Origin of the sequence: Ezakiella coagulans, from assembly GCF_003096635.1 — a bacterium.
In the GTDB taxonomy this organism is placed as follows: domain Bacteria; phylum Bacillota; class Clostridia; order Tissierellales; family Peptoniphilaceae; genus Ezakiella; species Ezakiella coagulans.
In genome coordinates this window covers 57,672-115,342 of the sequence record NZ_QEKV01000003.1, presented here as the reverse complement: position 1 = coordinate 115,342, position 57,671 = coordinate 57,672, and the positions used below count along the sequence as shown (strand labels likewise).

At 36.0% G+C, this 57,671-nt stretch carries 50 protein-coding genes (2 of these 50 cut by a window edge); 44 read left to right on the top strand and 6 right to left on the bottom strand.

The window, feature by feature from the left end; all coding sequences use genetic code 11:
* Positions 1 to 688, top strand: partial view of an RnfABCDGE type electron transport complex subunit B gene (locus C7381_RS03380; protein ID WP_034546135.1) — the 3' portion only. 218 nt of this gene lie to the left of the window's left edge; the window shows 688 of its 906 coding nt (coding positions 219–906); its start codon lies beyond the left edge, outside the window; the stop codon is at positions 686 to 688.
* 83 nt (positions 689 to 771) lie between these two features.
* Here the strand turns inward: C7381_RS03380 and C7381_RS03375 are convergent, their stop codons facing one another.
* Complete coding sequence (locus tag C7381_RS03375; RefSeq protein WP_034546132.1) at positions 772 to 1,416, bottom strand: helix-turn-helix domain-containing protein; 645 nt, start codon at positions 1,414 to 1,416, stop codon at positions 772 to 774.
* Between the two features lie 174 nt (positions 1,417 to 1,590).
* Here C7381_RS03375 and C7381_RS03370 point away from each other — a divergent pair, with 174 nt between their 5' ends.
* The gene (locus C7381_RS03370) at positions 1,591 to 2,010 is read left to right on the top strand and encodes a flavodoxin (RefSeq protein WP_034546130.1); all 420 of its coding nucleotides are present in this window, start codon (positions 1,591 to 1,593) and stop codon (positions 2,008 to 2,010) included.
* A 325-nt stretch (positions 2,011 to 2,335) separates the two neighbouring features.
* Positions 2,336 to 2,761, top strand: a complete 426-nt coding sequence (locus C7381_RS03365) for a flavodoxin (RefSeq protein WP_034546205.1) — start codon at positions 2,336 to 2,338, stop codon at positions 2,759 to 2,761.
* A 123-nt stretch (positions 2,762 to 2,884) separates the two neighbouring features.
* Here C7381_RS03365 and C7381_RS03360 read toward each other — a convergent pair whose 3' ends face one another.
* From C7381_RS03360 to C7381_RS03350, 3 genes are all read right to left on the bottom strand, one after another.
* A complete protein-coding gene (locus C7381_RS03360; protein ID WP_116479888.1) occupies positions 2,885 to 4,666 on the bottom strand; it encodes an ABC transporter ATP-binding protein in 1,782 nt (593 codons plus the stop codon).
* A complete protein-coding gene (locus tag C7381_RS03355; protein WP_116479887.1) occupies positions 4,659 to 6,386 on the bottom strand; it encodes an ABC transporter ATP-binding protein in 1,728 nt (575 codons plus the stop codon). The genes C7381_RS03360 and C7381_RS03355 overlap by 8 nt, the downstream gene beginning before the upstream one ends.
* A 135-nt stretch (positions 6,387 to 6,521) precedes the next feature.
* Positions 6,522 to 6,938 (bottom strand): nitroreductase family protein, encoded by a 417-nt coding sequence (locus C7381_RS03350; protein ID WP_116479886.1) that lies wholly within the window; start codon positions 6,936 to 6,938, stop codon positions 6,522 to 6,524.
* Positions 6,939 to 7,108: 170 nt separating this feature from the next.
* Between C7381_RS03350 and C7381_RS03345 the strand changes: the two genes are divergently transcribed.
* The 40 genes from C7381_RS03345 to C7381_RS03150 all read left to right on the top strand — a co-directional run bounded on the left by C7381_RS03345 (position 7,109) and on the right by C7381_RS03150 (position 54,463).
* Positions 7,109 to 8,317, top strand: coding sequence for a hemolysin family protein (locus tag C7381_RS03345; RefSeq protein ID WP_034546122.1), 1,209 nt, complete (start codon positions 7,109 to 7,111; stop codon positions 8,315 to 8,317).
* A gap of 13 nt (positions 8,318 to 8,330) precedes the next feature.
* A complete protein-coding gene (locus C7381_RS03340; protein ID WP_116479885.1) occupies positions 8,331 to 11,747 on the top strand; it encodes a DNA polymerase III subunit alpha in 3,417 nt (1,138 codons plus the stop codon).
* 2 nt (positions 11,748 to 11,749) lie between these two features.
* A complete protein-coding gene (gene pfkA, locus C7381_RS03335; protein ID WP_116479884.1) occupies positions 11,750 to 12,709 on the top strand; it encodes a 6-phosphofructokinase in 960 nt (319 codons plus the stop codon).
* A gap of 15 nt (positions 12,710 to 12,724) precedes the next feature.
* A complete protein-coding gene (gene pyk / locus C7381_RS03330) occupies positions 12,725 to 14,476 on the top strand; it encodes a pyruvate kinase (protein WP_116479883.1) in 1,752 nt (583 codons plus the stop codon).
* A complete protein-coding gene (locus C7381_RS03325) occupies positions 14,469 to 14,966 on the top strand; it encodes an NADPH-dependent FMN reductase (protein ID WP_116479882.1) in 498 nt (165 codons plus the stop codon). Before pyk ends, C7381_RS03325 begins: the two co-directional genes overlap by 8 nt.
* A complete protein-coding gene (locus C7381_RS03320; RefSeq protein ID WP_034546113.1) occupies positions 14,967 to 15,392 on the top strand; it encodes a deoxycytidylate deaminase in 426 nt (141 codons plus the stop codon).
* A gap of 166 nt (positions 15,393 to 15,558) precedes the next feature.
* Positions 15,559 to 16,491 (top strand): aspartate carbamoyltransferase, encoded by a 933-nt coding sequence (gene pyrB, locus C7381_RS03315; protein WP_034546110.1) that lies wholly within the window; start codon positions 15,559 to 15,561, stop codon positions 16,489 to 16,491.
* Positions 16,484 to 16,921: an aspartate carbamoyltransferase regulatory subunit gene (locus C7381_RS03310; RefSeq protein WP_116479881.1), complete on the top strand. Its 438-nt coding sequence runs from the start codon at positions 16,484 to 16,486 to the stop codon at positions 16,919 to 16,921. The genes pyrB and C7381_RS03310 overlap by 8 nt, the downstream gene beginning before the upstream one ends.
* Positions 16,908 to 17,756: an orotidine-5'-phosphate decarboxylase gene (gene pyrF, locus C7381_RS03305; RefSeq protein ID WP_116479880.1), complete on the top strand. Its 849-nt coding sequence runs from the start codon at positions 16,908 to 16,910 to the stop codon at positions 17,754 to 17,756. Before C7381_RS03310 ends, pyrF begins: the two co-directional genes overlap by 14 nt.
* A complete protein-coding gene (locus C7381_RS03300) occupies positions 17,743 to 18,468 on the top strand; it encodes a dihydroorotate dehydrogenase electron transfer subunit (RefSeq protein ID WP_116479879.1) in 726 nt (241 codons plus the stop codon). The genes pyrF and C7381_RS03300 overlap by 14 nt, the downstream gene beginning before the upstream one ends.
* A complete protein-coding gene (locus tag C7381_RS03295) occupies positions 18,461 to 19,372 on the top strand; it encodes a dihydroorotate dehydrogenase (RefSeq protein ID WP_116479878.1) in 912 nt (303 codons plus the stop codon). Before C7381_RS03300 ends, C7381_RS03295 begins: the two co-directional genes overlap by 8 nt.
* Positions 19,373 to 19,374: 2 nt before the next feature.
* The gene (gene pyrE / locus C7381_RS03290) at positions 19,375 to 19,956 is read left to right on the top strand and encodes an orotate phosphoribosyltransferase (protein WP_116479877.1); all 582 of its coding nucleotides are present in this window, start codon (positions 19,375 to 19,377) and stop codon (positions 19,954 to 19,956) included.
* Positions 19,956 to 21,086, top strand: a complete 1,131-nt coding sequence (locus C7381_RS03285) for an NAD(P)H-hydrate dehydratase (protein ID WP_116479876.1) — start codon at positions 19,956 to 19,958, stop codon at positions 21,084 to 21,086. The genes pyrE and C7381_RS03285 overlap by 1 nt, the downstream gene beginning before the upstream one ends.
* The gene (locus tag C7381_RS03280; RefSeq protein ID WP_116479875.1) at positions 21,079 to 21,729 is read left to right on the top strand and encodes a hypothetical protein; all 651 of its coding nucleotides are present in this window, start codon (positions 21,079 to 21,081) and stop codon (positions 21,727 to 21,729) included. Before C7381_RS03285 ends, C7381_RS03280 begins: the two co-directional genes overlap by 8 nt.
* A gap of 8 nt (positions 21,730 to 21,737) precedes the next feature.
* Positions 21,738 to 23,585, top strand: a complete 1,848-nt coding sequence (asnB, locus tag C7381_RS03275; RefSeq protein WP_116479874.1) for an asparagine synthase (glutamine-hydrolyzing) — start codon at positions 21,738 to 21,740, stop codon at positions 23,583 to 23,585.
* Positions 23,579 to 25,357, top strand: a complete 1,779-nt coding sequence (locus C7381_RS03270) for a M3 family oligoendopeptidase (RefSeq protein WP_116479873.1) — start codon at positions 23,579 to 23,581, stop codon at positions 25,355 to 25,357. The genes asnB and C7381_RS03270 overlap by 7 nt, the downstream gene beginning before the upstream one ends.
* Before the next feature lie 173 nt (positions 25,358 to 25,530).
* On the top strand, positions 25,531 to 27,201 hold the full coding sequence (locus C7381_RS03265) for a formate--tetrahydrofolate ligase (protein WP_116479872.1): 1,671 nt from the start codon (positions 25,531 to 25,533) through the stop codon (positions 27,199 to 27,201).
* Between the two features lie 24 nt (positions 27,202 to 27,225).
* Positions 27,226 to 27,528, top strand: a complete 303-nt coding sequence (locus C7381_RS03260) for a YerC/YecD family TrpR-related protein (RefSeq protein WP_034546083.1) — start codon at positions 27,226 to 27,228, stop codon at positions 27,526 to 27,528.
* 3 nt (positions 27,529 to 27,531) lie between these two features.
* Positions 27,532 to 27,903 (top strand): metal-dependent transcriptional regulator, encoded by a 372-nt coding sequence (locus C7381_RS03255; RefSeq protein WP_116479871.1) that lies wholly within the window; start codon positions 27,532 to 27,534, stop codon positions 27,901 to 27,903.
* 94 nt (positions 27,904 to 27,997) lie between these two features.
* A complete protein-coding gene (locus C7381_RS03250) occupies positions 27,998 to 30,121 on the top strand; it encodes an ATP-dependent helicase (RefSeq protein WP_165803579.1) in 2,124 nt (707 codons plus the stop codon).
* Between the two features lie 7 nt (positions 30,122 to 30,128).
* Positions 30,129 to 32,111 (top strand): NAD-dependent DNA ligase LigA, encoded by a 1,983-nt coding sequence (ligA, locus tag C7381_RS03245; protein ID WP_116479869.1) that lies wholly within the window; start codon positions 30,129 to 30,131, stop codon positions 32,109 to 32,111.
* On the top strand, positions 32,104 to 32,379 hold the full coding sequence (locus tag C7381_RS03240; RefSeq protein WP_034546073.1) for a hypothetical protein: 276 nt from the start codon (positions 32,104 to 32,106) through the stop codon (positions 32,377 to 32,379). Before ligA ends, C7381_RS03240 begins: the two co-directional genes overlap by 8 nt.
* Positions 32,379 to 33,785, top strand: a complete 1,407-nt coding sequence (gene gatA, locus C7381_RS03235; protein ID WP_116479868.1) for an Asp-tRNA(Asn)/Glu-tRNA(Gln) amidotransferase subunit GatA — start codon at positions 32,379 to 32,381, stop codon at positions 33,783 to 33,785. Before C7381_RS03240 ends, gatA begins: the two co-directional genes overlap by 1 nt.
* On the top strand, positions 33,785 to 35,203 hold the full coding sequence (gene gatB, locus C7381_RS03230; protein WP_116479867.1) for an Asp-tRNA(Asn)/Glu-tRNA(Gln) amidotransferase subunit GatB: 1,419 nt from the start codon (positions 33,785 to 33,787) through the stop codon (positions 35,201 to 35,203). Before gatA ends, gatB begins: the two co-directional genes overlap by 1 nt.
* A 161-nt stretch (positions 35,204 to 35,364) precedes the next feature.
* Complete coding sequence (locus C7381_RS03225; RefSeq protein ID WP_116479866.1) at positions 35,365 to 37,431, top strand: N-acetylmuramoyl-L-alanine amidase; 2,067 nt, start codon at positions 35,365 to 35,367, stop codon at positions 37,429 to 37,431.
* Positions 37,431 to 38,033 (top strand): XTP/dITP diphosphatase, encoded by a 603-nt coding sequence (locus C7381_RS03220; RefSeq protein ID WP_245893713.1) that lies wholly within the window; start codon positions 37,431 to 37,433, stop codon positions 38,031 to 38,033. Before C7381_RS03225 ends, C7381_RS03220 begins: the two co-directional genes overlap by 1 nt.
* Positions 38,034 to 38,180: 147 nt before the next feature.
* Positions 38,181 to 38,393, top strand: coding sequence for a hypothetical protein (locus C7381_RS03215; protein ID WP_116479864.1), 213 nt, complete (start codon positions 38,181 to 38,183; stop codon positions 38,391 to 38,393).
* Between the two features lie 14 nt (positions 38,394 to 38,407).
* The gene (locus tag C7381_RS03210) at positions 38,408 to 39,286 is read left to right on the top strand and encodes an ABC transporter ATP-binding protein (protein WP_165803578.1); all 879 of its coding nucleotides are present in this window, start codon (positions 38,408 to 38,410) and stop codon (positions 39,284 to 39,286) included.
* Positions 39,286 to 40,053 carry a hypothetical protein gene (locus C7381_RS03205; protein WP_034546059.1) on the top strand — a complete coding sequence of 256 codons (768 nt, stop codon included), beginning with the start codon at positions 39,286 to 39,288 and terminating at the stop codon, positions 40,051 to 40,053. The genes C7381_RS03210 and C7381_RS03205 overlap by 1 nt, the downstream gene beginning before the upstream one ends.
* An 8-nt stretch (positions 40,054 to 40,061) precedes the next feature.
* Positions 40,062 to 40,436 carry a GntR family transcriptional regulator gene (locus C7381_RS03200; protein WP_034546056.1) on the top strand — a complete coding sequence of 125 codons (375 nt, stop codon included), beginning with the start codon at positions 40,062 to 40,064 and terminating at the stop codon, positions 40,434 to 40,436.
* Positions 40,411 to 41,118, top strand: a complete 708-nt coding sequence (locus tag C7381_RS03195) for an ABC transporter ATP-binding protein (protein ID WP_116479862.1) — start codon at positions 40,411 to 40,413, stop codon at positions 41,116 to 41,118. The genes C7381_RS03200 and C7381_RS03195 overlap by 26 nt, the downstream gene beginning before the upstream one ends.
* Positions 41,112 to 41,879: a hypothetical protein gene (locus tag C7381_RS03190; protein ID WP_116479861.1), complete on the top strand. Its 768-nt coding sequence runs from the start codon at positions 41,112 to 41,114 to the stop codon at positions 41,877 to 41,879. The genes C7381_RS03195 and C7381_RS03190 overlap by 7 nt, the downstream gene beginning before the upstream one ends.
* 511 nt (positions 41,880 to 42,390) lie before the next feature.
* Complete coding sequence (locus C7381_RS03185; protein WP_165803577.1) at positions 42,391 to 44,403, top strand: peptide ABC transporter substrate-binding protein; 2,013 nt, start codon at positions 42,391 to 42,393, stop codon at positions 44,401 to 44,403.
* Between the two features lie 70 nt (positions 44,404 to 44,473).
* Positions 44,474 to 45,421 carry an ABC transporter permease gene (locus C7381_RS03180; RefSeq protein ID WP_116479859.1) on the top strand — a complete coding sequence of 316 codons (948 nt, stop codon included), beginning with the start codon at positions 44,474 to 44,476 and terminating at the stop codon, positions 45,419 to 45,421.
* On the top strand, positions 45,421 to 46,554 hold the full coding sequence (locus C7381_RS03175) for an ABC transporter permease (RefSeq protein WP_116479858.1): 1,134 nt from the start codon (positions 45,421 to 45,423) through the stop codon (positions 46,552 to 46,554). Before C7381_RS03180 ends, C7381_RS03175 begins: the two co-directional genes overlap by 1 nt.
* A 10-nt stretch (positions 46,555 to 46,564) precedes the next feature.
* The gene (locus tag C7381_RS08775; RefSeq protein ID WP_116479857.1) at positions 46,565 to 48,562 is read left to right on the top strand and encodes an ABC transporter ATP-binding protein; all 1,998 of its coding nucleotides are present in this window, start codon (positions 46,565 to 46,567) and stop codon (positions 48,560 to 48,562) included.
* Positions 48,563 to 48,669: 107 nt separating this feature from the next.
* Positions 48,670 to 49,236, top strand: a complete 567-nt coding sequence (locus C7381_RS03165) for a hypothetical protein (protein ID WP_116479856.1) — start codon at positions 48,670 to 48,672, stop codon at positions 49,234 to 49,236.
* A 295-nt stretch (positions 49,237 to 49,531) separates the two neighbouring features.
* Positions 49,532 to 50,266, top strand: coding sequence for a hypothetical protein (locus C7381_RS03160; protein WP_116479855.1), 735 nt, complete (start codon positions 49,532 to 49,534; stop codon positions 50,264 to 50,266).
* 10 nt (positions 50,267 to 50,276) lie between these two features.
* Positions 50,277 to 52,757, top strand: coding sequence for a hypothetical protein (locus C7381_RS03155; RefSeq protein WP_116479854.1), 2,481 nt, complete (start codon positions 50,277 to 50,279; stop codon positions 52,755 to 52,757).
* A gap of 68 nt (positions 52,758 to 52,825) precedes the next feature.
* Positions 52,826 to 54,463, top strand: coding sequence for a hypothetical protein (locus tag C7381_RS03150; protein ID WP_116479853.1), 1,638 nt, complete (start codon positions 52,826 to 52,828; stop codon positions 54,461 to 54,463).
* Between the two features lie 31 nt (positions 54,464 to 54,494).
* Here C7381_RS03150 and C7381_RS03145 read toward each other — a convergent pair whose 3' ends face one another.
* Together C7381_RS03145 and C7381_RS03140 are read right to left on the bottom strand one after the other, a co-directional pair.
* Positions 54,495 to 55,001, bottom strand: coding sequence for a nitroreductase family protein (locus C7381_RS03145; RefSeq protein WP_034546034.1), 507 nt, complete (start codon positions 54,999 to 55,001; stop codon positions 54,495 to 54,497).
* A gap of 66 nt (positions 55,002 to 55,067) precedes the next feature.
* The gene (locus tag C7381_RS03140) at positions 55,068 to 56,441 is read right to left on the bottom strand and encodes an aminopeptidase (RefSeq protein WP_116479852.1); all 1,374 of its coding nucleotides are present in this window, start codon (positions 56,439 to 56,441) and stop codon (positions 55,068 to 55,070) included.
* Positions 56,442 to 56,531: 90 nt separating this feature from the next.
* Between C7381_RS03140 and C7381_RS03135 the strand changes: the two genes are divergently transcribed.
* Positions 56,532 to 57,671, top strand: partial view of a dihydroorotase gene (locus tag C7381_RS03135; RefSeq protein WP_165803576.1) — the 5' portion only. It continues 129 nt past the right edge of the window; the window shows 1,140 of its 1,269 coding nt (coding positions 1–1,140); its start codon is at positions 56,532 to 56,534; its stop codon lies off the right edge, out of view.

Here is a 57,671-nt window from a genome sequence, read left to right as displayed (position 1 = left end):
TCCAATTGGTGGAAATGCCGTTGCACAAAAAGTTGCTGCAATTTTAGGCTCTGAAGCCGGAGAAGTTGTAAGACAAGTTGCCGTTGTAAGATGTAACGGAACTTGCGATCTTGCAAAAGATAAATATAAATACTACGGTATTAAAGACTGCAGATATATGGCACAAATCGGCGGCGGAAACAAAGCTTGCTCATATGGCTGCTTAGGATGTGGAACATGTAAAGACGTTTGTCCGTTCGATGCAATTGAAATGGTAAACGGAGTTGCTCACATTATTAAAGACAAATGTAAAGCATGTAATAAATGTGTTGTGATTTGTCCGAAGAAAATTATCGAACTTATGCCTTATGACAGACATACCGTTATCAAGTGTGCTTCACAAGACAAGGGTAAAACAGTTAGAGAAAACTGTAAAGTTGGCTGTATCGGATGTCAAATCTGTGTAAAGAAATGTCCGAAACAAACAATCAAGTTCGAAAACAACTTGGCTCACATCGATTACTCCGGATGTATCGACTGTAAGACATGCGTTAAGAATTGTCCGATGAAGACAATTCACGACGATCGTCCGGAAAAACCGAAGAAAGTTTTAACTCCGGAAGAAATCGAAGCATTAAAGGCAAAAAAAGCACAACAAGCTGCTGAAAAAGCTAAAGAAGAAAAAGCGGAAGAAACAACTAACGCTTAAGTAAAAAGGCTCCACAAGACTGTGGGGTCTTTTTTGATGTGTTTATGTAATTCGAAATACAAAAAAAGAAGCCTTTTGGGCTTCTAGAGTATTTGTTTCATCTTTTGATTTTTGATTGCAAGTTTATACTTTCCAGGGGAAATATTGTAGTATTTCTTAAATGTGACGGAGAAATGAGATTGGCTGCTGAAGCCGCACACATCGCTTATATAATCGAGGCTCTTTGAGCCCTCTATAAGCATTTCTTTAGCTTTTTTTACACGTAGCGAGTTTAGATATTCGCAAAATCTGTAGCCAGTTTTTTCACTGAAAAGTCTGCACAAATAGTTTTCTGTGACATTGTGCGTGTCTGATATTTGTTTCAACGTGACCTTGTTAAAGTAATTTTCATTTATTTCATTTATAACTTCTCGAATTAATTTATCATCATTGTTTTGAAGAACTTCGTCTGAAATTTCCTTGTATGAGTCAAGGATTGAATTTGAAATTTCTCGTAGTTCTTCATCTCCTTTTGCATTTAATATTCTTTCTCTATTATTTACAAATGTATGATTATAATTTTTCTGGTATTTAACGACATAAGTTGTATAAAGGAAAGTGTTTAATTCCGTTATATGCAATCTTAGATCTTCTTCGTTGTTTATGTTTGACAACTCTTCATCGAGTTTTTCTTTGCATAGAAAATATGTTTCCGGTCTTAAAAGTTGACTGATTGCCAAATAATTCATAGCATAAAACCCTCCTCTCATAGTCTATACATATATTATATATTAGAATTAAAAATTTTTCAAGGTTAGAGAGGGCTAACTTTTAAAAATATTTATGTTTATTGACTTGAGAAATGGGTATAACTATTGTATAATAAGAATGAACAATTTCATTGATATACAAGGAGGAAGACTATGAAAGTTAGCGTAATTTATTACACAGAAACAGGTAACACCGAAGCAATGGCAAATGCTATTGTTGAAGGTATTGAAAATGCAGGTGCTGAAGCAAATTTGGTAGATGTAAATGATGCAACTGCTGAAGATATCACAAGTGCAGATGCAGTAGCACTCGGATGTCCTGCAAAAGGTGATGAAGAGATAGAAGACACAACATTCAGACCATATCTCGAAGAAAATATGGATGAACTAAAAAATAAAAAAGTTGCAATTTTCGGTTCATATGCATGGAACGAAGGCGAATGGATTGAAACATGGAAAGCTGAAATGGAAGAAAATGGAATCACTCCTATCGAAGCATTGAAAGCTTATGACAATCCGGATGATGATGCACTTGAAGAATGCAGAGCACTCGGAGAAAAATTGGCAAAATAAGATTATAGGCATCCCGAAAGGGGTGCTTTTTTATTGGAAATTTAGTATTTTGTTTTGCGATGTTCTTATGAATGTTATTTTAAATAATTGAGTTATTACACATTTATAATAGAGAAGTTCTTTATATAATAATAAAGAACTTTTAATATTACGCAAGTTAACCGGTGTAGATAAGAATTATAAAAACTTCCATATTAATCATCAATAAATTTATTTTATTATTTCATAAAATTATTTTTTAAACAGTGATAAAATATAAAAAACTAAATTTTTATATGCTATACTTAATACAGTTAGCAATGACTAACCGATGTTTAAGGAGGCAATTATGAGAGTAACAATAATTTATTGGTCGGGAACAGGAAACACCGCTAGAATGGCTGAAGCAATTCAACAAGGAGCCGCTGAAGCCGGTGCAGAGACAAAACTTATAAATCTTTCCGAAGGTGTTGACGAAAAGGATTTGTTGGATGCTGACAGAATTGCACTCGGTTGTCCGGCAATGGGAGCTGAAGAACTCGAAGAAGAAGAGTTCAGACCTTTTTTTGACGATGCAAAACCTGTATTAAAGACAAAACCGGTTGCAATATTCGGTTCCTATGAATGGAATACAGGCGAATGGATGATAGATTGGGCTGAAGAATGTACAAATGACGGAATCAATCTTATCGGTTCGCTCGCAGCATACGACAATCCTGACGCTGAAGCAATTGAAAAATGTATTGCTTTGGGTAAACAGCTTGCGGAGTAATCCACTTTCCGGAGTTTAAATATTGTTGAGATGTTAAATTATTTTCCCTATGTAATTTTTAAATTTTGACTTAAACACCTAAACTCCTAGTATATTTTTTATCACGAAAAAAGAACCTGAGAATTATTTCTCAGGTTCTTTTTCTTTTTCTTCTTCTTTTGTCGCAAGAGAGAAGTATTTTCCTTTTTTATCCATCAATTCGTCGTGCGTACCCATTTCTATAATTCTTCCTTTTTCAAGAACAATTATATTGTCGCAGTGTCTTATAGTGGATAAACGGTGAGCGATAATGAATGAGGTTCTTCCTTCCATAAGGTGGTTAAGTCCTTCTTCGATATGCTTTTCAGTTTCGGTGTCGATCGATGCGGTTGCTTCGTCGAGCACCAATATTTTCGGGTCACGAATGATAGTGCGTGCGAACGTGACGATTTGTTTTTCACCGAGCGAGAGTCCGACGCCTTCACCATTAAGGTGTGTGTCGAGACCTTTTCTTAATCGCTTTAGAATCATTTCACCGCCCGCAAGATTCATCGCATTTATTATTTCATCGTCTGTAAATTTTTCTCCGAGTGTTACATTGTTTCTCAAAGTGTCATTGAAGATAAACGGATCTTGAAGGACAAGTGCCATTTTCTTTCTAAACGATTCTTTCGACAGTTTCGATATATCAGTATCGTCTATCGAAATGACACCGCTATCCGGGTTATAAAAGCGGAATATAAGGTTTATAATAGAGCTTTTACCAGAGCCGGTGTCGCCGACGATTGCGGTTTTTGAACCGTGCGGTGCACTAATGTCGATATTGTGTAGGACAGGATTGCCCTTGATATATGAAAATGAAACGTCTTTAAGTTCCACATCGCCCTTTACGTCATCAATTTCAATTTCGCCATCAAATTCATGCTCTTCTTCCATAAATTCAACCAAGTGGTGACTCGATGCGAGTGCCTTTTCAATGACATTTATACGTCTCAAAACTCCTTGAATCATATCGTAAATTTTTCCGTTGTAGTTCAAGAGAACGACCATAAATCCAATTGAAATTGTATTTGTACCGTTTAAAAATGAATATCCGGAAATGATTAAGATTAACAGAGTAGAGATGTTTGAAAGCAGGTTTGAGATGTTGAACGAAAAGAAAGAGTCAAACATTTCCATTCTCGTTCCGATTTTATATTGCTTTTGATTGAGCTTTGAAAACTCTTCGTTCACGCCTTCTGAAACGCCATATGCGCGTATTATGTCTGAGCCGTGAAGATGTTCATTAAGATCAGCAATTAATTTCGATTCGCCTTTTCTATATTCGATATTATATTTTGCGCTAAATTTGTTGTAGACATAGATAAGAAGAATTAAAATCGGAATTGGCAGTGTCAATATGAGTGCCGCTCTATAGTCGATTGTGAGCACATAAATTATCGAGGCGAGAATGAAGGAGATTGCGGAAAACATTCCGTCAAATCCGAGAAAGAACATATTTTTTATTTCTTCGACGTCTCCGACAATACGTCCGCTTATTTTTCCGACGGGTGTTTTGTCGAAGAACGATAGCGGGAGGTTCAGAGCGTGGTCGTACAAATCGCGTCTCAAGAAATGGCTCGCCTTGTTTGAAGTTCTTTTCAGTTGATATTGTTTTAAAAAGCTGATCACATTGCTCAAGAGTATCATCAAAAGATATATTGCTGCAGTTGTGAAAAAGCTTTTCGCATCTTTTATTCCGACTGTCGCGTCGATTTCCTTGTCGATCAATTTTTGCAAAAAGAGCGGAGTGACAAGTGTCAGGGCAGTGGTTCCAATCGAGAGAACAACACCCAACATGAGCGACCACTTGACTGATTTGAAAGTTCTGTAAATCAGTTTCAGTGTGCCTTTTCTAAATGTTTTTTCGTTATAAAGTTTACTCATGGCTGACCTCCTGAATCATGGCTTGTTCATAGAACCAGCCTTTATTTTTGAGGAGCTCGTCATAAGTTCCGATTTCGGAAATTGCTCCGTCGTCAAGCACGATGATTTCGTCGCAGTCTTTTATTGCACTTATTTTGTGGCTCGACATGACGACGATTTTGTCACCCATAAGTTTTTCCAAATTTTCCAAAATGTTTTGCTCGGTCTTGTTGTCAACTGCGGAAAGCACGTCGTCAAGCACGAGCATGTCGACGTCTTTTAAGACGGCACGCGACAGACTGACGCGTTGCTTTTGTCCGCCGGAGAGGGAAACACCCATCTCGCCCGAGAGTGTGTGTACTCCGAGAGGAAGGGAGCCGATGTCCTTTTCAAAGTCGGAAACTTTTATCGCATTTTCCACTTCTGTATCAGTCGCATTTCTGTAGAAAGCAATATTTTCTTTTATAGTTTTCGAGTAGAGAAAATGCTCCTGCGGTACGTATCCGATGTTTTTCTTTAAATCATCGAGTGAAATTTCCTTGATGTCTGAGCCGTTGATCTTAACATGGCCGCTGAAATTCGGATATTCGTTTATAATAACGCGCAACAAACTCGTCTTGCCGCTTCCGGTTTTTCCGACAATTCCATATCTTTTTCCTTTTTGAAATGAAAGATTTATATTTTTCAGCTCAAAGCTGTCATTTCCCGGATATGAGAAATAAACATTATTCATTTCGATTTTATCTATGGATTTAATTTTTTCAGTGCCTTTGTATTCTTTGAAGTCGTCATCATAGTCTATTATTTCTCCGATTCTTCTAAGAGATGTGTTTCCTTCTTTTAATACAACTATCAAATCCGAAAGACCGTAAGCAGGCCATTCGAGAAAATAGAGGTAGAGTGAGAAGGTCACGAGTTGTCCGTAAGAAAGACTTCCGTGCTTTATGAGCGATGCTCCCACAATGAAAGCGATGATTGAGAAAAATCCGATTCCTATTTCCGTGACAGGCATATAGAGCGCTGTGAGCTTTGTGAGTCGAAGGTCTTTTGCCAAATTGTCGTCGACGGATTTGAGATAATTCTCTTTTTTAACTTTGCCGACAACGAATGCTTTGATAACTTTTATTGCACTCATGTCCTCGATTGTCTTTTGGTTCAAAGTGTCCAAACTTCTTTGATATGCTTCGTAAGTCGGGTCATATCTCGTTGAAATCTTTGTAATTATAAAGACCATAACAGGAAGCGCAACCATTGAAATGAGCGCCAAAAGAGTTGAAATCCTTGCCATACAAATAAATATCAAAATAGGCATTATCGCACCGTCTACGATGGTCATAAATCCGTAGCCCACGACATCCGAAACGCGCATTGTGTCCGATGTCGCCTTGTTTATTATTTCGCTTATAGTATTTCTTTTGAAAAAAACCGGACTTTGGAGAAGCGATTTACTCAAAATCATTTTTTTGAGATTTGCGCTTACATAGTAGTAGTTTCTGAAGATTATATAATTCCATATTGCATCCGAAATATAGATAAATATCGACATGAATGAGAGAATGTATATATCTTTTATTAGAATCTCCTTTGTCAAAGTTCCGCTTTTTACGAAGTCCGCCATCTCTCCGATGAGCTTCGGAAGAACAATTGAACCGTAAGCGGACAAAATGTTCAGAATGAGCGCAAAGAAGAGGGCATATCTGTATTTTTTGATTAATTTATAGTATTTTTTTATGTTTTTCATAAAACCTCGCGTAAATTATTCTTCGTGATAGACACAAATCTCGTCAAAGCTGCGACGTTTTTTCGGTCTATCTTTTTCCTCCTTTTGATAACCCAGCGCGATTACAATTGCAACTTTATTTTTGTCGCCGATAATTTACTGAATCTCTTTTTCTTTGTAGAGCCCGAGAATGCAACTCGAAACTCCGAGCTCAAGAGCTCTGTAACAAATCGCGGAAACGGCGATGCCTATATCTATCGGCACCCAATCGTTATATTGGGCGAGATTTATAGCTTTTAATGCAATATTTCTTCTGTCTTCAGTGATAACAATAAAAGCAGGCACATTATCTATGAACCTGTTATACATACCTCTTGCTTTTGAAACACGTCGTGCTGCATTTTTAGTGCAAATATGTATTTTATATTGTTGTGAGTTGACGGCAGAAGGTTGTAGTCGTGCTGCGTCAGCAATTTCGTCTAAAATATTTTTATCAATTTCAGTATCCAAAAAATCTCTGCAAGAGTATCTTTTTTGGACCAAGTCTCTAAATGTCATTTCTTTTATGCACAATTGATGCACCTCCAATTTGAAATAGTGTTTCACACACTTTTTATTCTAACATATTTTAATCATTATTACAATTGCAAAAACGGCGAAATGTTCAAGTTATCGCACTTGAAAATAAGCATGATTTATAATATAATTTAGTAAAGGGTTTACTTTTATTTAAAGGAGTATTTATGGAACTGATTTTTATTGTTTTTTTAATTATGTTCAGCGCATTTTTTTCTTCATCGGAAACGGCTGTAACTTCAACTAAATCATATAAGCTTAGAAAATACATAGATGAAGGGAATAAAAATGCTATAATTTTCAATGATTTGATTGAAAATTCCGCAAAGACGATTTCTGCAATTTTGATTGGAAACAATATAGTAAATATTATTGCACCGAGTATTTCAACACTTTACTTTGTTTCGAAATTCGGCGGAAGAGGTGTGACTTATTCCACTATTGTTATGACGGTGACTCTACTCATTTTTGGAGAAATTCTTCCGAAAACATTAGCTGGAAATAATGCATTGAACTATGGCCTTTTTGTTGCACCTATCATAAAATTTTTCGTTGTGATTTTAACGCCTATAAATATATTTTTTACTGCACTCACAAAGCTTTTCTTGAAAGAAGACGAAGGTGAGAAGATAACAGAAGACGATTTAATCGGAATTTTAAATGAAGGACACGAAGAGGGCATTGTTGAATCTTCGGAAAAAGATATGATTGAAAATGTTTTCGATTTAACCGATTCAAAAGCAAGCGATATTATGACACCGAGAACTTCGATTGTCGCAGTTCCGATTGATATTACTTACGACGACCTATTAAATATGGTTAAGGATACACACTTTTCGAGATTGCCGGTTGTCGGAGAAAATATAGACGACATTGTCGGGCTTTTGTATGTTAAAGATTTGGTTGGACAAAAAAAGGAATCATTTAATTTAAAGAGTATTTTGAGACCGGCATATTTTCAGTTTGAATCAAATTCAAGCTACAAGCTTTTGACAGATTTAAAAAAACACAAAAGTACTATTGCAATTTTGGTTGACGAATACGGTGGAACTTCCGGACTTGTCACTATTGAAGACATCGTTGAAGAAATTGTGGGCGACATCGATGATGAATATGATGAAGTGAGCACACCGGTGCGACGCATTTCAAAGGGACAGTATTCAGTTAAAGGTGATATGGACCTTGAAGATGTGAACGATGCACTCGGAACGAATTTTACAAGTGATGACTATGAATCAATCGGCGGTTTTGTTATAGGTCTTGCCGGGAAATTTCCAAAACGCGGCGAGGTATATTTTGCCGACGGATACGAGTTTGTTATTGAAAGAGCTGAGGGCTGTACAATTTCACGTATAAGAATCAGAAAAGAACAATAGAAAAGGGGCAACTATGGCTTTTACTCACTTGCATCTTCACACCGAGTACTCACTTCTTGACGGCGAGATAAAAATAGAGGATTTGGTTAAAAGGGCGAAAGAACTGAATATGAAATCAGTTGCTATAACCGATCACGGCAACATGTTTGGCGCGGTTAATTTTTACAAAGCACTGAAAAAAGAGGGAATCAAGCCTATAATAGGTTCAGAGATTTATATATCTAAAGGTGATCACAAAAGCAAAACTCCTGAGGACAAGGAGTACTATCACCTTATTTTGTTATGCAAAAATAATGACGGGCTTAAAAATCTTTTTAAAATTTCAACAGAAAGCTGGCAAAACGGTTTTTATTACAAACCGAGAATCAGCCGCGAGTTTTTGAAAGAGCACAACGAAGGGCTTATTGCACTTTCGGCATGTCTTAGCGGTGAGATTCAAAGAAAATATTTGAATCGGGATTTGAAGGGTGCAAGAGAAGCGTTTGAATTTTACAAAGAAACATTTGGAGATGATTTTTATCTTGAAATTCAAAACCACGGTATTCAAGATGAAACACTTGTTAAGAATTTTTTTAAGGAGCTTTCGAAGAACACCGGGACAAAAATTGTCGCAACTAACGACTGTCACTATTTAAACAAAGAAGATGCCATGATTCAGGAAATACTTATGGCGATTGCGACAGGAAAGACTTTACAGGATGAGGACAGGATGAAGTTTGAATCCGACGAGTTTTATTTTAAAAGTGAAGAAGAAATGGCTGAAAGATTTGTGGACATTCCGGAAGCTATTTCAAACACTGAAGAAGTCGCGGAAAAGTGCAATGTCGAATTTGAATTCGGTCACTATCATTTGCCGAATTTCGAAGTGCCGAACGGTGAAGATCACTTTGAATATTTGAAGAGAGTGACGCTTGAAGGTTTGATGGAAAGATACGGAGTTGACGGAAAAATTCCGGAACAGGTTCTTGAGAGAATGGAGCATGAACTGGGGATTATAAAGAGCATGGGATTTGTCGACTATTTCCTTATTGTGCAGGATTTTATTTTGTTTGCACAAAAGAAGGGGATTCCTGTAGGCCCTGGACGTGGTTCGAGCGTCGGCTCAATTGTATGTTATGCACTCGGCATCGTCGACATGGACCCATTAAAATACGATTTATATTTCGAAAGATTTTTAAATCCGGAAAGGGTCACAATGCCGGATATCGACATCGACTTTTGCTACGAAAGGCGGGGCGAGGTCATAGAATATGTCAGGGAAAAATATGGCGAAAACCAAGTCGCTCAAATTGCAACTTTCGGAACTATGCAGGCGAAAGGTGCGATTCGAGATGTAGGTCGTGTACTCGGTCTAAATTATAACTTTGTCGACAGGGTTGCAAAGATGGTGCCGTTTGCTCTAGATATGACAATCGACAAAGCGTTGGAGCAAAATCCGGAGCTTAAAGAATTTTATGAAACAAACGAAGATGTAAAAAAACTTATAAATTTCAGTAAGCGTATTGAAGGACATGTAAGACATATTTCTACTCATGCAGCGGGAGTTGTTATTTCAAAAAATCCGCTCGTTGAATATGCACCGCTTGCAATCGCATCAGATATTTTGGTCACGCAGTTCGACATGACAACTCTTGAAGAACTGGGTCTATTAAAGATGGACTTTTTGGGGCTTAGAACGCTAACTGTTATCGATGATGCAATAAAGATGATTCAAGAAAACTACAACAAAGAAGTCACTTTCAAAGATATGGCATTGACGGATCCTGAAACAATCAAACTTTTCAGAGATGTTGACACAATAGGTGTTTTTCAATTTGAATCGCCGGGAATGCGAAACTTTTTGAAAGAACTTAAAGTCGAGAGATTTGAAGATTTGATTGCGGCAAACTCGCTTTTTAGACCGGGACCGATGAACTCAATTCCGGATTTTTGCAGGAGAAAAAATGGCGAGGAAAAAGTAAACTACGGACATCCGATTTTGGAAGAAATTTTGAAGGACACTTATGGTGTCATCGTTTTCCAAGAACAGGTTATGGCAATTGTTGAAAAAGTTGGAGGCTACACGCTTGGACAGGCTGACAATATAAGACGTGCGATGAGTAAAAAGAAAATGGATGTCATGGAAAGAGAACGTCCTATTTTTGTCGACGGCGCAATTAAAAAAGGTTTCAGTGCCGAACTTGCAAACGGCATATATGACGATATGATAGACTTTGCAAAATATGCGTTTAATAAATCACACTCGGCGGTTTACAGTCTTGACGCATGGAGAACTGCGTGGCTCAAGGTGCACTATCCGAAAGAATTTTTTGCAAGTATTTTAACTTCGATTGCAGGAGATCAATCGAAGATGCAACTTTATGTCGACGAAGCGAGAAAATTCGGAGTGACGATTTTAAAACCGTCTGTGAATGAGTCAAACTGGGCATTTAAAACTGAAGGCGACGGAGTTAGATTTGGACTTAAAGGAGTTAAAGGTCTCGGAGTAAATACGGTGCGTGCGATTATGACAGCGCGCGAAAAAGGCAAATTCGAAAGTATGAAAGAGATGTTTGACAGAGTTTATTCGATTGATAAAACAGCTTTAAACAAGCGTTCAATCGAATCTTTGGTATATTCAGGGGCTTTTGATGCGCTTGGAATAAACAGACGCACAGCACTAAACACATATGAGGGCATTTTATCTTCACTTTCGCTTGAAAGAAAATCGAATATCGAGGGACAGTTTTCAATGTTCGGAGGAGCGGGAAGTGCGAAAGAACAAACCGCACACTACGAGGAATTTGACGACGACGAGCTGCTTGCAAAAGAAAGAGAAGTGCTCGGAGTTTATGTTTCAAGTCATCCGCTCAGACAATATGAAGATGTGATTAAAAAAGTTGCTTCGACGACGAGAAACGATATTTTTGAAAGCTATGAGGATTATCTTTCAAACGGCGTGCCGATGAAGTTTTCAAGGGTAACTCTTGCAGGTTTTATAAAGGAATGTAGATTTACACTAACAAAAAAGAATGAAAAGATGGCGATTATAAGTTTTGAAGATTTAACGGGGCTTATTGAAGCGGTTGTTTTTCCATCACAGTATGCAAAACTTCAAAGATATATAAGAACAGGTGCGAAGATTGTGATTCGCGGAACTATAAATTACAGCGATGTGAGAGAGCCGAATATAATTGTGAACGATATCGAGCCTTTGTCATTGATTGACAAGGTTTATATAAGGGTAATAAAAGGGTGTGGAGACACTATTCTCGACACGGCGAAGGATTTTATAAGAAGGAATCCGGGAACGTCAGAAGCGGTTTTCTATTTTGAAGAAACAGGCGAGAGCGGAGTTTTTCCTGAGGCATCGAATTTAAATGCTACGCAGGAAAATCTCGAAAGTTTAAAGAAAATATTGGGAGAGGCGAATGTAAAGGTCGCAGAATAAATATGAAAAGAATTGCAATTTTAACAAGCGGCGGCGATGCTCCGGGCATGAATGCCGCGATAAGAGCTGTTGTAAGAACGGCTATTTATAACAATATAGAGATATATGGCGTGAAGATGGGCTACAACGGTCTCATAAACGGTGATATTTTTAAGATGGAGCTCTCGAGTGTAGCTGATATAATTCACAGAGGCGGTACAATTTTAGGCACTGCAAGATCGGATGAATTTATGACGGACGAAGGGAAACAAAAAGCACTTGAATCGCTCAGGAAAAACGGTATTGAAGGCGTAGTTGTAATCGGTGGTGACGGTAGTATGAGGGGGGCTTTATCTCTTCATAAACTTGGAGTTAAGACAATTTCGATTCCTGCAACTATCGACAACGATTTGGGCTATACTGATTACACGATTGGATTTATGACGGCACTTGAAACTGTTGCGGACGCGATAAGCAGGTTGAGAGATACTTCATCGGCGCATGGCAGGGCGAATATTGTCGAAGTTATGGGAAGAAACTGTGGAGATATTGCACTTTATTCGGGTCTTGCCGGGGGAGCGGAAACGATTTTCGTTCCGGAAGAACTTGTTAATATCGATGAACTTGTTTCAAAGGCGATAAGCGGAATAAAACGTGGAAAAAGGCACCATATTATTGTTGTTGCTGAAGGTTCGACCGACACTTATAGGCTTAGAGATGTTTTCGAGGAGCGTACGGGAATCGAAACTAGAGTCACCGTTTTGGGTCACGTTCAACGAGGAGGCACTCCGACAGTTTTTGATAGAATTTTGGGAAGCAGAATGGGATATGAGGCTGTTGTGCTTTTAAAAGACGGGGAGTCGGGACTTTCACTTGGGATGAAGGCAAATGAAATATTTAAATCAGATATTGAAGATGCACTTTCAAAGGAGAAGATTTTTAACTCAAAGATGCTTGACATCGCAAGGATATTGTCCATTTAAAACAGGAGGGGTATTTTGAAAAAAACAAAAATTGTTGCAACAATAGGTCCGGCTTCGGATTCGGAGGAAATGCTTGAGAGGCTTATAAATCTTGGTGTGAATGTTATGAGACTTAATTTTTCTCATGGAACACACGAGGAGCATCAACTTAGAATCGATAGGATTAAAAAAGTTCGAGAAAAATTAAATGTTCCCATTGCAATAATGCTTGATACAAAGGGTCCGGAAATAAGAATCGGAACTTTTAAAAACGGCAAGATAAATATTGAACAAGGTCAAAATTTTACACTTACAACGGAAGATATTTATGGAGATGATACTAAAGTTTCGGTTTCATATAAAGACATTTCAAATGATGTAGTTGTCGGCGGTCGAGTTTTGATTGATGACGGGCTTGTCGAATTTAATATTGTAGATAAAGATGAAAAAAATGTGCACATGGTCGCCGTAAACAGCGGGGAACTTTCCGACAGAAAAGGTGTTAATATTCCGGACGCGAAGGTGAAACTTCCGGCACTCACACCTGGCGACATAAGTGACATAATTTTCGGAATAAAGAACGATGTCGACTATATTGCAGCAAGTTTTATTAGGACGAGGGAAGACGTGCTTTCCATAAGGAGGATTCTTGAGGAGAACGACGGCTATAAAATCGGAGTGATTTCTAAAATCGAAAACAGGGAAGGCGTTCACAATATGGATGCGATTCTCGAAGTTTCAGACGGGATAATGATTGCGAGGGGAGACCTTGGAGTCGAGATAAATCCGGAAGAAATCCCGCATGTTCAAAAAGAACTCATAAAAAAGTGTAACGAAGCCGGAAAAATCTCAATCACTGCGACGCAGATGCTCGACTCGATGATAAGGAATCCGAGACCGACGAGAGCGGAAGTGATGGACGTTGCGAATGCGATAATCGACGGAACAAGTGCAGTAATGCTTTCGGGCGAGACGGCTGCGGGAAAATATCCGGATAAATCGGTCGATATGATGGCGAGAATTGCGATTTCGACCGAAGATGGCGAGGAATACAGGAGAGTTTCAGGAATGATTGCTGAGAAACACATGGTCAGTATAACAAACTCGATTGCAAACAGCGCCGTTAACATTGCTAACAATTTGGGAGCGAGTGCGATTATAAGTCTCTCAAAAAGCGGCGGAACCGCAAGAGCGATTTCAAAATTCAGACCTAAGACGGATATTATTGCAATAACGCCAAGTGAGAGAGTTTTGAGAAAACTTTCACTTGAGTGGGGTGTTTATCCAATTTTAGTTAGTGAAGGCAAGGATGCTGACAAAATATTTGAAGAAGGCATAAATAAATGCATGGGAAATATATTAAAGGAAGGAGATCTCGTTGTTTTAACAGCAGGGTTACCGGTTGGTAAAAGCGGTTCAACCAATATGCTTAAAGTCGAGATATTGTCAAAGATGTTAGGAAAAGGAATGGGAATTGGAACCGGAAAGGTTACAGCAAGAGCAGTTATTGCAAATTCTGCTGAAGAATTATTGAGTGATTTTAAAGATGGAGATATTATTGTCACAATCGGTATGGAAAGGGATATGGTTTCGTTTGTTGGAAGAGCGGGTGCAATTGTTACCGAAGAGGGCGGCCTTACAAGCAGTGGTGCTATAATCGGCCTTAATTTAAAAGTGCCGACAATAGTTGGAGTTGCCGATGCGACAAAGAATATAAAGACCGGGGATATTATAACTGTTGACATTAAGACAGGAGAAATTTTTAAGGGAGTGATAGAACATGAGTAAAGTTGTTTATATTGTCGGGTCACTACGAAAAGATTCTTACAACAAAAAATTAGCAGAAAGAATGCAAGAAGTGACAGGCGGAGAAGTAGTTTGCTTAAATGATATGGTTTTTATGAACGAAGACCTTGAAGCAAACCCGCCAAAAGTTGTAAGTGATTTAAGAGAAAAAGTTGTTTCTTCTGACAGAATTGTTTTTGTAAGTCCGGAATATAATTACACAGTTCCGGGAACCCTTAAAAACGCAATCGATTGGCTGAGCCGTCCTTATGGCGACAATAAACCGGCAATCATCGGAAAATCCGCAGCAGTTTGTGGAGCATCGCTTTCATTTATCGGAACTGCAAGAATGCAAAAGGATTTAAAGGGAATTTTGGCAATGCTTGGAGTGAAATTTTATCCGAAGGATTTGTTTGTTTCGATAAATATGGAAACGGGCACTTGGGATGAACAAACAGACGAAAGAATTGTTTCTTTTGCGGAGGGACTTTAGATGAGACAAAGTTGGGATGAATATTTTATGGATATTACAAGAAAAGTTGCTGAAAGGTCAACTTGTGACCGTGCATTTGTCGGGTGTGTTCTTGTAAATTCGGACCATAGAATTGTTTCGACCGGATACAACGGAAGTGTAAGCGGAAATCCTCACTGCATCGATGTCGGTCACACAATGAGAGATGGACACTGCATTGCAACTATTCACGCCGAGATGAATGCACTTTTATATTGTGCAAAGGAAGGAATTTCGGTCAAAGGTTGTACGGCATATGTTACGCATTTTCCGTGTCTAAATTGCACGAAGAGTCTTATTCAAGCGGGTATAACTAGAATTGTTTATGAAAATAGCTACAGAATTGACGATTATGCACTTGAACTTTTAAACAGAAACAATATTGAAGTTATAAAAATTGCGAATTAAAATATTATTATCGGAGCGAATTTTCTGCTCCGATTTTTTATAATGAAAAAAATTTTTTTATTTAAAATTTTTTATATTTTTCTATTGACAAAATTTTTTGGTTCGTGTAAAATATATAGAAAAGTTAAATTGAAAGACAGAATTTTGTTTGTTTTGAGGAGGTATTATGCTTAAAGGAAGAAATTATATCGACCCTACGAATTTCAGTATGGCCGAGCTAGACGAAGTTATGGATTTGGCAAAAAAAATTAAAGAAAACCCTGTTGATTACCTTGACGTTTGTAAAGGCAAATTATTAGCAACTCTATTTTATGAGCCCAGCACGAGAACCAGATTTTCATTTGAAGCAGCCATGTTAAGACTTGGCGGCGAAGTTATTGGTTTTTCGGAGCCGGGCTCATCTTCTGTTGCGAAGGGTGAATCTTTAAGAGACACAATAAGAACAGTCGGCTCTTATTCCGATATCATCACAATGAGACATCCAAAGGAAGGTGCTCCGAATTTTGCTGCGGAATTCACATATGTTCCACTAATCAATGCTGGAGACGGTGGACATCAACACCCGACTCAAACTCTCACAGACTTGTTTACAATAAGAGAAAGCAAAGGTAGACTTGACGATTTGACAATCGGTCTTTGCGGCGACTTAAAATTCGGAAGAACAGTTCACTCGCTAATCAAAGCAATGAGCATTCACAAAAATATTAAATTCATTTTAATCTCGCCTGAAGAACTTCAAGTTCCTGATTATTTCAAAGCGACTGTGCTCGATGCTAACAATTTGGAATATGAAGAACACATTAAACTCGAAGAAGTAATCGATAGACTCGATGTTTTATATATGACTAGAGTTCAAAAGGAAAGATTCTTCAATGAAGCAGACTATGTTCGTTTGAAAGATTCATACGTACTTGATTTAGAAAAACTGAAAAATGCAAAAGCGGATCTTGCAGTTCTCCATCCGCTACCACGTGTAAATGAAATCGCATACGAAGTTGATGATGACCCAAGAGCTTGGTATTTTAGACAAGTTAAGAACGGTATGTTTGTTAGAATGGCACTTATTATGAAATTGTTGGGGGTAGAAAAGAATGCTTAGTATAAATTCAATTAAAAGAGGAATAGTTATCGACCATATTCACGCCGGTCTCGGTCTAAAAATATTTGATTATCTTGGACTAAGAGATGCAGATTTTACTGTTGCGCTCATTATGAATGCACAAAGCGGAAGACTTGGAAGAAAAGACATAATTAAAATCGAAAATGTTTTAGACATTGATTTATCGGCACTCGGTTTTATCGACCCTGAAATTACAATAAACGTGATTGAAGACGAAAAAATTGTAAAGAAGATAAATCTCAAACTCCCTGAACACGTTGAAGGCGTTTTGGAATGCAACAATCCAAGATGCATCACAAGTGTGGAAAGAGGAATGAAACAAAGTTTCACTCTTGTTAACCCGGAAACAGGCACATATCGTTGCGATTACTGCGACCATTTGATGAGTAAAAAAGATGTCTATAAATAGATTATTTAAAAGCGTGGAGGAAAGGGGCCCGATTTGCGTAGGATTGGACCCAAATCCTTTACATATGCCGAAATGTTTGGAAGATAAGCCAATCTACGAAAAAATTTTTAACTACAACAAAATGATAATTGACGCCACAAAGGATTTGGTCGCATGCTATAAACCGCAAGCTGCATATTATGAGGCACTTGGAATTGAAGGTATGAGAGCATTAAAAAGCACTAACGAATATATAAGAAAATGTGGTATAATAATTATAAACGATGTAAAGAGGGGAGATATCTCTTCAACTGCAAAGGGGTATGCGGATGCATATTTCTCAGGAGATTTTGAAGGGGATATTATGACATTGAGTCCATATATGGGACTTGATTCAATTGAGCCGTATTTGGAATATGTCGAAAAGAATGACAAGGGACTTTTTGTTATTATAAAGACCTCGAATCCAGGAAGTCACGACTTTGAAGAAATTGATGTTGACGGCAAACCTTTTTACAGCATCGTCGGCGGTAAAATTCAAAAGATGACGGGAAATACGGTTGGAGAATGCGGATACAGAAAAGTCGGTTTTGTTATAGGTGCGACAAACAAGGCATCAGGCGAAGCCGAATTTATCAGAGAATGTTTCCCAGATACATTCTTTTTGATTCCGGGCTACGGTGCACAAGGCGGTGGAGCCGCAGACGCAATGAGTTTACTTAAGGACGGCAACGGAGGAGTTGTAAATTCTTCAAGAGGAATTATCAGAGCATTTGAAAAATCGGACAAGGATTTTGAAGAAGCAACCCGCGAAGCTGTTTTGAAAATGAGGAGGGATTTTAATGTCGGGTTATAATTCATACAAAATCAGTGAAATCAGACATTTAAACGATGAAATTTTTGTCATGGCAATTGAGGCAGATGTCACAGTCGAACCTGGTCAGTTTTTTATGCTTAGAGAACCGAACACAACAGATCCGATGATGGGTCGTCCAATCTCGGTTTCAGACTATAAAGACGGAAAATTATATTTTTTAATTCAAATTATGGGAAAAGGAACGGAACTTTTTTCTAAAAAAAGACCGGGAGACGAAATTTTAATGATGGGACCTCTCGGAAACGGTTTTAAACCTGTGGAAGGAAAATGTGCTTTGCTTGCAGGGACCGCAGGAATCGCACCGCTTTTATATCTTGCAAAAAAACTTTCTGTAAAACCGGATTTATATGTCGGCTACAGAAGCGGAAGCTATTATACTGAAGAATTTAAAGACTATGTGGACAATATTTATATCGCAACGGAAGACGGAAGTGTTGGACACAAAGGTTATGCACTCGATTTACTGGATGCAGAAAAATATGAAATGACTTATGTCTGTGGGCCGATGCCGATGGTTAAAGCTACAGTTAAAAAATGCCCGGATGCAGATATGCAAGTGAGCCTTGAAGCATATATGGGTTGCGGATTCGGAGCATGCATGAGCTGTCTTTGCGATACGATTGGCGGTCGCAAGGGAATTTGTAAAGCCGGTCCTGTATTTTCAGCTAAGGAGTTGATTTTCAATGAATAAATTAGAGACTATGTTCCTTGGAACAAAATTAAAAAATCCGGTTTTAACGGCAAGCGGAACTTTCGGATTCGGAGATGTTTTCGAGCAGTTTTTTGAAGTAAAAAGGCTTGGCGGAATCATTGGAAAAGGTTTAACTCTAAACCCGAAAAGAGGAAATGAGGGACAAAGAGTTTGGGAAACCGCTTCGGGATTGATGAACTCAATTGGTCTTGAAAATCCAGGAGTTAAGCATTATATCGAAGTCGAACTTCCAAAGATGAAAACTGTAAATGACTATGTTATCGCAAATATGGGTGGTAACTCAATCGAAGATTATGTAGAAGGAGCAAAACTTCTCGATGATTCGATTGCAGATGCGATTGAACTGAATATTTCATGTCCGAATGTAAAAACAGGAGGAATGGCTTTTGGAATCAGATGCGAAGATGCAAGAACGGTCGTTTCAAAAGTTAGAGAAGCTGTTAAGAACAAACCGTTAATCATAAAACTTTCACCGAATGCTGAAAATATTGTCGCATTGGCAAAAACTATGGAAGAAATCGGTGCTGACGGTGTTTCACTTGTAAACACTTTCAATGCACTTGCAATTGATGTAAGAACAAGAAAGCCGCGTTTCAACAATGTTACCGCCGGTCTTTCGGGTCCTGCAATAAAACCTATTGCACTAAGAATGGTTTATGAAGTTTCGAAGAATGTAAATATTCCGGTTATTGGAATCGGCGGAATTGAAAATTACAAGGATGCGCTTGAATTTATTATGGCAGGTGCAACTTTGGTTGAAATAGGGTCTGCAAATTTGTATAATCCTACGACTGCGATAAATGTTGTAGAAGGTTTGGAAAAATATGCGGAAAAAGAAATAGATAAAAACATTGAAGAAATTAGAGGCTGTATTTGGAGGTAAAAATGACTAGAGAATCTGAAATTGTAGAATTATTAAAAAAGAGAGAAGCATTACTTCACGGACATTTTGGGCTTTCAAGCGGCAAGCACTCGAATGTTTATGTTCAATGTGCATTGGCAACTGAGTATACTGAAGATGCTGAAAAAATTGCTCATGCAATAAAAGAAAAGCTTGAACAAAACAATATTCATCCGGATGTTGTTGTAGGTCCTGCAATGGGCGGAATTATTATTGGATACGAACTTGCGAGAGCTCTCGGAGTAAGATCTATTTTTGCTGAAAGAAAAGAAGGCAAGATGTGTCTTAGAAGAGGATTTAAAATTGAAAAAGGCGAAAAAGTTTTGATTTGTGAAGACGTTGTAACAACCGGAAAATCATCACTTGAAACAGCTGAAGTTATCGAAGAACAAGGTGGAGAAGTCCTTGGAATCGGTGCAATTGTCGACAGAACAAAACAAACTCCTCCGCTACCTGTTTTCGCTGCAATAAAACTCGAAGCTGATATTTATGAACCGGAAGACTGCCCACTTTGCAAAGAAAATGTGCCTATGGTACAACCTGGAAGCAGGTTTCTTAAAAAATAATGTCAGGAATTGATATTGTTAGGATAAATAGAATAATTGAATTGATTGAAAGACGAGGTCTTGACTTCGTTCAAAATATGCTGAATACCCGCGAGGAAAGTCCAGAGACTCTTGCGGGCATTTTTGCATCAAAAGAAGCTCTCGGAAAACATTTGGGCAGCGGTATAAATAAAAACATTCTGGAAAATTCAATTATTTTAAAAGATGATAAGGGCAAGCCGTCAATTATTTTTGAAAAGAAGAAATATGAATTGTCAATTTCGCACGACGGAGATTATGCAGTTGCAAGTGTTACGGGAGATAGTAAAATTATGGTTGATAAAGAAATATTAAAATTGCTTCCGGCAAGGCCTTCAAATGCAAACAAGGCGACATTCGGAAGACTTGGAATTGTGGCGGGTCAAAAAGGGATGATCGGATGTGCAAAGCTTTCGTCAAGGGCAGCAATGCGAGCTGGAGCAGGATATGTATATCTTTTTTCGGAGGAAGAGAATAAAACTTCACTTGAGATATGTCTTGATGAAGAAATAATTATGGGTAGAGAAGACCTTTTATTTTTCTGTACAATCGACGCGTTTGCAGTAGGTCCGGGAATTGGATATTCGTCGGAAGAATATATGGAGAAATTATTTTCTTATATTGCCGAAAGAAATATAAGAACAGTTCTCGATGCCGACGGTCTTTATTATTTAAAAAAATTCGGAAATGTCGGAATGAACCAGCTTATAATCACACCGCACCCTATGGAAGCGGCACGACTTCTTTCAAAAGATGTTTCATATATTATGAAAAATAGATTAAAATCTGCAGAAGAGATATCGCAAAAATACTCGTGTGATGTTATAATAAAGGGAGAGGGTTCCTTGGTTTATAATAAAAACGGAGAATATTATATAAATGAATCCGGCAACAACGGGCTTGCAACGGCAGGTACGGGTGATGTTTTGACTGGAATTATCGGTGCTTTTCTTGCGAATGGTTGTGACACATATAGAGCCGGAAAGCTGGGAGTTTATTTTCACGGACTGTCTGCGGACATTATGGCACAAAAAATTTCAAAGCGTGCAATGATTGCAAGCGATATTATCGAGGGACTTAAATATGTTTTTATGGAGGAAGACTATGCTTAATTACAAAAAATATATTTTATATTCGCTGATAACAATTCCGATTTATACTCTTTTCTGTTATTTAACGAAGAGAGCAGTTGATCCTATAATAGGTGGGATGCTGGTTGGAGGAGTTGTTCTTGCAATGTCCTTTATTGATTTAAGAAAAATAAAACGTGATTTCTCATCGATGAAATCTCATGTGAATGAATACAAACTTAGCCAAGATGCAGAAATTTTTATAGGTAAACAAGTAAAACTCTTAAATGAAACGAAAGTACCGTCGATAAAAAATATGATTATGTTAAATATCGCAGGGGCTTATATAACTCAAGGCGATAATGTCGATGGGAAAAAATATTTGGATGCTTTAAATCTTAACGATTTTGATAGAGCAAATTTTAAAAATGCGGTTTTAAACAAATTGCTTCTTCTTTATAAAATAAATGAAGATGAAGAAGCAAATATTTTGTACGATAAGGTTTTTACGGAAGATTATGAAAAAGGCGGACCGCTTTTTAAAACTGTAAAGATTTTGAGGTTCCAAGGAAATGAGCCGGATGGAATTAAAGCACTTTCCAAGCTGAATATGGAAGAAGGCTCGGAAATTTATAGAGAAGTTATTAGAATGGCTAAAGAAATAATTTTAGAAAATGTGAAATAGAGGCTAATATGTGTGGATTTACAGGTATAATCAGTAAAAAAGAATACAATGACGATTCAATCAGATCGATGCTCGACAGCATTCGTCACAGAGGACCCGACAATCTTTCGTTTTATGAAAACGAGAATCTTCATTTGGGTTTTGCTAGACTTCAAATAATTGATTTGGACCCTAGAAGCAACCAACCGATGATTGATGAAGAAACAGGAGCGGTTATTGTTTTTAACGGTGAAGTGTACAACTACAAAGAATTAAGACAGGACCTTCAAGGAAACGGTGTTAAGTTTAAAACGACCTCAGACACTGAAGTCATTTTAAAAGGCTATTTAAAATACGGAAAGAGTATCCTTTCAAAACTCAGAGGGATGTTTGCATTTGCGATTTTCCATAAGAATAAAGTTTTTATGGCACGTGATCATTTTGGAATTAAACCACTGTATTATGGATTTAATGATAAAGGAGAATTTATTTTCGGCTCAGAACTAAAGGCACTAATTTCAAATAAATTTTTCTCACCGAGACTTAATAATAATTCACTTTTTTCATATCTTGAACTGCAACATGTTTGTGGGGAAGATACTATGATAGATGGAGTTAAACGTCTTAAAAACGGATATTATTTGGAAATTTCAAATATTGAGGAGTCGCTCTATCCGATAACAGGGGAATATTTCAAATTTCAAATGTCAAACGACAAGATTACAAATCTTGACGATGCTATTTATATGATCAGAAAAGCGGTTCACAATAGTGTAGAGCTTCATAAAAATGCTGATGTAAAGGTCGGAACATTTTTGTCGGGAGGTATCGACTCGAGCTATATAACGGCATTAACAAAACCTGAGATGAGTTTTAGTGTCGGATTTAGCGAAGAAGAAGGAAAGTTTGATGAAAGTGGACTTGCAAAGAAACTTTGCGAGATCTTGGGAGTTAAACTCAATCGACTTATAATTGATAAAAATGAAGTTTTTGAAAACTTGGACGATATAATTTATCATCTTGATGAACCACAGGCGAATTTATCGAGCATTCCTCTATATTTTCTATCAAAACTTGCACGAGAAAATGCAACTGTTGTTTTGAGCGGGGAGGGGGCTGATGAATTTTTTGGGGGTTATGAGCTTTATCGTGAAGACAGTGCTATTGAGAAATATTTAAAACTCCCGAAAAATTTGAGAAAAGGTTTGAAAGGTGTTTCGAAAATTTTGCCAAGTTCCGGTATAAAAAGACGCATGGAAAAAGGTGCACTCGAGCCAAAGGACTTGTTTGTCGGAGAAGCGAATATAAGTTCGCCATCAGAAATTAGAGACATATTAAGTAATAGATATAAGAACGGAACGGACGCAAGGCAATTTACGTCGAAATTTTTCAAAAATGTTGATGAATTAAGTGGAAAACAACTTGTGGATTTAAACAGTTTCATGCAATATGACATACTTTTAAAGGGCGATAGGATGAGTATGGCTCACAGCCTTGAACTAAGGGTCCCATTTCTAGACCTTGAAGTTTGGAGTGTTGCAAGAAGACTTTCGAGTGATTTGAAAGTTAGAGGAAATATCACGAAATATGCACTGAGAGAAGCTGCAAAAGAAGTGCTTCCTGAAGAATGGTACAAGAGACCTAAGAAGGGATTTCCTGTTCCGTTCAGAGATTTTTTGAGGGAAGACAATTTCTATAATAAATTCTATGAAGTGCTTTCAAGTGAACTATGTGATGACTTTTTCGACAGAAGTGTAGTTCTTGATATGCTCAAGGAGCACAAGGACGGCGTTAAAAGAAACCACAGAAGACTTTATTCATACTATGTATTTTTGGTTTGGTACGATTTATATATTAACAGGAGGGGAATATGTTAAGAAAAGATGTTGATGACAAATTAAAATGGGATCTAACCGATCTCGTAAAAGACGATGAGGATTTTGAAAAGAAACTTGAAGAAAAAGTTTCGCTTTCAAAAAATATTTCTGACTTTAAGGGTAAAATCAAAGATTTAAAATCGCTCGAAGAAGTTTTGAAACTCTATGAAAAATATCTGGAAGTTGATAGACTTGTCGGAGGTTTTGCAAGTCTTTATTTTTCAGAAGATGGTACAAACACAAAGGCTTATGACTATTTGGAAGAATATGATAAAGCAGACACAGTTTCTTCATCAAACATGTCATTTTTGGACGATGAAATAATGGAGCTTCCTGACGATGTTTTGGATGAAGCACTTGAAAAGCTTGATTTTGCACTCGTTTATTTAAGAAGACTTAAAAAAGATAAAGCACACAAGCCTACTTTTGCTGTTGTAGACGCTCTTACAAAGTTAAATCCTGTTTTTAACGCTCCTTATGGAATATGGGAAGGTGCGATTGCAGGAGATGTAAGATTTAACAGCTTGAAACTCGACAAGGAAGTGCCGATGACTTTCGGTCTTTATGAAGATAAGTATGAGGGTTCATCAAACACTGAACTCAGAAGAAAATCTTTTGAAGAATTTGTGAGTGTTATGAGAAAATATCAAACGACTCTCGCTTTAAACTACAACACGCAGCTTAAAGCAGAAAAAGCTCTAAGCGAAATCTATGGGTTTGAAAGTGTCTTTGACTATCTTTTAGATCTTCAAGACATCAGACGTGAAGTTTATGAAGACCATATCGATACACTTAAAAGAGAACTTCCTAAACATATGAGAAAATATGCAAAACTTGTAAAGGAAAAATATGGTCTTGACAAGATGACATATGCGGATCTTAAAGCTCCGTTAATGCCTGAGTTTGAAAAGGATATCTCAATTGAGGATAGCAAGGATTATTTGAGGAAAGGACTTGCAATTTTCGGGAAAGACTATGTGAATGAAACTATAAAACACATTGAAAACAAGTGGATTGACTTTGCACAAAATGAAGGAAAATCTACAGGTGCTTTCTGTGACTCATATTATAAACTCCATTCATATGTTTTGATTAGTTGGATGGGTAAGATGGAAGACGTGTTTGTGCTTGCTCACGAACTTGGTCACGCGGGACACGGACGCTATTCGTCTATGGACAATTCAATTATTAACATGGAAAGTTCAATGTATATAAGCGAAATGCCATCCACATGCAATGAGATGCTTCTTGCAAATTATTTGATCAACAGTACGGATGATGAAGAGTTTAAGAAGTGGGTAAGAGTTCAAATGATTGAAAGAACATATTACCACAACTTTGTAACGCATGGAATTGAAGCGATTTATCAAAGGGAAGTCTACAGAAGAATCGACAAGGGTGAAAATATAAACGCTGACAAGCTCAATGAAATCTTTAGAAATACTCTCGAAGAATTTTGGGGCGACGATGTTGAAATTCTCCCGGGAAGTGAACTAACTTGGATGCGTCAACCGCATTACTTTATGGGACTTTATCCGTTCACATATCAAGCTGGACTTTCAATTGGAACTGAACTTTTCAGAAAACTTCAAACGAGTACTGAAAGTGAAAAAGAAGCAATTATTGAAAATTACAAAGAAACAATGAAGACGGGCGGTAAGCTTTCACCTGAAGATTGGGCGAAAAAACTTGGAGTACAAATTGAAGGCGGTAAAGCACTTAAAGATACAATACAATATATTGGCGAAATTATTGATGAAATTTCAAAATAATGTTTTAAACCTATTAAATGGGGTATCCATTTAGTAGGTTTTATTTTTATAATTCAATTTAACTTTAAATAGTTATAGAATAAAACCAACTTTTACAAATTAAAGTGTTGACTATCACGACTTAATGTGATACAATAAAGCAAAGAATATTGGTTAATAAGGAGGAATGTAATATGAAAACAGACGTACAGATTGCACAAGAAGCAAAAATGCTTTATATTGACAAGATAGCTGAACAATTAGGTATTGAAAAGGAAGATTTATTCCAATATGGCCACTACATGGCAAAGATTGAACCGGTTGTCTATGAAAGACTTAAGGACAAAAAGGATGGCAAGCTCGTTCTTGTAACGGCTATATCACCTACACCGGCAGGGGAAGGAAAGACAACAGTTAATATCGGTCTTTCAATGGGACTCAACAAAATTGGAAAGAAAGCAATTTCAGCATTAAGAGAACCATCACTCGGACCATCTTTCGGAGTTAAAGGTGGTGCAGCAGGTGGAGGATATGCACAAGTTGTTCCAATGACAAATATCAATCTTCACTTCACAGGTGACTTCCACGCAATTACAGCTGCAAACAACCTTATTGCTGCAATGCTCGACAATCACATTCACCAAGGTAATGAACAACAAATCGATGTAAGAAGAGTTGTTTGGAAGAGAGTTCTCGATATGAACGACAGAGCTTTAAGACAAATTGTTGTGGGTCTTGGTGGAGTTTCAAACGGATATCCACGTGAAGATGGATTCGACATTACAGTTGCTTCTGAAATTATGGCAATTTTATGTTTGTCAAACAGCCTTGAAGAATTTAAAGAAAAAGTTTCGAATATCGTTATTGCATATAGAAGAGATAAATCACCTGTCTTTGTTAAAGATATCAATGCACAAGGTGCTGTAACAGTTCTTATGAAAGACGCAATTTTACCTAACTTGGTACAAACACTTGAAAACACACCTGCAATTTTACACGGTGGACCTTTCGCAAATATTGCTCACGGTTGTAACTCAATTCTTGCAACCAAATATGCTCTAAAACTTGCTGATTACACAGTAACAGAAGCAGGTTTCGGTGCTGACCTTGGAGCTGAAAAGTTCTTTGATATCAAGTGCAGGATGGGTAATTTACATCCAAATGCAGTTGTTATTGTTGCAACAATAAGAGCTTTAAAACATCACGGAGGAGTTACAAAAGAAGACTACGACAAGGAAAATCTTGATGCACTTAGAAAAGGTTTTGAAAACTTGAAGAAGCACATGGAAAATGTTGCTAAATTTGGAGTTCCATCAGTTGTAGCAATAAATCAATTCCCAACTGATACTGAAGGTGAAATTAAGCTTTTGAAAGAACTTGTGGAAAAAGAAGGAAGAAAATGTATCCTTTCTCAAGTATTTGCAAAAGGTGGCGAAGGAGCTGTTGATTTGGCAAAAGAAGTAGTCAGAGTTTGCGAAGAAGAAGAGTCAAATTTCAAACCGCTATATGATGTAAATGACACAATTGAAAATAAAATCACAACAATTGCAAAAGAAATTTACGGAGCAAAGGATGTTATCTTTACAAAAGAAGCAAAGAACTCGATAAAGAGAATTGTTGAAAATGGAATGGACAAAGTTCCTGTATGTATGGCAAAAACGCAATATTCACTTTCAGACGATCCGAAACTTCTCGGAGCACCGAAAGATTTTGAACTTACAGTAAGAAATGTTAGAATTTCAAATGGTGCAGGATTTGTTGTTGCTCTTACAGGTGACATCATGACAATGCCGGGACTTCCAAAGGTTCCTGCCGCTAACAATATTGATATAAAAGAGGACGGCGAAATAGTCGGACTATTTTAGAATAAATTTTAAGGAGGATTAGAAATGGCTTATAATTCCAGACTTAAGAGTGAACAAACGGATGCTTTATTTGAAGCTATTCTAACGTTGGACACTATGGATGATTGCTACAGATTCTTTGAGGATATTTGCACAATTAAAGAAATTCAAGCAATTGCACAAAGATTAGAAGTAGCAAAACAATTGAGAGAAAACAAGACTTACAATGAAATCGAGGCTGAAACAGGAGCATCTACTGCAACAATTTCAAGAATTAATCGTTCTTTGAATTACGGTGCAGATGGATACAACTTGATTTTCAGAAAATTGGGTTTAACAAAGGAATAGATTATGGCAGGAAGCGAATCACAGGAGATGTATCTCAAGACGATTTTGCTTTTACGCCTTGGAAATCAAACCTCAAGAAGCGTTGATGTTGCAAATGAATTGGGATATTCTAAAGCCAGCGTTTCGCGTGCGGTTTCACTTCTAAAAAGCGAAAAACTAGTCGAGGTTATTGAAGGCGGAGAAATTGTTTTTACAAAAAAAGGTAAGGAAAAAGCACTTTCAGTCCTTGAAAGATACAAAGTATTGGTGAAAATCTTAAAAAAATTGGGACTCGATGAGGTTGAAGCTGATGATGAAGCGTGTAAGCTTGAGCATGTAATCGGTGACGAATTATATGTAAAACTTAAAGAATTTTCAGAGAGAGAAGATGGCTAATGTCATCTTCTTTTTTTGGAATTGATAGCATAAGCTTGAATATAAAGCACATTAAATGTATAATAGAAGGAGCAGATTTAAAGAGAGGAATATTATGGATATTAAGAATTTACTTAACGAAAGTCAATATGAAGCTGTTGTCAATACTGAGGGACCGGTGCTTGTTCTTGCAGGGGCAGGCTCAGGAAAGACGAGAGTTGTTACATATAAAATAGCTTATCTTGTAAAAGAAATTGGGATTAATCCATTTAATATTTTGGCAATTACTTTTACAAACAAGGCCGCAAATGAGATGAAGGAAAGAGCCGAGGAACTTCTTGAAAGATCTATAAACGGAATGTGGATCGGAACTTTTCACAGCATTTGTGTACGTATTTTAAGAAAACATTATTCCTCTAATTTTACTATATATGACACTCAGGACAGTGTTAATCTAATAAAAAGAATTATTAAGGACAGAAATCTAGACAGTGACCAATTTAAGCCGAAGTCCATTAAAAACAGAATTTCCGATTTTAAAAACAAGGGAATGGGCGTTAAAGAATTTCAGGAATTTGCCGGAAGCGATTTTTATTTAAAAATTGTCGGAGAAATATTTTTCGATTATGAAGCAGCGATGAAAGAAGCGAATGCACTTGACTTTGATGATCTTCTTTTAAAAACTGTAAAAATTTTTGAAGCAAACCCAAGTGTTTGTGAAGAATATTCAAGTAAGTTTGACTATATATTTGTCGATGAGTATCAAGACGTAAACGACATACAGTATAAATTCATAAAGGCAATTTCTCATGTTCACAACAATCTTACAGTCGTTGGTGATGAGAATCAAAGTATTTACGCTTTTAGAGGAGCAAATCTTGAAAATATTTTGAATTTTGAGAGGGATTTCAAAGGTGCAAAAGTTATTTATTTGAATCAAAATTACCGCTCGACTAAGAGTATTTTGGATGCAGCGAATCATTTGATTTTAAATAATCCGCAAAAATATAAAAGGGAACTTCTTGCGACAAAGGCAGACGACGAAAAAGTTAAATGCTACAATCTCATGACCGGAGACGACGAAGCTTATAAGGTTTTAGAAATCATTGAAAATTTGAAAGACTCCGGAGAAAAATATAGCGACATAGCGATTTTGTACAGAACAAACAATCAGTCGAGAGCATTTGAAGATGTGTTTGTAAGAAATTCCATTCCGTATGAGATTATCGGAGGTATAAGGTTCTACGACAGAAAAGAAGTCAAGGATGTACTTGCCTATTTGAAACTTTTAAACAATCCTTTCGATTCTGTAAGTTTTGAAAGAATTGTGAATACTCCAAGGCGCGGGGTCGGACCGAAGACACTCGGCGATTTGAATGAATACAGACTCGTAACGGGCAAGGATTATTTTGAAACGCTTTCCGATATCGGAACAAAATCCGCAAAACAATTCGGAGAAGATTTTATAAAAATCAGAGAAGTAATGAACGATGTTTCTCTAAGCGAACTTGTGGACATCGTACTTGAAAAATCGGAATATTTAAAAGAACTTAAAGTTTCAAAGAATCCGGAAGATGAGTCGAGAGTTCAAAATGTTTATGAATTTGTGAGCTATGTAAAGGAATACGAAAATAAGAATCCTGAGTCGGAACTTTCTGAAATGTTAAACGAAATTTCGCTTCTTTCGGACATTGACCAGTCCAAAGAAGAGGACAAAGTTGTGCTTATGACGGTGCACTCTTCAAAGGGGTTGGAGTTTAGAAATGTCTTCGTTGTCGGACTTGAAGAGGGACTCTTCCCGTCCAGAATGAGTATGGAAGATGAAAAGGATGTCGAGGAGGAAAGGCGACTATTTTACGTCGCACTTACAAGAGCACGAGATAGGCTGTTCCTCACTTCCGCAGATTCAAGAATGATTTACGGACAGACGATTTACTCTAAAAACAGCAGATTTCTTGAAGAGATAAAGGACTTTGTGGAAATTGAGGATGAAACTGTAAAATCGAAAGTTAAAACAGAAGGCAAGCCAATTCCTAGACCGACAAACTTTACAGGGAAAATCGGTTTGGGAGCAAAGAAAGAAAAGGCAGGAAGTTTTAATATCGGAGATAAGGTTATTCATAAAATGTGGGGCGAAGGAACGGTTGTGACATTGGTCGGAGACGACATTACAATAGCATTCCCGTCTAAGGGCTTGAAGAAATTGAAAGCTTCAATCGCACCGCTCACAAAAAAGTAGGTGAAAAATGCTTGAAAAGATGAGGGAGCTTGTCGATAAGCTAAACTTGTACAACTATCATTACTATACTCTGGACGACCCAATTGTTGTAGACGCTGTATATGATAAGTTGTATCAGGAACTTGTCGACATGGAGAATAAATACAAATTTAACTTTTTAGATTCGCCGACAACGAGAGTCGGAGGGGAACTTTTAAAAGGTTTTGAAAAATATACACACGAAAGACCGCTTTGGAGTCTTCAAAAGTCACAGTCGACGAATGAGTTGATTGAATGGGCAAACAGAGCGGAGAAGCTGAGAGTGGAGTACAACAATTCGCATGAGGATAAATTGCCGCCCATTCAATATGTTACGGAATTCAAATTTGACGGACTTACATGTAATCTAACATACGAGTCGGGATATCTTAAAGTTGCGGCAACGAGAGGAAACGGTGTTGTGGGAGAAAATATTACAGCACAGGCAAGAACCATAAAAAACATTCCGACTATGATTGATTACACCGGTCATATAGAGATTCAGTGCGAGGCATATATGCCACTATCGGAGCTTGAAAGATACAATAAAACTGCGGAAATACCTTTGAAAAATGCCAGAAATGCTGCGGCGGGAGCTCTAAGAAATCTAGACACAAGGGAAACCGAAAAAAGAAATCTGAGAGTGTTTGCATATAATATCGGCTATATGGACGATTTTAATTTTAAGAATCACATGGAAACGCTCGAATTTTTGAAAAAAGAGGGCTTTCCGGTCAATGAATTCCATCCACTTGTTGACAGCATAGAAGATGTTATAAAAAATATTGAATATGTAAAAGAAAAAAGACATGAACTAAATTACCTGACAGACGGTGCGGTAATAAAGATAAACGATATAAGGACAAGAACAGTCTTGGGATATACAAATAAATTCCCAAGATGGGCAATTGCATTCAAATTCGAAGCGGAAGAAGTTGAAACAAAAGTACTGGATGTAGTTTGGCAAGTCGGAAGGACGGGAAAAGTCACACCTGTTGCAAAGCTTGAACCGGTTGAAATTGCGGGAGCAATGGTAAGTTCTGCAACGCTCAACAATATCGACGATATAAAAAGGAAAGAGGTTCGAATTGGAGCCCAGGTAATTGTAAGACGCTCGAACGAAGTTATACCGGAGATAATGGGAACTATTGGCGATTTATCTGACACAAAAGAAGTGGAAATTCCTAAAATTTGTCCATCGTGTGGCACAGAACTTGTTATGGATGGAGCTTATCTCGTTTGCCCAAACAAGACATACTGCAATCCACAAATAGTTTCAAGGATAACTCATTTTGCATCGAGAAATGCCATGGATATAGAAGGGCTTAATGAAAAAACGGTCGACTCGATGGTGCAAAACTTAGGCATTAACGATGTGAGTGATTTATATACACTTACAAAAGAAGATTTACTGAAACTGCCGCTGTTTGGAGACAAGAAGGCTGACAATCTTATGAATGCACTTGACAAGTCTAAACTTAGAGAACTTCATCGATTTATTTTCGGACTCGGAATAAATGAAGTTGGAGTAAGAACGGCTACAGATTTGGCAAAAAGGTTTAAGACTTTTGAAAATTTCAGAAATGCGACATTTGAAGAACTTACATCTGTAGATGGAGTTGGAGATGTTATTGCAAATAATATTATAAGTTATTTCAATCACGAGGGGGAAAAGGAACTCATAAAGAGGCTTTTGGAATTCGGAGTGAACACCATAGAACACGACGAAGAAGTGAAAGAAGGATTTTTTACCGGCAAGACAGTGGTTATAACGGGGACTTTTTCCTCAATGAAGCGTGATGAAATCAAGGCATATATTGAAAAAGAAGGCGGGAAAGCAACGTCTTCCGTTTCAAAAAATACAGATTTGGTTTTAGTTGGAGAAAATCCGGGCTCGAAACTGGATAAGGCAAACGAACTCGAAATCGAAATTATGAATGAAAATGAGCTAATGGAGGTTATTAATGGATAAAGAAACTTATTATAATTTGCTCGACCTTGCAAAATTTAAAGATCAGGGCGACGAATTTTATGAAAAACTCGTGGATTGTATGGATGTTTTAAAATCTATAGAAGATTTTGATGAAACGGGAGAAAAAATGTACAATGTCAACCCGGCTGAAAAACATCCGTCAAAAGACGAGCCGAAGCCGTCACTCACAAATGAAGAAGCGACAAGAAATGCAGTTTCGGAAAAATATGGATTTATCGAAACTATAAAATATGTGGGGGAAGACTAATGAGATATTTACATGAAACTTTAAAATTAATAAAATCCGGTGAGCTCTCACCTGAGGAACATCTCGAAGATATCATTTCAGGTCTTGACAAAGACAAGGAAATAAACAGTTTTATCACGCTCGATTTGGATGGCGCAAGGGAAAGAGTTAAAAACATTAATCCGAGCGGCGAGCTTTACGGGGCAGTTGTCGGACTAAAGGACAATATAAACTATAAAGGTCTTAAAACCACGTGCGCATCGAAAATGCTTGAAAATTTTGAGAGTGTATATAACGCAGACTGTGCAGAAAACATTGAATCTGAAGGCGGAGTTGTAATTGGTAAGCTCAATATGGACGAGTTTGCAATGGGAAGCTCCAACGAAACTTCATATTTCGGTCCTGTAAAAAATCCGATTGACCACACACTTGTACCGGGCGGCTCAAGTGGCGGATCCGCAGCTGCAACAAAGATGGGTTTTGTTGACGTGGCAGTCGGTACAGATACGGGCGGTTCGATAAGACAACCGGGCTCATTCTGTAGCGTCGTAGGATTTAAACCGACATATGGTCTCGTCTCGAGATACGGAGTTACATCTCTTGCAAATACATTTGACAGCGTCGGAAGTTTCGGAAGATGTGTGGAAGATGCGTATATTCTTTTGAGAGCAATGGCAAAAGACACGCCGAACGATATGACGAAAATAAGTGCGGACATGCCGGAAATGAAGACTTCAATTGAAGAGGATATAAATGATTTGAAGGGCAAGAAAATTGCGATCTTAAGTCACCTCAAAGATTTCGATTTGGCACCGGAAGTCAAAGAAAGCTATGACAAGTCGTTGAAAATTCTTGAAAAAGCAGGAGTGGAAATTGTGGAAGCCGAATTTGAGCATTTGGATTATGCGGTTGCAACATATTATGCAATCATCGACAGCGAAGCAAGTTCGAATCTTTCTAGATTTGACGGCATAAGATATGCGGGAATAAAGAGTGACGTTAAAAACTTTAGTGACTATATGAAAGAAGTTCGCACAGCCGGTTTTAGCGATGAAGTTAAGAGGAGAATTCTTTTGGGAATGTATATTATGAGCAGCGATCTTCGTGAAACATATTACGACAAGGCACTCATAATAAGAGAAAAGATTGCAGAAGATTATGATAGAATCTTTAAAAATGCAGATGCAATTTTAACTCCGACTGCAACAACTCTTCCATTTAAACTTGAATCGCAAGTTAAGAATCCGAGACAAATGATGGAAGGGGACCTTCTTACTGTTGCAATAAATCTTGCCGGAATTCCGGGAATAAATGTTCCGTCAACAAGCGAGAATGTTATAAATGCAGGAATGCAATTTTTAGGAAAGAAAAAAAGCGATTACAATTTGGCAAGAATCGCTCGAGCTTATGAAGGATTGGTGAAATAATGAAAACATTAATTGGACTTGAAATCCACGTTGAATTAAAGACGGACAGAAAAATGTTTTGCGATTGTAAAAATACTTTCGGGGATGACCCGAATGTAAACACCTGTCCTGCATGTCTTGGAATGCCGGGTGCGCTTCCTAGAATAAACAATCGTGCTATTGAATTTGCAGTTATGGCGGGTCTTGCTTTCAATTGCGATATAGATAGAACTATAAAGATGGATAGGAAGAATTACTTTTATCCGGACCTCGTAAAAGGATATCAAATTTCACAAGATGACAGACCGATTTGTCAGAACGGATATGTTGAAATTGATGTTGACGGCAAGAAGAAAAAGATTGGACTTATAAGGATTCACATGGAAGAAGATACCGGGAAGGCTCTTCACATGCAAGACAATACAACTCTTATGGACTACAATCGTGCCGGAGTTCCGCTCATTGAAATTGTAACGAAGCCGGACATTGAAAGTGGAAAAGAAGCAAGAGCATTTATTGAAAAGCTTCGCGAAACTTTGACCGAGCTTGGAGTTTCCGACTGTAAGATGGCAGAAGGAAGTTTAAGATGTGACTGCAACATCAATATTGTCGATGGTGATTTTAAAACGGAAATTACTGAAGTCAAAAATATAGGTTCTACAAGAAGTGTTGAAGCCGCTCTTAATTTCGAAGAAGAAAGACACAAAAAAATGGTTGAAAATCGCGAAAGAGGGCAAAAGGATACAAGACGTTTCGATGAATCAAAAGGTGAAACAGTTCTTATGCGTGTTAAAACGACAAAGGATGACTATAGATTTGCATACGAAGGCGACATTCCGATTTTTGAACTCGAAGAAGAATTTATTGATAACATCAAAAAGAGTTTACCGGAACTTCCGGATGAGAGAAGAGAACGTATAAAAAAGAATTATAATCTTTCTGATTACGACACAAATGTTATCGGTTCAAATAAAAATCTTTCGGACTATTTTGAAAAAGTTCAAAAAGCTACGGGTGACGTATCTCTCACATCAAATTGGATTATAAATGAACTTTTAAGAAGACTGAACGAAGATGAAACCCTAATTGAAGATTTGAAATTCGGCGTGGAAGATTTTTCATATTTGTTAGGTCTTATTAAAGAAGAAAAGATAAATAACAATACAGCAAAAAAAGTTTTCAAGGAAATGTTTGACGAAGGAACGAGTCCAAAGGAAATTATAAAGCGTGACGGATTGATTCAAATAAGTGACGAAGGTGCAATTTTGGACATTGTGCTTGAAGTTATAAAGGAAAATCCTCAATCGATTGAAGACATCAAACAAGGAAAAGACAGAGCACTTGGATTCCTTGTCGGACAAGTTATGAAAAAGTCTAAAGGAAAGGCAAATCCAGGTGTTGTAAATAAACTCTTAATAGAACAAATTAAAAATAATTAGTATTTTACCCCGGCATATTAGCCGGGGATTTTTTATAGTTTTAAAAATTATTTGTCCATTATATTTCTGCATAATTACTTTTACATTACATATTTACGTTGAACTAATTTTTCCTTGATTTAGAAGTATTCATATGTTACAATTAAAAAGTGGAGGATAGTATGAAAAGGTTAATTCTATTTGTTTTATTTTTAATAACTTTATTTAATATAAATACAGAGGCAAGAAGTCTTAATATTAACGGTAAGGTAAAAGAAGCTGTTGATGTTAATTTAAACATAAATGGAGTGGATAAAAAAAGTCCGACTCCAAGTTTTGTTGTTGACGGGGTTACATATGTGCCTGTGAGATTTGTATCGGAGACTTTAGGATATAAGGTGGAATGGATTCATAAAACTTCCACAGTAGGTATTCATGGAGGAAAGACGATTTGGTTTCCTGTTGGAAAAAACTTTGTAAATATGGGGAGTGGCAGAGTTGAAACTCCGAAAGGAGTTATGGCTCTTTTGATAAATGTAGATGGTGGAGCAAATGCAACAACTTATGTTCCGGTCAGATATTTGAGTGAATATATGGGCAAAAAAGTTGGTTGGATTCAAAAGACAAGAACTGTTACCATTGCTAATGGTGAAGAAAAAGCAGAAGCCACAGCTACAGATTTGATAGACGGACCTCAAATTTCAAATCCACCACCGACAGAAGAAATTGTTAAGCCAAAGGAAGAAACTATTGGAAAAGTTACACTTCAAGATAAAAATGTGGACTATGATACAAGTACAGTAAAGTTAATATTTACATTTACTGCAAAACCAAATTATGAAGTAAAGGTCGGCACAACTTCCACTACTATAATTGTAAAAAATGCAGATGTAAACAAAGGTCTTGTCGGTCAAGATAAGAGTATGATTGAAAACTCGGATAAATATATTATTCAAAAGCAAGGAGAGGACCTTGTAATATCTTTCAATAAGACAAAGGGTGAGATTACGGTTTATGACAGTGACGATGGTAAGAGTATCATTGTCACTGATACTTTTTTATTTTCGGACATTCGCATAGAAAATGTGAATGGAAAAGAAAGTATTGTTATAAAAAACATGGGGAAACAAAATTATAACAAGATGATTCTTGAAAATCCAAAGAGGATTATTCTTGATTTTCTAGATTCAAATATGGCGTCGGGGCACTATAAAGAATTCCCTTTACAACTTGGTTTTGTAAAATATATAAGAAGCAGTCAATTTATTCCGGATAAAAACTATAAAAAAACTGATAGAATTGTCAGGGTTGTTTTTGATATAGACAAAGATGTTGAACACCCAAATCTAGTAATAAAAACAGTAGGTAACGATCTTGTTGTGACTCCGGAAAGAACGCTTTATGATAATTTTAAATTTAGAACTTCCGGAACCGCTAGAAGTTTAACAATTAAAGGTATAGCCAAAGATTTACCGTTTAATTATGATCAGTCACAAAACAAAATAACAATAAGTGTTGGCGATAGAATTCCGAATGGCTCTATAAAATATAATGACAGTCTTGTAAAAGATTTGGATGTAACTAATGGAGTTCTCACAATAAGTCTATTGAGAGCGGTTTCTGTTAATGTTGATCCGGAGTCGCCTGATATGACATTAAACATATCCAAAGTTAGAACAGGAAGAAACGCTGACTATTTTATTTTGCTTGATCCGGGACATGGTGGAACAGATCCGGGAGCTATTCACATTCCGTCAGGTGTAAAAGAAGTCGATGTAATAAAACCTATTCAAAGACTTTTGGAAAGCAGGCTGATAGCGATGGGATATCGAGTTCAGAAGACAAACGATACGGAGGATTCTTATAAAACATTGTCAGAAAGAGCTGCAATATCAAATAGTTTGAAACCGGATGTATTTATATCAATTCACGCAAATATCGCTGATAGTAGTGCAGCTAAAGGACTTGAAGTTTATTATTGTACTTCTCCTTCAATGGAACCTAACCAAAAAGAATTCGGTCAAATGGTAATAAATGCTATTGAAAGATCAATTGGCGAAAAAACACGTGGGTTAAAGATGGAAAAATATTATGTTTTAAAGAATACAACGGCACCGGCAATTTTAATTGAAACAGGATTTTTGAGTAATGCTGCTGAAAGAGCAAAGCTTTTGACACCGGAATATCAATCAAAGATTGTTGACGGCATTATAAACGGTATAGAGGATTTCTTGGAGGAATATAGATAATGAGGATAGTCGTTGCAAGTGGCAACAACCATAAAATTACAGAAATTAAACACATGCTCTCGGAACTTGATTTCGATGTTAAAAGTGTATATGAGATTGAAAAAAATTATGATGAGCCGGATGAAAACGGTCAAACATTTGAAGACAATGCATTCATTAAAGCAAATGCTATAAGAAAAATTTTCAATGATTCATATATTTTGTCGGACGACTCAGGGCTTATGGTTGATGTGTTAAATGGTGAACCGGGTGTTCATAGTGCAAGGTATGCAGGTGATGAACACGATGATGCAAAAAACAATGCACTCCTTCTAAAAAAACTTGAAAATGTTAAAAAAGAAGATCGAACAGCTCATTTTGTTTCGGTTTTGTGTCTTATAACTCCTGAAGGAGAAAAGCATTTCTTCAGAGGAGAATGTGAAGGCGAGATAATTTTTGAGAGAAGAGGGGAAAACGGATTTGGATATGATCCGTACTTTCTTCCACATGGCAAACAGAAGACATTTGCTGAAATGAGCGAGAGCGAAAAGAATGAAATAAGTCATAGAAGACGTGCACTCGATAAGCTGAAGAATTATTTTAGCGAAAATTATAAAAAATAAATATAAAATTTAGTCTCAATGATAATATCGAACAAGATATTATTATTGAGATTTTTTTTATTTTTTTTAAAAAACATATTGACATAGATAGAAAAATGGTGTACTATATAACTAGTACAACGATATGGATTATGAAAGGAGAGAAATATGAATGGTACATCAAAAGGCCTAGTTATTTTGTTTTTAATAATTGCAGGCAATTATATTTATAATTCCATTAAAATATCAAAGATAAATAAGATGGAAACACTTGAGGAAAACAAAGTCGTTGAACTTAACTTCTCAAAATCAATTCAAATAATTTCGATGCTTGTCATGACTATATTGGTCATTATGTTTACATGGAGTATGGGATGGTAGAAAGGAAGGATAAAATGAAAGTACTGGAAACTACTGATTTAAGTATGAATTACGGCACAAAAAAAGCTTTGAGCGATGTTAATGTGTCGGTAGAAGCCGGAGAAATTTACGGTTTGGTTGGAAAAAACGGAGCGGGGAAGACAACATTAATGAAAATTATTTTGGGTCTTCTTCCGGGACACAAAGGTGGGCTAAAACTTTTCGAATCAGAAAGTTTAAGCGATGGAAGAAAAAATATAGGTGCACTCATTGAAACACCGGCATTTTTTGAAAATATGACGGGCTATCAAAATCTTAAATACTATAGAACGGCATACGGTCTTGACAGGTCAATAGATTTGGAAGAGTTGTTGAGCGATGTAAAACTTGCCGATGCTCGTGATAAAAAATTCAAGGCATATTCACTTGGCATGAAACAAAGACTTGGAATTGCATTTTCACTTTTGGGGAATCCGGATTTTCTCGTGCTTGACGAACCTATAAACGGAATTGACCCTGAAGGGATTGTTGAAATAAGAAATCTTTTGAAGGAGCTTGCCAATAAAGGTAAGACAATTTTAATCAGCTCGCACATTTTGAGCGAACTCGAGCATCTATGCGACAGAATTTGCATTATTGAAAATGGAGAAGTCGTCGATATTATAGAGTCAAAGAAAGATAAAAAGCTAAGATATCACACTGTTATAAAGACAAGTGACGACAATAATTTTAAGAAAATTTTAGAAGAATTAAAAATTGAAATTTCAAAAGATGGTGTTATTGTCGGTGATTTTGACATAGACAAGTTGCTCAAAAAAGTTTATGAAAATGGACTCAGCATTGTCGAACTTGAAAGAAGAAAAGATAATCTCGAAGAATATTATCTCGGACGTATGGAAGGGAGGAACAAATAATGTTTTCATATTTAAAAGCTGAATTATATAGAACAAGAAAGAGAATGCCAAATATACTCCTTTTAATTTTCGGATTGATTGGGATAGGACTTTCGTATTATGTAACTGCAAAATATTCAACGACCAAGTCGTCGTCAAGCTTTCTCTCAAATGTGTACGACATTGTGAAACAAGTCGTTCCATTTATGGCAATCATGATTGCAACGGCCTCATTTAAGAGAAGAGAGGAAATGAGAAACTATTTCCAAAGGGGAATGAGCCGTTTGAATCCGGTTGTCGGAGATTACTTGGTATCAGTTTTAACAACAGTTGTCTTTGCACTTGTATTTACAACAATTACAGTTGCTCTCTCATATACATTTAAAGATTTGCCGGCACAAGGATACGATGCATATGTGTCACCGAAAATGTTTATATACAGCATTCTTACAATAGTCTCAATTATAACGTGTATGCTCGGCGGAATTCATTTATTCTATGAACTCACAAATTTGCAAGGTGCAACCGTTGCAATAAGCTTTTTATACTACTTCTTTGCGCCGATTATTTTTAAAGTTACAGGTCTTGTAAGCCTCGACTCATGGCTTGGAACAATTGCCGATTGGTTCACAAGGCTCTCGCCGCTTGAATACGCACCAGTGTTTGACAACTTGTTCCAATTAGGAATAAATCCATTTGAAGAAAAATGGTTTACAATTATGTTATTTGTAAATATTTTCTTGGCAACAGGAATAAGATATCTGGTTATTAAAAGAAAGAGATATTAGGGGAGATTATGGATTTCAATGAAGATAGACCTATTTTTCTTCAGCTGGCTGAAATATTTATCCATGAACTTGTATCAGGACAAATAAAAAAATCTGAAAAGCTTCCTTCGGTTCGTGAAATAGCTAAGACATATAAAGTAAACCCCAACACAGTTGCAAGATCGATAGATGAACTTGTCGGAACCGGTCTTTTCGAAGTAAAAAGAGGAATGGGGACTTACGTTATAGATGATGAAGCAATAATTAAAGAAAAAAGGCGTTCATATATAAAAAAGAGAATTAAAACTACTTTAGAAGAATTCGAAAATTTGGGAATTGACAAAAGTGAATTTATAAATTTGATAATGGAGAATAACAATGGCGACAATAGTGACAGTAGATAATCTGACAAAAAAATACGGAAGGAAAACTGCATTGGAGAACATTAGTTTCAAACTTGAAGAAGGTAAAGTATTGGGGCTTTTGGGACCAAACGGGAGTGGAAAAACTACACTTATAAAAATACTTTCCGCATTTCATCAAAAAACATCGGGAAGAGTTGAAATTTGCGGTAAAGAACCGGGAATAGCTACAAAAAGATTAGTATCTTATCTTCCGGACAGAAACTTTTTACCGAAATGGATGAAAATAAAAGACGCAAAGGAATATTATAATGATTTTTTCGACGACTTCAATACAGAAACATTTAGAGAAATGCTCGAGGTAATGAAGCTTAGTGAAGACATGAAAGTTAAGGAACTTTCAAAAGGAATGCAAGAGAAACTGAATCTTTCATTGACACTCTCAAGGGATGCAAGTCTATATCTGCTCGATGAACCGATAGGTGGAGTAGATCCGGTAGCAAGAGATATGATATTAAACTCGATTATAGACAAGGCATTTCAAAATAAAACACTCATCGTTTCAACGCAACTTGTAAGGGATATAGAGTCGATATTCGATGAGGTTATGATTATTAACGACGGCAAGATTCTTGCTCATGAAACAGTTGACAATTTAAGAGTGGAAAAATCGATGAGCGTTGAAGAATTTTTTAAGGATTGCTTCGGAGGTGTGACATGCTAAAATTTATTAAATACGACATCAAGGGAAGCCTTAAAACTCTTTTGGGATTTCTTTTCGGAGGAATAATTGCTTCAATATTTGTTCAAATAAATGTAAATTCGAAACACTTAAGGGCAGAAAATTTTAATTATATTAAAGATGTAATAGCTGCCGTTGGAGTTTTAGTTGCAGCTATAACAGTAATATCGTTTATAGTGTATGCTATAAATTCGTTCAACAGGGAAATAAATTCAGACACGGGATATCTTACATTTCAAACGCCTCAAAAAATGTGGAAAATGGTAGCTTCTAAATTGATAGTTATGGGGGCATGGTCGCTAATATACCTTCTTGTCGGTTTTTATATTAACGTAATTCTTACAAATCTTATTCAAATTGGAAGCTTTAAAGGTGTTTTAGGATATTCTGAAATAATAAATAATGATATGTTCTACATCTTTACATCAGATATTGTAATGACACTTTCATTAATATATCTTTCTCTTTCAATCTCAAAAACAACTATAAAATACAAAAAATTAAGCTGGATGTGGATTATAATACTTGTAGCACTTATAGCTGCAACAGCATATTTGAAGTCATATATATTTACTTTAAGACCAAATGAACTTTTACCTGGACAGGCGCTAGTTATGTATCCGTTTTACGGACTAGACCTAAAAGACGGAGATCAAATATATTATATTTTGACTAATATGATATTTACAGTTATCAGCGTTTTTTCAACAGGATTGATTTTGGACAAAAAAATAAATTTATAGAAATTAAAGCTCCGATTTTTCAAATCGGAGCTTTTTAAACAATGTAAAACTTTGAATAAAACTAATTAAATTAATGCGCAAAACAGCACATGGATATATAATATAAGAAATATAAGCGCACTTATTTTCAAAAATTTACAAAAAAAATAAAAAATTTAGTAATACTATTGTAATAAATTCAAAATTATGTTATAATTTTTAGTAGGTGGAGAAGATGAGATTAAACATAAAATGAGAAACACTATCAAAACCATTCTATTGAATTTGCTTTAATACACTAATATTGAGCACGAAAATCGCAAATGAATTATGGTGTAACTCTTTTGTATGAAATTTCATTTTATAAAAACCGCTAAATTACATAGTTATAACCGCTATACTTCAACGGGTAATGAGATTTAAATTTTATCTAACATAAACTCTTTACAAAAAAGTAACGATGTGGTATAATGTATGTAGTGGTAAATATCCACAGAATAAAGGGCTTAGCCCGAAGAAACAAGGAGGATATATGTCAAAAAGACTAATCGCAATCTTAGTAGCAGTATTCATGGCTCTAACATTCTTTGCTGGATGTAAAAAAGATGACTCAGCAGACGAAAAAAAGCCGACTGACACTACTACAACTGATGAAACAAAAGACACAGAAGACAACAAAGATACAACTGACGCAACAGATGATAAAGCTGATGCAAACAAAGGTGAAGTTGTATTCAGAATGACAGGTGGTAAGATCAAAACTTTGAACCCACACCTTTCAGAAACATCTGCAGAAAATGATGTTCTTGCTTTGGTTCTCGGAAATATGCTTGAATTAACATATAACAAAGAAAAAGACACATTTGATTTTACTCCAAACTTAGCTGCTGCTCTTCCTGAAAAGAACGAAGACGGAACTGTTTGGACATGGAAACTCCGTGAAGACCTTCAATGGCCAGACGGAACACCTATCACTGCAGAAGATTTCATCTACTCATGGAAGATGCTTCTTGATCCTAAGCTCAAGAACTTCCGTGGACCTGAAGCTTTCTTCACAGGTGACCTAAGTGTTGTAAACGCAAAGAAATACTGGACAGGTTATGCTGAAGATAATATCAAACTTAAAGCTCAACAAGAAGAAGAAAAAGCTCTTGAAGAACTTAAAAAAGAAATCGAAGGCATGGCTGACGGCGAAGAAAAGACAAAGAAACAAGAAGAATATGACAAACGTTCAGAAGAACTAAATGCTCACAGAATTTCTGTTGACGAACAAGACTTGGCAGAAGGCGGAGCAAAATGGGAAGACGTTGGTCTTAAAGCTATTGATGATCACACACTCGAAATTACTCTTGAATATGCTATCCCTGAAGTAAACTTCTGGTTAGCATTTGTTGGCGGTTCATCAAACTCTCCAGTAAGAAAAGACTTATATGAAGGCGGAATGAACGCTGACAAGACTGAAACAGATTATGGTACAGACATTTCTAAGATCGACTTTACAGGACCTTATCTCTTAAAAGAATGGGTAAGAGACCAATACAGATCATATGAAAGAAACGAAAAATCTCCATTGAGAGACATTTACACACCGGAAAAAATCACTGAAAGAGTTGTTGAAGACGACAACACTGCACTTCAATTGTTCGAAAACAATGAAACAGATACAGTTGGTTTAAGAGGTGCTAACTACGATAAGTATGAAGAAGACCCACGTTTGGTATTCTCAAAATCAGACTCAGTATGGCAAATGTTCATCAACATGACAGCTACAGCTCCTGATAAAGCATTCTTAACAGATGTTAACTTCAGAAAAGCTATGTACTGGGGTATGGACAGAAAAGCTCTTGCTAAAGACATTTACAAGACAGCTATTCCACAACCATGTATCATCGCTGATACAAGAACAGTTGACCCACTAAAAGGTATCACATTCCGTGAAACTGAAGTAGGTAAGGCAAACTATCCTGAAAATGATGGTTATGATCCAGAAAAAGCTAAAGAATTCTTCGACAAAGCATATGAAAAATTCGGCAAACAAATGGTTGTTGAAATCATGTACTTTGATAACTCTGACCAAATGAAGGGTATGGCAGAATTCCTTGAACAAGAATATGAAAACATGTTCGGAGCAGACAGAATCGATGTTAAGTTGAGAGCAGTTCCTTGGAACAACGCTTATGACAACATGCAAAACGGCGACTACGACATGGGATTCGGAGCTTGGACAGGTGGAATCTTCAACCCATGGGGTGGTATGGAAGTTTATACACAAACATTCGGTATCAAATGTGACCAATTTAGATCAGATGAATTCGACGAATTATACAGAAGAACAAACAAGGGCGACTTGATCTTCAAGCCACAAGAAAGACTTGAAGCACTTGGAGAAATGGAAAAAATGTTGTTAGACAACGTTCCAATGGTTCCAATGTATCAAACAGAAAACGCACGTCTATATCAAGACAGAATTCACCTTCTAACACATGAATGGGTAATTGGTGTCGGTTTTGCTCCAATGCAAGCAGAAATCGATCCGCTTCAATAATAAAATATAATTCGACAAAGAGGGGTATGGCCCCTCTTTGTCCAAATTATGCTCAGAAAGGAGAAAGACAATGGCAAGATATATCGCTAAAAGAGTTGTCTTGATGGCTATAACATTATTTTTAATTATAACTATAAGCTTTTTTGTTATGCACAGTATGCCTGGTAACTTTATTCAAAATAACAAATTACCGGCGGACGTTAAAAAAGCCATGCTTGACAAGTATCACTTAAATGACCCGTTAACAACACAATATGGATATTTTATTAGAGACTTCGCAAGGGGAGACTTCGGTATTTCCTTGGTTATCCAACCAAAAGTTCCGGTAAATGAAGTACTAGCTACAAAAATTCCGGTATCAATGCAATTAAATATTTTCTCTCTTATTTTTACAATGCCTATAGCTATGATACTTGGTATCTGGGCAGCTATTAGAAAAAATAAGATTGATGACCAAATTATTTCTATTTTAATTATTTTATTTATTTCAGTTCCAAGTTTCGTTTATGCATCATTAATGCAATATTACTTAGCATTTAAGCTTGGTTGGTTCCCGATTATTACAGAGGTTGGTACAAAATTAACGTGGTCAAAATTCTATTCTATGATTTTGCCTATTTTAGCACTTTCCTTCGGTTCAATTGCGGGTGTTGCTAGATATACAAGAGCTGAACTTACAGAAGCACTTAACTCAGAATACATGCTACTTGCTAAGTCAAAAGGTTTGAGTCAAGTTCAATCAACAGTTCGCCACGCTCTAAGAAACTCATTTATTCCACTTGCAAATATCATAATTCCGATGTTCTTACAAATTATGGGCGGTTCTTTAGTTATTGAAAGAATTTTCTCAATTCCGGGCATGGGTAATATTATGGTCGATGCTATAAACGCTTATGACTTTCCATTAGCAATCGGAGTATTGTTCTGGTTCTCATTATTATCACTTGTTACAATTCTTATTGTTGACTTAAGTTATGGTATTATTGACCCTAGAATCAGATTAGGAGGTAGAGATTAATGTCAGAAAAAAACACAACTCCAAATCTTAATAATATTCCAAAAGAAAAGTTCGAATTTGTTCAAATCGATACAAAACTTCATGACGAAGTAATTCAAGGTGAAGCAATCGGTTTCTTCAAAGACGCAATGATCAGATTTAGGAAGAATAAAGCAGCACTTGCAAGCTTTATTATCATAGCAATCCTTGCATTTATGGCTGTTTTTGGGCCGTCAATGAGCAAATATGGATTTGCTGAACAAAATGTTCAATTACAAAATATGCCTCCGAGAGTTTCGTGGCTAAGCGGCCTTTCACTCTTCTCAGGGACAACTACAAAAGAAGTTAGAACAGATAACATTGAGAAAAAGTATAAAGATGCTTATATCGGAACTGTTTCAACACGTGTTGTTAAAGGGACAGAAATGTCCAAAATTAAATTGGACCCATATAAACAAAACGGCGGAGATGACGTTTACTATTGGTTCGGTTCCGACAACCTCGGTCGTGACCTATGGACAAGACTTTGGAGAGGTCTTAGAGTTTCATTCTTGATTTCTCTTATTGCTATGGCTGTTAATATCTTGATTGGTATCATATATGGTGCTATTTCTGGATATTACGGTGGATGGATTGACCTCTTGATGCAACGTTTCATCGAAGTTATCGGTGGTGTTCCATACTTGGTTATCGTTATTTTGTTCGTATTCTACTACGGTCCTGGTATCATTCCTATAGCTCTTGCTATGTGTATGACAGGTTGGATCGGAATGAGCCGTATGATTCGTGCTCAATTCTTGAAATATAAAGAAATGGAATATGTTCTTGCATCAAGAACACTTGGTGCATCAGATAGAACTCTTATTTTCAGACACATTTTACCTAATGCCGCAGGCATTATCATTACAATGTCTGCTCTTGAAATTCCGGGTGCTATTTTCGGGGAATCTTTCCTTGCTTATATCGGACTCGGTATCCAAGCTCCGGAACCATCAATCGGTGTTCTTTTAGCAGATGGACAAAAAGTATTGCTTCAATATCCGCACTTAACCATATTCCCGGCATTTGTTATCTCAATCATGATGATTGCGTTCAACTTGATGGGTAATGGATTAAGAGACGCATTTGACCCAACATTACGTGGTATAGAATAGGAGGTAAAAAATGGCTGATAATAAATTACTTGAAGTAAAAGATTTATATGTAACATTCAACACCTATTCAGGAAAAGTTCACGCAGTTCGTGGAGTTAATTTCGAACTTAATAGGGGAGAAACACTTGCTATAGTTGGAGAATCCGGTTCCGGTAAATCCGTAACAGCACGTGCTATTATGGGTATTCTTGCAAAGAATGCTAATATCGAACATGGAGAAATTTTATACAAAGGTGTTGATTTATTAAAACTACCTGAAAACGAAATGGCTAAATATCGTGGTGATGAACTCGCTATGATTTTCCAAGACCCACTATCATCTCTTGACCCTGTTATGAGAATAGGTAAACAAATCACTGAAGCTGCTGTTTTGAAGAAAAATACAACAAAACATGAAGCAAAAGATAAAGCATTAAAGCTTATGGAGGCTGTAGGAATTCCGCAACCGGAAGTAAGATATACACAATATCCTTTCCAATTCTCAGGCGGTATGAGACAAAGAATTGTTATCGCAACAGCTCTTGCTTGTGACCCTGAACTTCTAATTTGTGACGAACCTACAACGGCTCTTGACGTTACAGTTCAAGCTAAGATTCTTGAGCTCATTCAAGAAATTCAACAAGAAAGAAATATCGGTGTTGTTTTCATTACACACGACCTTGGGGTTGTTGCACACTTAGCTGACAAGGTTGCAGTTATGTATGCAGGAAAAGTTGTTGAATATGGTACTGTTTATGAAATTTATGAAAAACCTAGACACCCATATACAATGGCACTTCTTGCAGCTATGCCTGACCTTGAAACTGACTCTAATTATGAATTGTATACAATTCCTGGAGCACCGCCAAACATGCTTTACCCACCTGTAGGTGATGCATTTGCACCTAGAAACCAATTTGCTATGAAAATAGACCTTGAACAACAACCACCGTTCTTTGATATTTCTGAAACTCACAGAGCTGCAACGTGGTTATTGCACCCGGATGCTCCGGATGTTGAACTTGATGCTTTCAAGAATAAAGTTAAGAGTTATTCAAATCAAGCGGTTTCAAAATATCACCATACAGAAAAAGAAGAACCTATATTAAGTGTTAGAAATCTTAAACAACACTTCACAAGTGGACGTGGCAAGAATAAGATTGTAGTTAAAGCTGTTGATAATATTTCATTCGATATTTATAAGGGCGAAAGTTTCGGTCTTGTAGGAGAATCAGGATGTGGTAAAACAACAACCGGACGTACAATTATCAGACTTTACAAACCTACAGATGGAGAAATCATTTATAAGGGTAAAGATATTGCCGGTAAACTCTCAAAGGCTGAAGCAAGAGAAGTTCACCAATCAATTTCCATGATTTTCCAAGACCCTATTGCTTCTATTAACCCTAGAATGACAGTTAAGGAAATTATAGGCGAAGGTCTTAGAATTAATAATTTGGTTAAGAGTGAAGAAGAACTTGAAAATCTTGTTTATCAAATGCTTGAAACTGTAGGACTTACAAAAGAACACGCTAACAGATATCCGCATGAATTCTCAGGCGGTCAAAGACAAAGAATCGGTGTAGCTAGAGCACTTATCACAAATCCTGACTTTGTTATTGCTGACGAACCGGTTTCTGCACTTGACGTTTCTATTCAAGCTCAAGTTTTGAATCTTTTGAACTCAATAAAGAGAAAACTTGGACTAACAGTTATGTTTATTGCACATGACTTGTCAGTTGTTAAGTATTTCTCAGATAGAATTGGGGTTATGTACTATGGTAAGTTGGTTGAATTAGCTGATGCTGAAGAGTTATACAGAAATCCAATCCACCCATATACAAAGGCGTTGTTATCTGCAATTCCTATTCCTGATCCAAGAATTGAAAAAGGACGTAAGCATTTAGTATACGACCCATCAATTCATGATTATTCACAAGATAAGCCTTCAATGGTTGAAATTAAACCTGGTCACTTCATCTTCTGCAACAATAAAGAACTTGAAGAATACAAGAAGAGCTTAAAATAAATATAATTTAAAATAAGGGGGCATCTCGCGAACTTCTACAAAATTCATTTACTATCGGTTATGATATTTGTGGCTTGCGAATGCCCTTTTAATATATAGAGGTTTATATGAAGATAAATAAAATTTTTAAATATCTAATGATTGCGTTTATAATTCTTTTTATTGTATCTATATGTTGTATTGAATTGTTTTACGAAGGAGGAGATGTAAATAGACTTTCTAACAAGGATCTCACTCCAGAGATGGTTTCAAAGATTGCACGATACTCAACAATTTATGAATATCTAATTGTATTTTTACTTTCACTTTTGGGATATGCTTTTGTAAGTACGTTTTTATTTTTAACAAGTCCCCTTGTTGCAGGAAAATTATATAAAGTAGTCCTTGTTGTAATTTCATATATTTCGTGTATTGTTATTTCTATTAGAGGATATTCAGTTATTATAAACTCAGACTTTCTTTTGAATTTTTGCGGAAAGATTACAGAGCATGCTTATAAAACAGTTTGGCCGCACCTAATTATTTTGAGTATTATATTATTTGCAAAATTTATTGAGAGGTCAATAAAAAAAGATCTCAGAATGCTGTATGATAATGTAAAAAATACAAAAAATAGATATAATAATTATGATGTACTAAGAGATATTTTAGGTGACCATTCGAAAAAGTTTTAGATTTATTTTAATTATTTTAAATTTCACTTTTAAAATTGTACCAACTTTATTATTAGTTTTTATATCATGCTAAATTAGTTCTTAGAAATAGGATTATGTGAAGGAGAAAGTTTTTGATTTAAGTTTTATATTTTAAATTAAATTACTAAAGAATTATATAAATTTATTTTGGGGAGCGATATAAAATTATAGATGAGTTTTAAGTGTATTATTATAGTTAAGATATTTTTAGTTTAAACATTTATGTAGTTAAGGAGATTTGTTATGAAATTTTTATTAAAATATGTGGTGGAAAATGTTTAATTATAATACTTCAAAACCGGCTGAGCCGGCAAAGAAATTTTTTTCATACCAAGCGTTGTATTTTATTTTTTCTTTATTGGCAATTTTATACATGGTGAATGAAATTGTTGTTTTTGATTTAGTTGTTTCAGGATATATAAGAGCTGGAGCATCTAATTTCGGAGCAGATAACAATACTATTTATTTGGTATTAAGTTTGATTTCACGTGTTTCAATTCCTATAGGAGTGTTCTTAGTATTTTTAAGTACTCTAAAGAGAGGGAAAAAATTTGTTTTAAACTTGACGATAGTGACTTTTATATTTGAAATAATTTATGATTTATACTCTTTTGACAAATTAATAGATATTAAATTTCAAAGTCCTGTTTTTTCACTTCTTCTTGGAGCATTTTTTACTCTTGCTTGGAAATATTTTGATTTCAAAAAGATAATTAGACTTCCACTTGTTATATTATATATTTTTGTATCTATATATAGTAGAGTTGATTATGGAATAATAATAGGGATTTTATTTGTTGTGCTTAATTTTCTTGAGCCTAATAGAAAGGGACAATCACTTTTTAGTTTTGCTGTTCTTATTCCAGGCGCAAGTATGATCTTTGCACCGTTATTTTATTATTTTTATGATGAAAACAACAATAGGAAGAGCTATAATAGTTCTTTAAATTTTATTTTTCCAATAATCGCTTTGTTGTTGTGGCGATTAAGAATATTAATTTTGAGATAGGAGATTATTTATGGAGATTCAAAATTATGTTGATAAGACACTTTTAGGTTGGATTTATTACAATGAAAATTATACTCATGGAGAAAATACTAATGCTATTAATAGAGTGTGCTATGTTTATCCACGATATATTTTAGTTGATGACGAGACTGTTGTTCCAATTGATCCGGCAGATTTTCCAATGCTCGGAAGTTTTGAAGTTAGAATTCAGGGTGGATTTTCGGCAGAGGATGTAGTTGATAAGCTTTCTCACTTGGTAAAAGCTAAACTTAATATTATGCCTGAAGAGGATAAGGATCAACAAAATAACCATTATAGATTAAAATTTAACCCGACATATAGTGAAGAAATTAGTGAGGTTTGGCTTGAGGGTTTTAAGGACAGTAATTTTTATCAAGTAGTAAAAACGGATCTTTCAATTGAAGATATTTTAAAGAGAAAATCTATAGATTATTTTTTAGATAATATTTATACAAAACATATTGTTGTTAAGAACAAAGAGGGATATTTTGGCCCTTTTGATTATTATGTTGAAAACAATCAAATTAAATTATTTGCAACTGATAAATTTGACTATCATATTTTAAAACCGAATCCTGCAATCATTTCAAAAGAAGTCTTAAGAATAGGCGACAGAGCAGACAATGGTGTAGATTTGGTTATGGCTAAGTCAATGTCTGAATCGGCAGATTTAAAAGACTCATATGATTTTATAAATGACACAACTCTGCTCGATAAAATCCTTTCGATTTTTGAAGAGAGAAAGATGACCGACAGAAATCAAATTAAAGAGCTTAAAAAACTTTTACTAACGCAAATTGATCCGGAAAAATATCCGGATATAACGGAAAATCGTTTGATAAAACTTAAAGAACTAATAAGAAGTTCGGAATATCAAGATGATTTTCTCTCTAAGATTTCATATTATCTTATGGAAGATGAAGAAAATAGAGATTATGTTTTACGCAAGATATTGGATACAAGGTTTGAGGAACTTGAGGAACGCTCTACGAGATTTATAGAGGTAAGAGAGAGACTTGATGAATTAAATAGAGAAAAAGCAAATCTTGAATCAACATTGGATACAATCAGAAGTGAAGTTTCTGACGCTAAGAGTTTTATATTAAAAGAAAATGAAGAACTTTCAAATAAGCTTAATATGGAAATCGATGCACTTAAGAAAAAGCGTGATGAACTTGACTCGGAAATAAATTCTCTCGTCGGTATCTATGATTTGGCGACTGCCGACTCAGTTCTAAAGCAAAATATATCGGCAAGAGAAGCTCAAATAAATGAATTATCTCAAACTCGCGACAGCATTTTAAAAGAACTAAAAGACGGCATAGAAGAGTTTAATAATACTGGACGAGTGATTGGACGCGCTTTGAAGGAAAAAGGCTTTAATGATATTCTTATGACCGTTAGAGGTACAAAGAATTTCGAATATATACCATATCAAAATATGTCATACGCTAATTTCGATTCGAAGGATGAAATTATAGACTATATTTTATACAAGATGAACAAAGTATATAATCATAGAATTTCAAGGAATGGCGTTATTAATTTACTTGCTCTATTTGCACAAAACTTCATTGTAAATTTTGATGGTAAAACCGGCAGTGGAAAGACTTCACGAGCAACAGCATTTTTAAATGCATTGGGATTAAATTCGCAAAATAATAGATTTGTACGTATAAATGTTGACCCGGATGTTAGATCGGTTCGAGATTTGGTTGGTTTCTATAATCCAAATACCGGCGAAATTGTAAAGAACAACAGACGTTTATATGATTTGCTTGAAATGATGGAAAAAGATACGGAAGATGTTTTGTCATGTGTTCTTTTTGACAATGTTAACTCTTCGATTCCGGAGCACTATTTGTCAGGTTTTATAGATAAAAAAATCAACGAAACTATGAATATAAGTCTAGGTGGAGGAAGAGAGTTTGAAATAAAGCCTAGCCTTAGAATTTTGACAACAATTACAGATGATCACACTGGATTTATATTATCTGATAGATTTTATGACAATTCTGCAACTTCAACTCAAAATTACGATGGACGCAGCGTTTATAAATTAAATAATTTGGAATTTGAAGACAGAGGAGCGGTTTCGTATAGTGATATAATGACATTTAATGAAAAGAAATCTTTTTCAAATGACTTTGAAATCAAATTCAACTCATTGATGTCAATTTTCAGGAAAAACGGAGCATATATTTCATCGAGATCAGAAGAAAAGGCAAGAGATTATATTGAGTCGGTTCAAGATATGATGGATCTTACATCTCCTATGCAAAAGTTCCTTCCTATTGAACTTGCAATAAGCCAATTTATTTTACCAAATTTGAATTTGGACAAAATGAACGATAGGTTTTTCTCAGGAATTTTAAATGAGTTAAAGAATATGCAGCTGTTGGAAAGCAGATTCAAAGATATAAAGGCTACGAAAGATAGAATAGATATTGAAAGTCGTCTTGATTTTTAGGGGGTGTTACTATTAAAAGTTACCTCGTATTACACTGTATTTATCCAAAAAATGACTTAGTTATAGATATGGATGAAGAAAAGAAGTCGTCTTTTTTGAAAGGGTGTGTATTTGAGAATGGCCTTTACAGTATTGAGTACATCACATATACTGATAAGGAAATTGCTGAAGGAATACTTTTTGTTGATTCGGAGCCGATTGCAGAAATAGAATTTGTAAAAAAACAAGATAATAGATATGAATACAGATTTCTATTTCAAACACCGGCAGGTGGAAGAGTTCGTTCGTATCCGTTTTTAATGCTTATTGACTCAATTAGAATGAATCTTTTTATAAGATTTGAGGACGATGAGGAAATGAATCTTCAGTCTGAAAGGATTCTTGTAACTACAAAAAATGACACAGACAGAGAAAATCTAAAAGATATGATTTATTATATCGCTTCGGACAAGGGGCTTTATAGAGAAATAAACTCGGAATCATCTGAATCAGCACTCATTGTGAGCAGTATAAATAATTATTTTGATAGAGTATTTATGGCGGTTCAAAAATATAAACCATATTTTTTTCCACAAAACAGTTCTGCAGGTTTTAGTGCATCAAAAACTACAAGGCAAGGTCGTGTCAGTTTTCTTACTAAGAGAGAAAACATGGAACCGGGTTCTGATGAAGAACGAGTTCAACTCATAAAATTCTTGAATATGCTACATGACGATGCTTTAAGTATTTTAAAAGAGTTCGAAGACATTCTTTTTAAGAACACTAAAAGATTTAGAGATTTAAAGAAAAATATTCCACCAGGGTTTTCTGCACCGGTTATAACGACGCAAGAGCTTAGAATAAAGAAAGGGTTTAAAGAGTTTAACAGATTAAGACGAAGCATCTCAAAACTTAGAAGACTATTGGAAGTGATGGGTTCATTCAATCGACGCGTTAAAAAAGATTCTTTCCGACCTAAGAAGAATTTTAAGATTAAAGAAGTAAATAACTTGATTTTTATGTGGCAAAAGAGTAGAAATATGAGTCTATCTTATCAAAAATTTTTCTACAATATAGAATCTCTTGATAAGCTTTATGAATATTATTGTCTTGCAAGACTGCTGAATTTTATAGATGTGAACGAATATTTGCCGGATAGAGAAAAGGATATAAATTACAACTATAAAACAGAAAATGAGCTTTTTGAAAATGAAGAGTTCTTGTATAATACATTTTATAGAAAAAAGAATGACTTAAAATTAACGCTTTATTTTCAACCGGTTATATACGGCAATCATTATGAAAATGAGATTGGACTTTTAAGAACAAGCGGTTATGACGGAATGTATACACCATTTAATAAGACGGGAAACTACTACAGTCCGGACTTTGTTTTAAAAATCAGCGGCGTTAAAGATGCATATTTAATTTTGGACTCCAAATTCCAAACCAGAAATACGATTTTAAAAGGTCATATGGAAGAGGTTATCAGTAAGTATTTCATTCAAATAAGAGATGAAAAATTTGAAAGAAGCCAATATGTTTATATTTTGCAGGGGAGAACGGATGACACATTAAATATGCTTTGGAACTATGAAAATAAAGAAGCAATTAAAGAAAAAGATATTTCTACATTTGGAATTATTCAGTTTTCACCGGATGTTAAAATGAATATATATTTTGATGATATACTTGCAAAGCTTGAAAGCATTGCAAGGGGAGAATAAAAAAAGCAGCACTTTTATCGTGCTGCTTTTTTTATATGAAAACGACTTTTTCAGTTCTTTCTTTCACTGTTGGAATTTCGTCGCTGTAACCAAGTGCACACATTCCGAATGAGATGTGGTCATCAGGAATTGAAAATTCTCTAAGAACGTCTCTAACTTTTTCGCTGTTGTTTTCGCGAAGTTGATTTATCCAAACGGCTCCAATACCAAGGGCATGACTTGCAAGATACATATTTTCCATTGCAGTTGAAGTGTCAGCATCGCCAAGTCTCAAATCTTTTGGAACTGTTACAATTATGAGAGCTTTCGCATCATAAATTCTGTAATTTTCAAGATTGAGTGATTCTCCGATTGCCTTTGCTAATTTTTGGATATCTTTTTCTTTTGTAAGGACTGTGAAGAGCCTTTGTTGTTTATTCATTCCGGTTGGAGAAGCCTTTGCGCATTCAATAATCTTTTCAAGAGCTTCTCTAGGTATTTCTTTGTCTTTAAATTTTCTTGTGCTTCTTCTGGTTAAAATATTTTCAATTGCATCCATAATGATTGTCCTCCTTTAAGTAGAAATCCGCTCTCAATCAAAGAGAGCGGACTATATGATTTATAACTATGCCATAAAAGCTTTATAAGCTTTGTAGCACATATATGTGTCTGCTTTACTTGTAACTTCCATAGGTGCGTGCATACATAAAACAGCAGGTCCGCAGTCTACAACTTCAGCGCCATATTTTGCAAGTAGAAGTGCGATTGTTCCTCCGCCTCCCTTGTCAACAGCTCCAAGTTCTCCTGTTTGCCAAGTGACATCCTTGTCGTCAAAGCATTTTCTTACTTCTTGAAGGAATTCGGCATTTGCGTCTGATGAACCACCTTTTCCGCCTGAACCTGAATATTTTGAAACTACGATTCCGCATCCAAGATATGCAGTATTTTGTGCTTCAACAGCATCTGCAAAGTCCGGATCATATCCAACTGTTACGTCAGCTGAAAGAACTTTTGAATTTTTTAGAGTTCTATTAACGTCAAGAGCGGAATAATTTCCTTCCAAGTTCACAAGTTCGTGAACAAGATTTTCCCAGAAATATGAAGCCATTCCTGTATTTCCCATTGAACCGATTTCTTCTTTGTCCATGAATAGACCGAGAGCGGTCTTTTCAGGATTTTCAACATCGAATATTGCACGCATTGTTGCGTATGCACAAACTCTGTCGTCTTGTCCGTATGCAATTACCATGCTTCTGTCGAGACCTAAATCTCTTGACTTACAAGCAGGAACAACTTCGAGTTCAGCGATTTGGAAATCTTCTTCTTCGAAATTATATTTTTCTTTAATAAGCTTTAAAATATTTTCTTTTACAGCATCTTTTTCCTTGTCTTTTAATGGAATAGAACCGAATAATACGTTAAGTTGTTCACCTGTAATTGCTTCACGCATCGGTTTTGATTGTTGATCGCGTGAAAGGTGAATTAATAGGTCGGTAACTGTGAAAACAGGATCGTTTATATCGTCGCCGATTGCAATTTCAATTTTTTTGCCGTCTTTATTGTAAACAACTCCATGAATAGCGAGAGGAATTGTTGTGTATTGATATTTTTTCACCCCGCCGTAATAGTGAGTTTTAAGTTTTACAAGACCACTGTTTTCATATAGTGGATTCGGTTTTAGGTCGAGTCTTGGAGAGTCAATGTGAGCTCCAACAATTTGAAGACCTTCGCTCAAAGGTTTTGAACCATAAACAATTAGAGCAACTGATTTATTCTTGTGGTTTACGAAATATTTTCCACCCTTTTCAAGTTTTCCTTCGGATTTTATAACTTCTTCGAGATCCTTGAAACCGTTTTCTTTGGCTCTTTTAATAATTTCTTGATTTGCGAGTCTTTCTGTTCTTGCGATGTCTAAAAACTTTTTATAGTCATCGTTGTAGTCAAAAACATTTTTTGTTTCAGCTTCATCGAGCTTTAACCATGCATTTTTTCTAACCATAAAAATCTCCCTTCTTTTTTATACTAATATTATAACAGATTTTGAAAATTATGTCATCTTTATGGGTATAATTTAAAAGAGGTGTTTATATTGCTATTAAAAAATGTTAATATTATTGATCCGCTTTCGGGAGTTGATTTCGAGGGGGATATAAGAATAAAAAATGGAAAAATTGAAGACGTTGTTGAAGGCTCTCTCGTTTGTGAACCGAATGAAGAGGTGTTCGATTTAGAAGGAAAAATTGTGGCACCTTCATTTTTTGATACACATGTTCACTTTAGAGATTTTGGTGAATCGGACAAGGAAACCTATGAGACCGGTGCTCGTGCTGCAATAAGAGGCGGCTATACTCATGTTTGTGCAATGGCAAACTCTAAACCGCCAATTGATTCAATTTCAAAATACGAAGAAGTACAGGAAAAAATAAAGAATATACCTTTGACCATATTTCAATCGGTCAATATGACTATTGGAATGAAAGGTGAGCATTTGACCGACTTTGAAGGTTTGAAAAAAATTGGAGTTAAGTGTATTACGGATGACGGATTTCCAATTGTTCACGAAGATGTGATGATCGAAGCTCTTAAACTTTCAGAGAAGTATGGATTTATTTTGAGCCTTCATGAAGAGGACCCTAGTTTTATAGAGCATCCGGGATATGACGATACCGCAAATAGGAAAGCAGAGATTTCGATTATTGAAAGAGATTTGAAACTTCTAGAAAAATACGGCGGACATATAAATATTCAACATCTTTCGAGCAAAGAAAGCGTTGAACTTATAAGGGATGCAAAGAAAAGCGGTTTAAAATTTACTTGCGAGGTAACGCCTACACATCTATTTTTCACAAAGGATATGGTCGAAAAATACGGCACGCTTTTAAAGGTAAATCCACCTGTGAGAACTGAAATGGATAGAGTTGCTTTAGTAGAAGGGTTAAAGGATGGCACAATCGATATGATTGCAACGGATCATGCCCCGCACACTGAGGCCGATAAACAACTTGGTGAGTTCAAATCGAAAAGCGGACTAATATCTATTGAAACCGCATTTTCAGTTGCAATGGAAAAAATTTATCGTGAAAATATTATGCCGATGAAAGATATTATAAGATGTTTATCAACAAATCCTAGAGCTCTTTTTGGAATAAAGTCTCCGATTGCACCGGGTGAAAGAGCAGATTTGGTAGTTCTTGACAAAGATGCGGAATATATTTATGACCACTCATAC

What these genes read in the sequence shown, in the direction of transcription:
- C7381_RS03375 (WP_034546132.1), bottom strand. Translation starts at nt 1,416, where the DNA reads ATGAATTATTTGGCAATCAGTCAACTTTTAAGACCGGAAACATATTTT.
- C7381_RS03370 (WP_034546130.1), top strand. Translation starts at nt 1,591, where the DNA reads ATGAAAGTTAGCGTAATTTATTACACAGAAACAGGTAACACCGAAGCA.
- C7381_RS03360 (WP_116479888.1), bottom strand. Translation starts at nt 4,666, where the DNA reads ATGAGTAAACTTTATAACGAAAAAACATTTAGAAAAGGCACACTGAAA.
- C7381_RS03355 (WP_116479887.1), bottom strand. Translation starts at nt 6,386, where the DNA reads ATGAAAAACATAAAAAAATACTATAAATTAATCAAAAAATACAGATAT.
- C7381_RS03345 (WP_034546122.1), top strand. Translation starts at nt 7,109, where the DNA reads ATGGAACTGATTTTTATTGTTTTTTTAATTATGTTCAGCGCATTTTTT.
- C7381_RS03340 (WP_116479885.1), top strand. Translation starts at nt 8,331, where the DNA reads ATGGCTTTTACTCACTTGCATCTTCACACCGAGTACTCACTTCTTGAC.
- pfkA (WP_116479884.1), top strand. Translation starts at nt 11,750, where the DNA reads ATGAAAAGAATTGCAATTTTAACAAGCGGCGGCGATGCTCCGGGCATG.
- C7381_RS03325 (WP_116479882.1), top strand. Translation starts at nt 14,469, where the DNA reads ATGAGTAAAGTTGTTTATATTGTCGGGTCACTACGAAAAGATTCTTAC.
- C7381_RS03320 (WP_034546113.1), top strand. Translation starts at nt 14,967, where the DNA reads ATGAGACAAAGTTGGGATGAATATTTTATGGATATTACAAGAAAAGTT.
- pyrB (WP_034546110.1), top strand. Translation starts at nt 15,559, where the DNA reads ATGCTTAAAGGAAGAAATTATATCGACCCTACGAATTTCAGTATGGCC.
- C7381_RS03310 (WP_116479881.1), top strand. Translation starts at nt 16,484, where the DNA reads ATGCTTAGTATAAATTCAATTAAAAGAGGAATAGTTATCGACCATATT.
- pyrF (WP_116479880.1), top strand. Translation starts at nt 16,908, where the DNA reads ATGTCTATAAATAGATTATTTAAAAGCGTGGAGGAAAGGGGCCCGATT.
- C7381_RS03300 (WP_116479879.1), top strand. Translation starts at nt 17,743, where the DNA reads ATGTCGGGTTATAATTCATACAAAATCAGTGAAATCAGACATTTAAAC.
- C7381_RS03295 (WP_116479878.1), top strand. Translation starts at nt 18,461, where the DNA reads ATGAATAAATTAGAGACTATGTTCCTTGGAACAAAATTAAAAAATCCG.
- pyrE (WP_116479877.1), top strand. Translation starts at nt 19,375, where the DNA reads ATGACTAGAGAATCTGAAATTGTAGAATTATTAAAAAAGAGAGAAGCA.
- C7381_RS03285 (WP_116479876.1), top strand. Translation starts at nt 19,956, where the DNA reads ATGTCAGGAATTGATATTGTTAGGATAAATAGAATAATTGAATTGATT.
- C7381_RS03280 (WP_116479875.1), top strand. Translation starts at nt 21,079, where the DNA reads ATGCTTAATTACAAAAAATATATTTTATATTCGCTGATAACAATTCCG.
- asnB (WP_116479874.1), top strand. Translation starts at nt 21,738, where the DNA reads ATGTGTGGATTTACAGGTATAATCAGTAAAAAAGAATACAATGACGAT.
- C7381_RS03270 (WP_116479873.1), top strand. Translation starts at nt 23,579, where the DNA reads ATGTTAAGAAAAGATGTTGATGACAAATTAAAATGGGATCTAACCGAT.
- C7381_RS03265 (WP_116479872.1), top strand. Translation starts at nt 25,531, where the DNA reads ATGAAAACAGACGTACAGATTGCACAAGAAGCAAAAATGCTTTATATT.
- C7381_RS03260 (WP_034546083.1), top strand. Translation starts at nt 27,226, where the DNA reads ATGGCTTATAATTCCAGACTTAAGAGTGAACAAACGGATGCTTTATTT.
- C7381_RS03255 (WP_116479871.1), top strand. Translation starts at nt 27,532, where the DNA reads ATGGCAGGAAGCGAATCACAGGAGATGTATCTCAAGACGATTTTGCTT.
- C7381_RS03250 (WP_165803579.1), top strand. Translation starts at nt 27,998, where the DNA reads ATGGATATTAAGAATTTACTTAACGAAAGTCAATATGAAGCTGTTGTC.
- ligA (WP_116479869.1), top strand. Translation starts at nt 30,129, where the DNA reads ATGCTTGAAAAGATGAGGGAGCTTGTCGATAAGCTAAACTTGTACAAC.
- C7381_RS03240 (WP_034546073.1), top strand. Translation starts at nt 32,104, where the DNA reads ATGGATAAAGAAACTTATTATAATTTGCTCGACCTTGCAAAATTTAAA.
- gatA (WP_116479868.1), top strand. Translation starts at nt 32,379, where the DNA reads ATGAGATATTTACATGAAACTTTAAAATTAATAAAATCCGGTGAGCTC.
- gatB (WP_116479867.1), top strand. Translation starts at nt 33,785, where the DNA reads ATGAAAACATTAATTGGACTTGAAATCCACGTTGAATTAAAGACGGAC.
- C7381_RS03225 (WP_116479866.1), top strand. Translation starts at nt 35,365, where the DNA reads ATGAAAAGGTTAATTCTATTTGTTTTATTTTTAATAACTTTATTTAAT.
- C7381_RS03220 (WP_245893713.1), top strand. Translation starts at nt 37,431, where the DNA reads ATGAGGATAGTCGTTGCAAGTGGCAACAACCATAAAATTACAGAAATT.
- C7381_RS03215 (WP_116479864.1), top strand. Translation starts at nt 38,181, where the DNA reads ATGAATGGTACATCAAAAGGCCTAGTTATTTTGTTTTTAATAATTGCA.
- C7381_RS03210 (WP_165803578.1), top strand. Translation starts at nt 38,408, where the DNA reads ATGAAAGTACTGGAAACTACTGATTTAAGTATGAATTACGGCACAAAA.
- C7381_RS03205 (WP_034546059.1), top strand. Translation starts at nt 39,286, where the DNA reads ATGTTTTCATATTTAAAAGCTGAATTATATAGAACAAGAAAGAGAATG.
- C7381_RS03200 (WP_034546056.1), top strand. Translation starts at nt 40,062, where the DNA reads ATGGATTTCAATGAAGATAGACCTATTTTTCTTCAGCTGGCTGAAATA.
- C7381_RS03195 (WP_116479862.1), top strand. Translation starts at nt 40,411, where the DNA reads ATGGCGACAATAGTGACAGTAGATAATCTGACAAAAAAATACGGAAGG.
- C7381_RS03190 (WP_116479861.1), top strand. Translation starts at nt 41,112, where the DNA reads ATGCTAAAATTTATTAAATACGACATCAAGGGAAGCCTTAAAACTCTT.
- C7381_RS03185 (WP_165803577.1), top strand. Translation starts at nt 42,391, where the DNA reads ATGTCAAAAAGACTAATCGCAATCTTAGTAGCAGTATTCATGGCTCTA.
- C7381_RS03180 (WP_116479859.1), top strand. Translation starts at nt 44,474, where the DNA reads ATGGCAAGATATATCGCTAAAAGAGTTGTCTTGATGGCTATAACATTA.
- C7381_RS03175 (WP_116479858.1), top strand. Translation starts at nt 45,421, where the DNA reads ATGTCAGAAAAAAACACAACTCCAAATCTTAATAATATTCCAAAAGAA.
- C7381_RS08775 (WP_116479857.1), top strand. Translation starts at nt 46,565, where the DNA reads ATGGCTGATAATAAATTACTTGAAGTAAAAGATTTATATGTAACATTC.
- C7381_RS03165 (WP_116479856.1), top strand. Translation starts at nt 48,670, where the DNA reads ATGAAGATAAATAAAATTTTTAAATATCTAATGATTGCGTTTATAATT.
- C7381_RS03160 (WP_116479855.1), top strand. Translation starts at nt 49,532, where the DNA reads ATGTTTAATTATAATACTTCAAAACCGGCTGAGCCGGCAAAGAAATTT.
- C7381_RS03155 (WP_116479854.1), top strand. Translation starts at nt 50,277, where the DNA reads ATGGAGATTCAAAATTATGTTGATAAGACACTTTTAGGTTGGATTTAT.
- C7381_RS03150 (WP_116479853.1), top strand. Translation starts at nt 52,826, where the DNA reads ATGGATGAAGAAAAGAAGTCGTCTTTTTTGAAAGGGTGTGTATTTGAG.
- C7381_RS03145 (WP_034546034.1), bottom strand. Translation starts at nt 55,001, where the DNA reads ATGGATGCAATTGAAAATATTTTAACCAGAAGAAGCACAAGAAAATTT.
- C7381_RS03140 (WP_116479852.1), bottom strand. Translation starts at nt 56,441, where the DNA reads ATGGTTAGAAAAAATGCATGGTTAAAGCTCGATGAAGCTGAAACAAAA.